Here is a 57671-nt window from a genome sequence, read left to right on the forward strand (position 1 = left end):
TTTACAAAAATAAAATTAGATAAAGAAAAAATTATAGAATGTGTCAATAGTCCTCAACAAAAAATTAGATTTGGTGACCAAAAATATATTTATCAGTATAATTCTTATGATATGGAAGAAAATCTAATGTTAGATTACACAAAAGATTATATAAATAATAAAGAGATAAGAATAGAAGATGGAATAAAGACAGAGAAAAGTAAAAATGAAAATAAAGTTTATTATGAAGATGGGACTTTAAAAGAAATAAATGGAACTCTATATAATGAGGATAAGACAATTTTGGAAACAGAAAATTTTTGGGCTTTAGAATCAGATGCTTTAGAAGAAATATTGAGTGAAGAGTTTGAATATTTACAAAATGGAAATCCTTATTGGAATAAAGAAAAAATAATATCTTCAACAGAAGGAGATTTACCATTTTTAAATGAAAAATTTATAACAAAAGAACTTATTTTAAAAAATGATAGAGCAGTTTATAAAATCCAAGGTTATGAGGAAAATTATATTGTAGAGGTACTAATAAATTCTACACTTTCTTCTCCAGACAAATATAGAGTGATAGCTTTTAATAAGATAAAAAAATATGATGATAGGGGAAAATTAATTTTTGATAAAGATTATAAAATAGAGAATAATAAAATAATTTTTACAAAGAATAAATACCATAAAAATGGAAAAGTAAAATATTCTATAAAAGAAGAGTTTAACTTAGATGATATAAAAAGAACTATCGCAACTTTCCAAAGAGATAAAAAGTTAGATAGAGAAGGACAATTAGAATTATTTATAGATTCTAATGAAACTCAAGCAAAAAATAACGGGAAAATAATTAATAGTAATAAATATTGTAAAATAAATTTAGATTATGAAATAGAAGAATATGAGACAAATGGAAAATTAAAATATAAAGGAATTTTTACTCAAGATAGACTATTTAATGAATACTATGTTGATAATAGAGTTGTATCTTCTCGTGAAAAAATTAAAGAAGATAAAATGATTAAAGAAATAGAAAAAGTATATTTTAAAAGTGGAAATATTAGAAATGAAAGAATTACATACTATGATTTAAAAGGTAATGAATATCAAAATATTAAAAAAGAATATAATCCAAAAGGGAGTTTAATAAAAGAATATTTACAAAATAGAGATATAAGAGAAAGAAAAGAGTATTTTGATAATGGAGCAATGAAAAAACACCTAAGTGATAAAAATGATGTAGATTATTTATATGAAGGATATTATAGAAATGGAAAAGTATATTTTAAAATGGAAAGTTTAAATTATAAAACAAGAACTCTTAATATTTATAATAGTGATGAAAGTTTAAGAGAAAAGCAGTTAATTTATTATGATGAAAATTGGAATGAGATTAGAAGAGAAAATATTTAATTATGGAGGAGAATATGGAAAATCAAAAAAGTATTGTACTAGATTATTTAGAAAGTGGTTTAAAGAAAAAGAATGAGATAATGTTTAATTTAAAAAATATGGAGAAATTTAATTTTTCTAAAAATAAAATTTATATCTTTATTTTTCTGCATATTGTTACTATATTAGGATTTTATATAATATTTTATATAATTAGTAAACCTGTTTTTTATTATAAAAATTTTATGGAATATGTATTAAGCCCTGTATTGTCTGTAATTAATATTATAGCAATTATATATATGATTGCACTTATTATAACATTAAAACAAAGAGTAATTAAAATATATTTTGATAACTCGTATATAAAAATAAAATTATTTAAAAAAGTATATTTTGATGATATTGCAACAATTAGAGTTTCTCAAATAAAAAATAAAGTAGAGATAGGGATAATAAAGTATAATGGAGAAAACATCACTTTAGATACAGAAATAAAAAATCCTAACTCTATTGAAAAAATTACAAAAGAAGAAGAAAATTTTGAAAAATTTTTAGTAATATTAAAAGAAACTTTTAAAGAAAAGCTTATAGTGGAGGAATATCAGAGAGAAGCTACTAAAAAATCTATTTTAAAAATTATCGGAAAAGTTATAGTTGTATATATTATAATAAATTTACTTTCATCTCTAACTAGTAAAATGATGACAAATTATACAAGAGGAAAAGATTTTTCGAGAAATGGTGTTGAGACTGAAACTTATGGTGGTGGATATGCAGAAATTCCTTATAAACATGGGCAAAAAAATGGAATAGCAAAATATTATACAAGTGATAAAAGACTTGAAAAAGAGGTTGAATATAAAAAAGGAGAAAGAGTATTTGAAATTGAATATGATAAAAATGGAAAACTTTATATGGAAACAAAATATAAAAATGATAAAATAGAACATCATAAAAGTTACTATCCAAATGGAAATATAGATATGGAATTTATATATGAAGATAATTTTTCTAAAGAGAAATATTTTTCAGAAGATGGAGTTCTTGTTAAAGAGGAAAATTATAAAGATGGGGAACCTCATGGAAAAAGAACTGTTTATTATCCAAATGGAAAAACTTTTATAGAACTAGAATATAATGAGGGAAAAGTAGTTTGGCCTATTAAGGTTTATGATAAAGATGGAAAATTAAAATTAGAAGAAGTAGCAAGAGGTTCAGATAATTTTATTGAAAGAAAAATATATAATAATGATGGAAAACTTAAAGATACACAAATTATTAAAAAAGAAGATTTAGAAGTTTGGGAAATATATTATAATAAAATTCGTGCTCTTAACTACTTTACACAAAAAGGAGTTATGGAAAGGGAAATTGAGCTTTTAGAAAAAATATAGATAAGGTGATTGTATGAAAAAAATAATACTTGGATTTTTAATTCTCTCTTCTTTAGCTTTAGCAGATAAACACCCTGATAAAAGAGCTGACTTGTACCTTAAAGATGGAAAATATTATTCCCCAGACATTAATGATGTTTTTACAGGGACTTTAATTTATGCTACAAAACCAGAAAATATAGATTATCTTGAGATAATTTATAGAGATGGATTAATTTCAGAGGAAAAAGAACTTTATGAAAGTGGTGCTATAAAAAAATTAACAAAATATGATGAAGAGGAAGATGCCTATTTAGAAGAAAAATATTATGAGGACGGAACTTTATCTCAAAGAAAATTAATAAAAGATGGACAAGAAAGAATAGTTTTTATTAATGATAACAATATTCCTAATGATAGAAATTATTTTTCTTTTGATGGAAGATTAGATAAAAAATTAGAAGTGAATGGTGATGTACGAATAAGATATAGAAAAGAAGATAATTTTGTAAATGATGCTGACCTTTATTCTAAATTTTATAATGATATTAATATAAAAGAGGAAAAAACAGGAAATTTAGAAAATTTTTCTAGAAAATATGAATATGGGCTTTTAGTTAATGAAAGTTATAATAAAGTCAATGAGAAAGAAAAAATCATAAAACAAATAAATTTTGAAGATAATATTTTGACTGTAACAGAAGATAATAAAGAAACAAAATATTATTTGAATGGTAATAAAAAATATGAAGATATTACCTTCAAAGATGAAAATAATATTTTACATAATGAAACAAGATATTTTGATGAAAGTGAAAAAATAATTTCTGAAAAAATATATTTGAATAATGATTTAAAGAAAGAATATAAAGATAAAGATTATGAAAATTATATGGAAAGATTAAATAAAAATCTTCCTTATACTATAAAGTATCCAGATGGAAAAATAGCTTATGAAAAATATCTTACTAAAGATAATAAAACAATAGAAAAGTATTTTTCAAAAAATGGAACTTTAACTTTTTCAGGAGAATATTATCCTAATATCTATAAGAAAAGCATAAAAAAATTAATAAATGAATATGATGATGGACTTGAAGCAAAAGTTGAGTTACCTAAAAATATAAAAAGATATACAGTTGAGGGAAAACTTATATTTGAGTCTAAATTTGAAGAAAATAAAAAATTTACTAAATTTCATAAAATAAGTTATCATAAAAATGGAAAAATTTATTATGATGAATTAGAAACAATAGATAATACAACAGATATAATGGTTAGAGAATTAAAAAGATATGATGAAAAAGGAAATTTAGAATATAGTCTAAAATTAGACAATAAAATAAAAACCGAAAGTGCATATAGAGATAATAAAATTCAATATAAATATGAATTAAGAAAAGAAGATGGAGACCTAATAGAAGAATATAGTATTTACTATAATAATGGAAAGAAAAGATATTCAGATGAGTATCATACAAATTATAGAACAGGAAAAGGTTTTAATTATATAAGAACCTATGATTTAGATGGAAAAATGAAGAAAGAATCTAAAAGAGAATATCAATATTAGGAGAAATTATCTATGAAAGAAAAAAATAATATTAAATTTAAAATAATAGTATTTTTATTGATTGCATTGGGAATAGGAAGTGAATTTTATCCTTATAAAAAAGTTATACAAGACTATCGAGAATATAAAAAGAGAATAGCTCCATATACTGCAGATAGAGAGGTATTTTATCCTGACGGAGTTTTAAAATATAAAAAAGAGGGAAAAAAAGAGGAGTATTATCATAGAAATGGTGCTTTAAGAAGAGTACAAGAAAATTCTAAAGCTGATATTAGATATGATATTGGAGGAAATGTTATAGAAAGATTTGCCCAAGAAGAGAGTAAAGTAGAAAATGGTGTAGACAAAATATACTCTGTTAATGGGAATATAGTAGCAGAATCTAATTATAAAAATGGAAAATTGGATGGAAGTAAAAAAATATATTTCATTGACTCAAAAGATATTTTTGCAGAAGAAAATTATAGAGATGGAATGAAAGTAGGGGAGCAAAAGTATTATTTTAAAAATGGAGATATAGAAGTTTATGAAAAATATGATGAAAATGGAAAATTAAAAATTAAAAATGAATTTTTCTTTTCAGGAGAACCAAAATCTTCTTATGATTTCACAGAAAAAAATAGAAGAGAAACTGTAGAGTATAATGAAGATACTAAAAAAATAAAAGAGAAAGAGATAATTTTATATTCTGATAATGAAGAAATATTAGAAGAAATTAAAGAACACTATAATGAAAATGGAATTAAAAGATATATAACAAAAGAAGTAAAAAAATCTAATTTAGAAGAAACAAATATTTATTATGAAAATGGAAATCTTCAATATACTTATTATGAATTATTTGGTAAAAGAATGCCTATTGGAAAAACATATTATAAAAATGGAAATCTTGATACAAATAATTATTATGATGAAACTAATAAAAAACTTATATCAGAAAAGTATTTTGAGAATGGGAAACTTGAATCTAAAACTATTCATGAAAATAAAGAGATGATTAGTGATATAGAATATTATATAGAATACAGAAATAATGGAAAGAAATTTTATGAGGTAAAAAAAGTAGGGGATAAGAAGATAGAAAAGTTTTATGGAAAAACAGAAAAATTATTATATGAAAATGTGATAGAAGGTGATAAATAATGGAAAATCTATATGATAAACTTTGGGAAAATACAAAAACTTGGAAGTTTGACCCCTTTGTATTTATAGTCTGCTTATTTACCTTAAAAAATTATCTTATATCAATTCCACTTAACCTTAGTATACTTGTTTTTTATTGTATGTTAAGTGAAAAATATACTATTAAACATTCAAAAAAGTTTTTTTTATCTTATTTATTATGGGGAATAGTATTTTTAATTCTGATTATTATAATAACTGTTCCTGTAATATTCTTTTTAGGATTTGATGATGCTGGAAGTATAAGCTCTGAAACAAAAACTTTTATAATGTCTGGCTCTCTTCCTATGATATTTAGTAGTATAAAAATTTTATTTTCAGTAATTTTATCATATAAATCTCAAAAATGTAAAAGATTGGCATATGAAGAATATGAGGAATCTAAAAAGGGAGAGGAGGAAAATTTGTGAAAAAAATAATTGTTTTAGGAAGTTTAATTTTAACTTTATGTAGTTGCAGCTTTTTAGAGCCAAAAACAGAAGTAGGAGCTTATGGAATGGAGGCAGCAGCTTTTGCTCTTTCTCCAATAATTTATCCAGTTGCAAAAGTAAAAGAGGAATTTAAGTTCCAAGTGGAACAATCTCAAGAGGAAAAAGAGAGAAAGCAAGGCTTAACAACTGTACCTGGAAAATCAAAATCACAAGGATATTTTAGCAGTGATTGGTTTATGGGAAATTTTTATAGGAATGAATATGTTATATATGATATTTTTTCTGACAAAAGTGGATTTATTACAGAAAGAAAAGGGTATCTTCCAAGTGGACAATTAATAGTCCATGAAAAATTTAGAAGAAGAGAAAAAGTTTATGAAAAAGTATATTATCCAAATGGAAAACAATATTATTTAGTAGACCATGATAATTCTCAATATATATCTTATGATATAAATGGAAATTTAACAAAAAATTTAACAGGAAAAGAAAAGTTAACTAGAGAATACTATGGAGAAACTTTAATTAAGGAAAGTTACTCTAAGGGAGAAATGAGATATTGGAAAAATTATTATGATACAGGAGCTCCTAAAGGAGTAGAAGTAACAAATATGATTCTTGAAGACCAAAAATTATTTTCAGAAGCTGAAAAAACATTAAAAGATTGGAATGAAGTTTATGAAGGGGTAAGAAAATCTGAAAAAACAAAATATAATGGAAAATATAGAATTTACTCACCAAACGGTGATATTTATGCAGATTTTAATTTCAAAAATGGATATGCTGTTGGAGAGCAAAAACAATATTATTGGAATAGTAAAAAATTATTTTCAAAATTTATATATGTAAATGGAAATTTAGAAAAAATTATATACTATTTTAAAAATGGAAAGATTAAAGAAATCCATGATAATAACTCATATAAAAGCTATAATTTAGCTGGACAACTAATAGGAGAAGGGAATAGTAAAGGAAGAAAAGAATATTATAATGGAAAGTTAATAGTATTTAGACCAAAAACTGCTGATTGGGCTGATGATGAAACTAAATATTATTTAGATGGAAAACTAAAAGCTCAAATGCAATTTGTGGATAATGATTCTAGAATAAGAGTATTAACTTATTATCATTATAATGGAAAGAGAAAAGAAGAATACATAAGTACTATTTATCCTGACCAATTATCTATATACAGAGAATATTATATGAATGGAAAAATGAAATATGAAGAGATAAAAAATAGCGATATATATAGAAAAATAATAAGATTTTATGATATAAATGGAAATCTTTTAAAAGAAAAAAATCAGAAATTTTAAGCCATAGACAAATATATATAAAAAATCGTCTTAAAAGAAAAAAGAAAGGGAAGACTGATTATGGAAATTTGGTTTGCTATAGGAATTATATTTTTAATAATTGAAGGAATTAGTTTTGGTCTAATTTCAATTTGGTTTTCTTTAGGTGCTTTTATAACTATGTTTTTTTATAAATTGGAATTTATGAATCAGTTTTATATATTTGTAGTAACTTCAGGAATATTTTTAATTTTTATAAGAAAAATAGCTGTAAAAAAGTTTAAAGGAAAGAGTAAGGACTTAAATAGAATTCAAAATAAAAAAGTCAAAATTGAAAAGGTTGAAGAGAGAGGAGGAGAGAATATATATACAGTTTTTCTTGATGGGAAATATTGGTATGGTATTTCTGAAGAAAAACTTACTCTTGATGAAATTGTTAATGTAAAAAAAATAGAAGGAAATAAACTTATACTAGAAAAATCTAAATAATATTAGGAGGGACAAATGCTTTTTATATTTTTACTAATTTTAGTTATTATAATTTTAGCTGCTATTCATATAAGAATAGTTGCTCAGTCACAAGCTTATGTTATTGAAAGATTAGGAGCTTATTTAACTACTTGGGATGTTGGTTTAAACATTCTTATACCTTTCATTGATAGAATTGCTAAAAAAGTTTCTTTAAAAGAACAGGTATTGGATTTTCCACCACAACCTGTTATTACAAAAGATAATGTTACTATGCAAATAGACTCTGTTATATATTTTCAAATTACAGACCCAAAATTATATACATATGGTGTTGAAAGGCCACTTAATGCTATTGAAAATTTAACAGCTACAACTCTTAGAAATATTATTGGAGAGATGGAGCTTGACCATACCCTTACTTCAAGAGATACAATAAATACTAAAATGAGGGCTATACTAGATGAGGCAACAGACCCTTGGGGTATAAAAATTAATAGAGTGGAATTAAAAAATATTATTCCACCAGCAGAAATTCAAGATGCTATGGAAAAACAAATGAAAGCTGAAAGAGAAAGAAGAGAATCAATATTAAAAGCAGAAGGGCAAAAAAAATCAGCTATTCTTGTGGCTGAGGGAGAAAAAGAAGCTGCTATATTAAGAGCTGAGGCTAAAAAAGAAGCTGAGATAAGAGAGGCTGAAGGAAGAGCTGAAGCTATATTAAAAATTCAAAATGCTCAAGCAGAGGGAATAAAACTTTTAAAAGAAGCTGGAGCAGATAAATCTGTACTTGCTCTAAAGAGTATGGAAACTTTTGTAAAAGTGGCTGATGGACAAGCTACAAAAATAATAATTCCTAGTGATTTACAAAATCTTACAACATTTAGTGAAATTTTTCATGAGGGAACAAAAAAATAGTTTTTTTAAGAGTTGGGTAACCAACTCTTTTTTTAAACTTTTTATAAAAAAATAAACTCTAAATAACGACTAAATTACAAAGGAGTATTACTATGAAGAAAAAATTATTATTTTATTTTTTATTTTCTACTTTAGCTTTAGCTAGTGTAGATGTAAAGACAATATCAAAAAATGAAGAAACAGAAAAATATAAATATGAATTTTCATATCCTGAATTTATTTTAAATGAAAAATCTTTATCAGTAAATAATGAGATTGAAAAAATTGTTAATGATAATATAAAAGGGTTTAGAAAAGAGGGAATGAATAATCCACATAAAAATAGACCTTATGAAGCTAAGATGATTTTTAAAGAGTTCAAAAATAATTTTGGGATAACATCTACTTTGGTAATGAATTATTTTTATACAGGAGGAGCTCATGGAACAACAGGACTTACTTCTTATAATATAAATTCAGAAACAGGAAAAAATCTAGCTTTTAATGATATTTTTTCTAAAGGAGCGAAAAAATATTTTGAGCAAGAGATAATTAAAAAAATAGAATCTGAGTTAAGAAAACCTTTAGAGAAAAGAGATGTTAATTATTTTGGTGAAAAAACAATGAGGGCTGTTGATTTGGATAATGCTGTTTTGTTTTTTAGAGGAAATGAATTTGTAATTAGATACCAACAATATGCCATAGCACCTTATTCAGAAGGTACACCAGAATTTACATTTACAAAAGAGCAAATAGAAAAATATTTAAAAATATAGTGGAGTGATATTATGGGAGCTTTAACAGGATTAAAAATTTTAGATTTTTCAACATTATTACCAGGACCTTATGCTACTCTTATGTTAGGGGATTTAGGAGCTGATATTATAAAAATAAGTGCTCCTGATAAAAAAGATATAGTGGCTGATTATCCTCCTTATATAGATGGTTGTGATATTACTGCCAATCAAGCTTGGCTTGGAAGAAATAAGAAAAATCTTTTTCTTAATTTAAAAACAGAAAAAGCTAAAGAAATTATATATAAATTGATAAAAGAATATGATATAGTAATTGAACAATTTAGACCTGGAGTAATGGATAGATTAGGATTTGGTTATGAAGATTTGAAAAAAGTAAATCCTAAAATTATATATTGTTCTCTAACAGGTTATGGACAAACAGGACCTTTAAAAAATAATGCTGGCCATGATATAAACTATCTTGCTAGAAGTGGAAATATGAATTATTCAGGAAAAGAAAATATAGGCCCTGTGTTAACAAATATGCAAATAGCAGATATAGGAGTTGGTTCTCTTCATTCTGTTATAGGTATTCTCTCTGCTGTATATTTCAGAGAAAAAACAGGAAAAGGACAATATATTGATATATCTATGTTTGATGGACTTATTCCATTTCATGCTATGGAAGGGGCAAGTTTCTTAGTTAATGGAATAGAACCACAAAGAGAAAAAACAAGACTTAATGGTGGAAGTGCCTATGATTTTTATGAAACAAAAGATAATAGATATTTAAGTGTTGGTTCTCTTGAACCAAAATTTTGGGAAAACTTTTGTAATTGTATAGAACTTCCAGAACTTATCAAAGAAACAGTAATGCCTGAAAATGTAAAAGAGATGAAAGAAAAAATTAGAAAAAGATTATTAGAAAAAACTTTAAAAGAATGGCTGGATATATTTGAAGGAAAAGATGTTTGTGTAGAACCTGTTTTAAATATGAGGGAAGCTTTGTTAGAAGATGAACATATAAAAGATAGAAAATTAGTTGTAGACGTAAAAGTAGCTAATTCTCAAGAAAAAATTGTAAAGCAAATGGGAACTCCATTAAAACTTTCAGAATGTCCTATAGAATATAAGGAAAGTGGATATCCTTTAGGTTACCACACAAAAGAGATACTTGAAAAATTAGGATATTCAGAAGAAGATATTAAAAACTTAATAGAAGTTGGAGCAACATCTCTGTATGAAAAATAATTATAAAAAATATTATAAATCTCCTATTGGACTTCTAGAAATAATTTATGATGAAAATTATATAAATTCTGTGGAGTTAATAGAAAATATAGATTTTGAAAATAATCAAAGTGATGATATAGGAGAAAAAGCCGTAAAACAATTAAAAGAATATTTTTTAGGACAGAGAAAAAAATTTGATTTACCATTAAACTTTAAAGGAACAGATTTTCAAATAAAAGTTTGGAAAGAATTGGAAAAAATTCCTTATGGTGAAACTAGAACTTATAAAGAAATTGGTATAAATGTAGGATGTCCAAAGGGAGCTAGAGCCATAGGAAATTCTAATAATAAAAATCCATTTATAATAGTAATTCCATGTCATAGAGTTATAGGAAGCAATGGGAAATTAGTTGGATATGCAAAAGGATTAGATATAAAAAAATATCTTCTTGATTTTGAAAAAGAAAATATATAAATAAAAACGCTAAAGAGAGGAAAAATCCAATCTTTAGCTTTTCTTTTATTATTTTTTCTCTTCTTCTTTTGGAAGAATAAGATTTAGTAATAAAGCAAGTAGAGTTGACATTACAACACTAGAACCAAATATTAATTTTATAATTTGAGGAAATTGAGCAATAGCTTGTGGTACTTGACCTATCCCAGAACCTAAAGCTACAGATAATCCAACTATTATCATTGTTCTTCCAGTAATTCCATTTTTACTGATAATTTGTATTCCAGTCATACTTATCATAGAGAAAACTGTTATAGTTCCCCCACCGATTACAGCTGAAGGAATTGTATTTATTATAGCTCCAAATTTTGGCATAAAACCAGCTATTAATAAAAATGTAGCAGCCATTCCTATTACATATCTACTTACCACTTTTGTTAATACTACTAATCCAACATTTTGTGAATATGTTGCTGTTGGAAAAGAGTTTAAAGCAGAAGCTACTAAAGCACTGAAACCATTTCCAATAACTCCACCAGACAACTCTTTATCAGTAACTTCTCTATTCATTCCTCCTAAAGTGACAGCAGATAAGTCTCCTACAGCTTGAATAGCAGTTACAAGATACATAATAGACATAGCTATTATAGAACCAATTTCAAATTGAGGTGGTCCAAATACAAAGAATTTAGGTAGAGCAAACCAAGAAGCTTCTTTTACAGGAGTAAAATCTACAATTCCTAAAAATAAAGAGATTATATATCCAATAGTCATTCCAATTAAAATTGAAGATAATTTTGCAATTCCTTTAGTATAGTGATTAAAAAATAAAACTATTCCTAAAACTATTAAACTTATAGCCCAGTTTTCATAAGAGCCATATGTAGGACTTCCAACTCCACCAGCCATATAATTAATTCCTATAGGAAATAGAGATAAACCAATGGAAAAAACTACTGTTCCAGCTACTAAAGGTGGAAAAAATTTTCTTATTCTTTTTAAATATCCTCCAATTAAAATAGAAACTACTCCACCCATTATTTGAGAACCAAATAATATTGGCAAACTTCCTGAACCATCAGACAAAATTGCTAAAGTAGTTGGTAAAAATCCAAAACTTACACCCATTACTACAGGTAATTTAGACCCTGTTTGCAAACCAAAAATTCCAATAGGATAAATTTGTATAAAAGTGGCAATGGCAGCAGTTAACATAGAACATTGAATCAAAATTGTAATGATGTTTTGGTCTAATTTTGCAACTCTAGATACAATTAAAATGGGAGCAACATTTCCTACAAACATAGCTACAATATGTTGAAAGGCTAATGGTAGAGCTTCTAAAAAAGAAGGTTTTCCATCTATTTTGAATAACTCACTAGATTCTGTTAAATTTTTATTTTCCTTTAACATTTTTCCTCCATAAAAACAAATGTAATATTTTAAATACAGAATATTTTATCATATTTTTTTAATAAAATCTAGTAATGAAAAAAATGTTGATTATAAAAAATTAATTTATAATCAACATTTTGTTTTATTATTTTATTATGTTAAATTAGATATGTCTTTTTCTTGTTACTAATAAAATAACTACAAGAGCTATCATTCCAAAAGGAAGAGCTAAAAATAAATTTCTAGTATATCCTACAATAATATATGAAATAAAAGATATAGCAGCTACAGTTAGAGCATAAGGTAATTGAGTATAAACATGGTTTACGTGATTACTTTGAGCTCCAGCAGAAGCCATTATAGTAGTATCAGAAATTGGTGAACAGTGGTCTCCACAAACAGCTCCAGCCATGCAAGAAGAAATTGCTATTATCATCATTTGATGGTCACCATCAAATACAGCAACAACTATTGGAATTAAAATTCCAAATGTTCCCCAAGAAGTACCAGTAGCAAAAGCAAGTCCACAACCAACTAAGAATATAATAGCTGGTAACATATTCATTAAAGAACTAGCTGAAGTTTCCATAAAATGAGCTACATAAGGAGCTGCTCCTAAACTATCAGTCATAGCTTTTAAAGTCCAAGCAAAAGTAAGAATTATTATAGCTGGAACCATAGCTTTAAATCCTTCTGGAATACAACCCATACAGTCATGAAAACTTAAAACTCTTTTTACAGAATAAATAATTATTGTTAATATCATAGCAAATATACTTCCTAAAGAAAGTCCTAATGAAGCATCACTGCTTGAAAAAGCTTCTACAAATGTAGCTCCACTAAAAAATCCTCCAGTATAAACCATTCCAATTACACAACAAATAATTAATAAAATAATAGGAATTACTAAATCTAATACAGAACCTTTTTTATTTTCTTGAACTTCTTCTGTAACAAATGAACGGTCAGCAGTTGTAAATAAATCTCCTTTTAAAGCATTTTCTTCATGAATTCTCATTGGTCCATAGTCTACATTAAAAATAACTAATGTCACTAACATAAAAATTGTAAGAAGAGCATAGAAATTATAAGGGATAGCTTGAATAAATATAGAAAATCCATCTTCTCCAGGAACAAATCCTGTAACTGCTGCTGCCCAAGAAGAAATAGGAGCAATGATACATACTGGAGCTGCTGTTGAATCTATAATATAAGCTAGTTTTGCACGAGATACATTATATTTATCTGTAACAGGACGCATAACACTTCCAACAGTTAAACAGTTAAAATAGTCATCAACAAATATTAAACAACCTAATAATATTGTAGCAAGTTGAGCTGATATACGAGATTTTATTTTTTTACTAGCCCACAAACCAAAAGCTAATGACCCCCCAGCTGCATTCATAAGACAAACCATAGTTCCTAAAACAACTAAGAAAATTAAAATTCCTACATTATAACTATTTGAAAGAACTGAAATAAATCCATCTTGTAAAATGTGAGTAGCAGTTTTTTCAAAAGTAAATCCTGAATAGAATAAACCTCCAACAGTTATTCCTATAAATAAAGAACTATAAACTTCTTTAGTTATAAGAGCAAGAACTATAGCTACTACAGGTGGTACTAATGACCAAAATGTAGAATAAAGTGCTGGTTGATAAGTTTCTTCTCCAGCAAAAGAAAAGACAGATAGCAGTAAAAACATTGAGCATATTAAAATGCTTCTAATAAAACTTTTTTTCATAAAACCCTCCATATTTATAAAAAATTAATGTTGACAAATAAAAAAAGCCACAATTAACATGAGGCTTCACAAAAATGAGTTATATTCAATTAGTGATAATGATAAAACTAATTTACTTTGATAGCTCTCCACAAATTTGTGACAGTCTATTACATATTTTGTAATAGCCCAAGAATTATATGGTGTAGTATAATTCTTTCGGCAATTTCCCCTTTTGTCTAAATAACAGTTCACCAACTTTTTACATTTAGATTACTCTTGAAAATTGCAACCTCTATCCTCTAGCTTATTTACTTTTGTGCATTATACTACTTATTTATATAAAAGTCAATACAAAAGTTAAAAAATATATTTTTATAAAATAAATAAAAAATATAAATATAATCTATCATATAAAACTGTTGTAATTTTTTATAAAGTTATAAAAAAATATATTGAATATACTAAAAATATATGATAATATATGTTAATATTTAAAAAAAGGGGTGAGTGTGATGAATTTTATATTTTTATCTCCAAATTTTCCAAAAAGTTATTGGAATTTTTGTAGAGGATTGAAGAATAATGGAGTTAATATATTAGGGATTGGGGACGCAGAATATGACAGTTTATCTCCAGAGTTAAAAAATTCTCTTAATGAATATTATAAAGTTTCATCATTAGAAAATTATGATGAAGTTTACAAAGCTTGTGCTTTCTTTGCTTTCAAATATGGAAAAATTGATTGGATAGAAAGTAACAATGAATATTGGCTATTAAGAGACGCTAAACTTCGTACAGATTTTAATGTAAATACAGGATTAAAAAATGATAGAATAGCTGGTATAAAATATAAAAGTAAAATGAAAGAGTTTTATGCTATGGCAGGAGTAAAAACAGCTCGTTATCATATAGTTGATAATTATGAAAATTCTTTAAATTTTATTGAAGAAGTTGGTTATCCTGTAATTGTAAAGCCAAATAATGGAGTTGGAGCAGCTGCTACTTATAGACTTGATAGTAATGAAGAATTTAATTTTTTCTATGAAACATATGATAAACAAGTGGAATACATAATGGAAGAATTTATAAATGGAGAGTTACTTTCATATGATGGAATAGTAAATAGTAAAAAAGAAATAGTTTTCGAAACTGCTCATGCTTATCCTATTCCTATTATGGATATTGTAAATGAGAAAAAAGATGTTAGTTATTATTCTTATAGGGTTATCCCAGAAGATTTAAAAGAAACTGGTAGAAAAACTGTCCAAACTTTTGATACAAATAGTCGTTTTTTCCATTGTGAATTTTTTAGACTTTTGGAAGATAAACCAGGATTAGCAAAAAAAGGAGAAATATTAGGTCTAGAAGTTAATATGCGTCCACCTGGAGGATATACTCCTGATATGATGAATTTTGCTAACAATATAGATGTTTATCAAATTTGGGCAAATATGATTTGCTTTGATGAAGGAAGATTTGACCCTAACTCAAGACCATATCATTGTATTTATGCTTCAAGAAGGGATGAACATAATTATGTAAATTCAAGAGAAGAGATTTTAGAAAAATATAAAAATAATATAGTGATGATAGAAAGAATGCCTGATGTATTTTCTGCAGCTATGGGAAATGATATGATTACTGCAAGATTTGAAACATTAGAGCAATGCCTAGAATTTGAAAATGATTACTTAAAACAATACTAGAAAAAGGGGGAGAGAATATGCATATAGCTTATTATAGAGAATACAGCCATTCTTTAGGAAGAGATATGGAGTTTAAAGTTTATGGACATAGTGGAAAACCTTGTGTGGTTTTTCCGGCTCAAGATGGAAGATTTTTTGATTATGAAGGATTTGGAATGGTTGAGTGTATAAAAAATTATATAGAAGAGGGAAAAATTCAACTATTTTGTGTTGATAGTATAGATTTAGAAAGTTGGTCTAGAAAGAATGGGGATTATCAACAAAGAATAGAACAACATGAAAAATGGTTTAACTATATAATTAATGAAGCTATTCCTAGATTTAGGGAAATTTATCAAGAAACTTCTGGAAACTACTATTATGGAAAATTTTTAACAACAGGATGTAGTATGGGAGCATATCATTCAGCTAATTTCTTTTTCCGTCGTCCAGATGTTTTTGATAGTGTTATATCTTTAAGTGGATTATATGATGCTAATTTCTTTTTTCCAAACCACTTCAATGAATTAGTTTATAATAATTCACCTGTTGAATTTTTAAGAAATATGCCTTGGAATCATCCTTATCTAAATATGTATAGAAATTCTAAAATAATAATCTGTGTTGGACAAGGTAGATGGGAAGAGGAATGTATTAGAGATACAGATTATATGAAAGAAAATCTTGAAAGACTTCAAGTTCCAGCATGGATAGATTATTGGGGATATGATGTTGACCATGATTGGCCATGGTGGAGAGTACAACTTCCATATTTTTTAAGTCATATATTATAAGGAGCGAATTATGATTATCAAAGAGGAAATTTTTATAAAACCTTTTAAAGAAAATAGACTTTTACATATTTATTTACCTGATGATATAGAAGAGGGAGAAAGATTTCCTGTTATGTATATGTTTGATGGACATAACCTTTTTTATGATTCTGATGCTACATATGGTAAATCTTGGGGTATAAAAAATTTTTTAGACTCTGTTAACGGAAGAGTAATTATAGTAGGTATAGAGTGTAATCATGAAGGTAATATGAGATTATGTGAATTTTCACCATACTCTTTTACAGATGAAGAGTGGGGAAAAGTAAAAGGATTTGGTAAAAAAACTACTAATTGGATAGCAGATATACTAAAGCCTTATATTGATTCAAAATTTCCAACTTTACCAGAAAGAGAGTTTACTGGTATAGGTGGAAGTTCTATGGGAGGTTTGATGTCTGTTTATGGAATAGCAACTAGGTCAGATGTTTTTTCAAAAGCTGCCTGTGTTTCTCCATTTTATGACTATATATTTGGAAGACTTATTAAGGATATAGAAAATTCATCTTTTAATCCTGATACTACTATATATATAAGTTGGGGAAAAAGAGAGTTTGCAGGAGCTAAAAACCTTGCTATAGGAACTGAAAAAAATTTAATAATAACTAGAATGTTTACAGAGAAAGGAGCTAAAGTTTTTCCACATTTAATGATAAGTGGTGGGCATGATGAAGCTTCTTGGGAAAAAGAGTTACCTTCATTTTTTTCTGAATTAGGATTTATAGAATAGAATTATAAAATAAAAATAGGCTATTACAGATTAAAAAAATAATTAATTTGTAATAGCCTTTTTTATAAATTAATATATATAAATATTTTTTATAATAGGACTTTTAATGAGGAAATTTATATTTTCTTATTAGAATAAAAATTATTTCTATAAGTTCAATAATTTAACTCAATATAATGTTAATTATATCTGATTAAATATGTTTTATAATTATTATTATAAATAAAAATTATTTCTATAAGTTTTTAATTTTATATAAAAATCTATAAATTAACTTAAGGATTATAGAATACTAATTTACTAAAAAAATATATCTTAAAACCTTTTATAAATTATAAAAGTAAAAACATATTATAAAAAGTCCTATTATTTTTTATATTTATTTAATCAAGGATTTTTGATATAACTTTTTTATCAAGTAAAGACTTTGCATTTATATATATTTCTGTTACTTTAGTATCTGAATGTCCTAAGAAATCTCTAATCTCTATTAAGTCTGCTCCATTAGAAGAAAGTTCTGTAGCAATTGCATGTCTTATATTGTGAGGGCTTATATTTAACCCTATAACTTTTCCCATATCTTGAATTATGTTATAAAGAGCTTTGTATGAAAGTTGAGAATTTTTTTCATAAGAACTAGAAAAAACATATTTCTCTTCTAACTCTTCTTCTGAGTATCCATACATATTCATAATATAATTTTTAAATTCTAAAAGTTTTTCTACTAAATTATTGTGTAAAGGTTTATATAATTCTTTTCCACTTTTAGACTTTTCTACTTTTATAAAATAATCATTATCTCTTTTAAGTATATTTTTATATCGGACATTTAATAATTCCTGGCTTCTCATTCCTGTATAAAATAGTGTGTACATTATGATTGTATTTCTATATTCCTTTTCTCCAGAAACTTTGTAATTAGCTAAGATATTTTTTATATCTTCATAAGATACTTTTAAAATATTATCTAAATTTCTAGAAGTCTTAAAAAGTTTTATATGTTTTAGTGGATTAGAGACATTATATTTTTCTAGCTCTTTATACAAAGATTTAAGAGCAGACATAATTTTATTAACAGATGTTTTTTTTAGTTTTCTTTCATATAAAAGATGAGAAAGATAATCTTCTATATCTTCTTCTGTTATATCAAACATAAGTTCTAAGACTTCATCATTTTGTATAGGCTCTCCACTATCATAGACAAAAAGTAAAAAATCATTCAAATAAAAAAAATAATCTTTCATAGTCTTTTCACTACGATAGATTTCAAATATAGATTTTCTATTTTCTTTTTCTCTTTTTTTTCTACGCCTAACAGAAATTTCATTTTTTTCTTTTACTATTAAATCCAAAACAACACCTCTTTTATATATTAATATATAGGACTTTTTTATAAAGAGTATATATTTATATTTCTAAAAAATTAAGATAACTTTGTACATCTAAGTTTTATATTATAGTAATAATATAAAATTAATAACTTATAAAAATAATTTTTATTTTATAAAAAACTAATAATTTCGACTATGAAATTAAAATTTTGCAATTAATAAAAAAGTCCTATTCTTAATTATATTTATCATATAATATCTTCTAAAGATATTTCTTTTACTTCTCCAATTTTTAAATCACCAATTTCTAATTTACCAAAAGAAATTCTATATAAATATATAACTTTATTATTTACAGCTTCTAACATTTTTTTTACTTGATGAAATTTTCCCTCATTAATAGTTAGATGAATTTTTTTATTTTCTATTTTCAGAACTTTTGCTGGCATTGTTATATATCCTCCTATGTCAACACCATTTCTCAATTTTTCTAAATCTTCTTCTGATATATCTCTTTCTAATATAGCCATATATGTTTTTTCCACATGGCTTTTAGGGGAAAGCAATTTATGATTAAGTACTCCATCATTAGTAAGAAGTAATAATCCTTCTGTATCTTTATCTAATCTCCCTACAGGGGCTAAGTCTTTTTTTATAACCCAATCTGGTAAAAGTTCCATTATAGTTTTTTCTCTTGGGTCGTCTACAGCAGTTATGAAACCAGCTTTTTTGTTTAGGATATAGTATCTAAATTTTTTATATCTAAGAATTTCTCCATTTATTTTTATTATATCATTATTCTCGTCAATATTATCTTTTGAGGAAATTTTAAAATTATCATTAACAGATATTTTTTTATTTTCAATTAAAGATTTTACATCTTTTCTACTTCCTAAACCACATTCAGTCAAAAATTTATCTAATCTCATTATTTTCCTTTCTATATTTATTATAAGCATTTATGAGCATTAAAATATTATTTTGAGATTCTATACTATACAAATCACTATCTGTGTAAAAATTAAAAAGTTTCCATATCTCAAGTGAATCAATATGATATAGTTTTCTACTTTCTTTGTCAAGATATTTGATATAGTTGTATATTTCAGTATAAAAATTAATTTCAAATGCTCTATCAAAGATTTCTTCTTTGTCCAAAGTTAAAATATATTTTTTAAAAGTTTTGTATTCTTTAGATATATTACTTTCTTTATTCATTTTACTCTCCAAAATATAATATATATTTATTGTACCATAAAATTATTAATAAATAAAATTATATTTTCTCTCTTGACAATAGAAATATAAAGATAGTCTAAAGAATAGATTAAATTTTAAAGGAGATGGAATTTATGGATTTTTATGGAAGAAGAAGTATTAGAAAATACAAAAATATACCTGTAGAAAAGGAAAAAATAGATGAACTGTTAAAAGTTGCTTTAATTGCTCCTACTGGTCATAATGCTAGAGCTTGCGAATTTATAGTATTTGATAATGAAAAAGATGTAAAATCTTTAATAGGAATAAAAAGTTCTGGAGCTGGATTTTTAGAAACTGCTCAAGCTTGTATAGGGGTGATTTGTGATGGGGAAAAAGCTATGACTTGGATTGAAGATGCTTCTATTGCTGCTTATGCTATACAATTGAAAGCACATGAGTTAGGGCTTGGAAGTTGTTGGTGTCATTTAAAAGAAAGACAAAGTGTAGATGGAAAATCATCAGAAGAAGTCTTTAGAAAGCTTACTAATACCCCTGAAAAATATCAAGTACTATGTTTAATAGCTTTAGGATATCCAGATGAGGAAAAACCTAGTTATACTGAAGATAATATAAATTTTGAAAAGGTAAGTTATGGGAAATATGGAAATAGAAACTAAAGAGTTAGATTTAATAAATATAGATTGGAATCAAAAAAACTATAAAGAATTTATTAATTTTTTACATTCAAAAAAAGAAAAAAATTGGGATATAGAAAGACATTGTAAAGTTCTTAATATTCCAATAGATACTTGTATTGGATTGAAAACTCCCATTATAAAAAAAATTGCTAAAGATATTTCTAAAGGTGATTACAAAAGTTTTTTATCTCTTAATATAAATAATACATATGAGGAAAAATTAATAAGAGGATTAGTTATAAGTTATTTGAAAATATCTTATAATGAATTAGAAGATTATCTTAGAGATTATTATGAAAAATATGTTGACTCTTGGAATTTATGCGATTGTCCTATAGGAAGTTATAAATTTATAAAAAACTATAAAAAAGAATATTTTGAATTTATAAAAGATTTTTATAAATCTAAAAATCCTTGGATTATAAGAATTGAATTAGTCTCTCTTCTAAGTTATTATACAGATGATGAATATATAGATATAGTTTTAGATATATGTGAAAAGATAAAATCTGATGATTATTATGTAAATATGAGTTTAGCTTGGTTATTATCAGAGCTTTTTGTAAAACAAAGAGAGAAAACTTTAAATTTTTTAGTTAAAAAAAGAGAAAAAATTGATATATGGACTTATAATAAATCTATACAAAAAATTAGAGAATCCTTTAGAGTTTCTCAAGAAGATAAAATATTTTTAGATGGATTAAAGATTAAAAAATAGATTTTTCTTTGACTTTTTTATTATATAGTGTATAATATACCTTATAAATTACATGATAAGGAGAACTTTCAATGGTTGACTTTAATAAATTAGATAAGTATATAGACTATATAGAAAAAGGAAGAGTTCCAGATATTTTTACATTCAATGAATTTGCTGTGGAATTTTACAATGTTTCTAAAGTAGTTCCTTTATCTAAGTATTTAAGAACAAAGGGAAAAGTAACAAAGCTTCCTAAGGTTATGAATATGAAAAAAGCAGGAGAAGTCTTACAAGAAACTAGAAAAGATAGTTCAGAAATTAGAAATTATCTTAGAAGAAAAGGATATGTAAATATTCCTGAACTTAATTATACATCTATTATGCTTTTGAGAAAAGTAGATTTAATGGATAATTGGAAGAGATTACTTATCTATTTTGGTGGTGGAAAGACTATTGGAGAGATAAATGATTCTACAAAAATAAATCTATTTCCTGAAGAGATAAAGAGATTAGAAGATTTTATAATGGAAAATTTAGAGATAACAGAAGAGGAATTAAACTGGCTTTTAAGCATGTATGATAAAATTAATAATAATAAATTATTGTTAAAAGCTATAAAAAAATTAAATAAACAAATGTAGTGGGAGAGTTTCATGAAAAAAAGTATTTTTTATAAATACCTGTTAAGAGTATCTATTTATATATTTTTATTTCCTATATTTATAACAGGATATTCATTAAAAATTTATGATAATATTTTTAAAAATAAATAATATTATAAAATAAAAGCTGGATAATAATTCCAGCTTTTTTTATAATTATAACATTTTATTTTTTGATAACCAAAGAGCTATTAGGAAACTAAGAACAATAGATATAACTATTACACTTAAAAATCCAAAATTGCTTTCACCAAAAGGGACTAATACATTCATTCCCCATATTCCCGATATAATAGTAGGGACAGCTAGAACAACTGTAATTGATGTAAGTCTTTTCATTACATTGTTTAGGTTGTTTGACATAATAGTAGAAAAAGCATCCCTAGTGCTACTTAGGACACTAGTATAAATACTTGCCATCTCTATGGCCTGTTTTGTATCAATAATTATATCATCAAGAAGCTCCATATCATCTGGATATTTTTTTACAAGTTGCATTCTCATAATCCTGTCTAAAACAGCCTCATTAGATTTTAAAGAAGTTGTAAAATAAACCAGTGATTTTTCTAACTCAAGTAATAACATAAGTTCATCATTATCTAAGTTTTTCTTTAAACGACTTTCTACAACATCACTAACACGTCCAATTTGTCTTAGGTAATATAGATAATATGATGTATTTCTAAATAGGAGTTGTAAAATAAATCTAGTTTTTTTATAAGTAAAAAATTCTTTAACCTTTCCTTTTATAAACTCATCTATTAAAGGAAATTTATCTATAGTAATTGTGATAATGTTATCTGGTAAAAGTATAATCCCAAGAGGAATTGTTGTAAAGGAACATTTATCATCACCATCATTATGAATTGGAATGTCAATAATAACTAAAATTATATCTCCATCTATTTCTAAACGAGATTTTTCCTCTTCGTCTAAGGCTGCTCTTAAATGCTCTTGAGGGATATCTAAGACAACTTCTAAAGCTTCTATTTCTTCATCTGTAGGAGCAGTTAAATTTATCCAAGTGTTTTTTTCTCTTAAAATTTCATAATTAACAATGTCATCATCATCAGTTTTGTAGTATAAATAATCTAATTTATTTTTTTCATTAGTTTTTATAACTTGTATCATTTAAAATCCACCTTTCATAATAAAACATCTCTTTATCATGAAAAGTTTGATGATAAAGAGAACTATATTTTTTTATAACACAAGGAATACGTGTCCATATAACAAAACCACCTCTTTAATTAAAATTTTTATTTACATTACATTTTACTAAAATTTTTATAACTTGTAAAGTTTTTTTTATCTAATAATTATTTACTTGTGAATTTAGGAAATTTATTGTATAATAACTTAGTTAATATTTTATTTAAGGGAGGTTTAAATTGAAAAAAAATATGTTCAAATCATTTTCAAAAATTTTTTTGGCTGGAACAATAGCAATGGCTACTGTATCATGTGGAGGAAATAAACAGGAAATAAATTCAAATATTCTTCATGTATATAGTTGGGCTGAATATATTCCAACAGAAGTATTTGAAGGTTTTGAAAAGGAAACAGGAATTAAAGTAGTGGAGGATATTTATTCTACAAATGAAGAGATGTTTACAAAATTAAAAGCAGGTGCAACAGGATATGATTTAGTTATGCCTTCACCTGATTATGTAGAAATTATGATAAAAGAGCAAATGTTAGATAAAATTGATAAAACAAAAATATCTACTTTTGAAAATATAGATAAAGATATGTTAGAGAAATTAGCTGTATTTGATGCTAACAATGATTATTCAGTTCCTTATACAGTTAGTTCTACTTTAATAGCAGTAAATACAAAGTATGTAAAAGATTATCCAAGAGATTATTCTATTTATGAAAGAGAAGATTTAAAAGGAAAAATGAGTCTTTTAGATGATATGAGGGAAGTTATGGGGGCTGCTTTAGGAATGTGTGGATATCCACAAGATGTAGCTGATGAAAAAGCTTTCAAAGAAGCAGAAGCTAAAATAAATAGTTGGAAAAAAAATATAGCAAAATTTGATTCTGAATCTTTTGGTAAAAACTTTGCAAGTGGAGATTTCTGGGTAGTACAAGGATATGGAGAAAATATCTATATGGAACTTACAGATGAACAAAAGAAAACTACTGATTTTATAATTCCTGAAAAGGGTGGAATTTTCTCATTGGATTCTTTTGTAATTTTAAAAACTGCTCCTAATAAAGAAGCTGCACATAAATTTATGGAATATATTCACAAACCAGAAGTTTATGCAATGATTGCTGACTATCTAGTAGTTCCATCTATAAATGTTCCTGCTAGAGAGCTTACAAAGGAAAAACCTTTATTCCAAATGGAAGATTTAAAAAATAGTCAATTATTAAGAGATACAACTGCTACTTTACCAATGCAGAATAGATATTGGGAAAAAATTAAAGGTGGTTTTTAATAAATTTATAGGGTGATAGTATGAAATTTAGAATTAACAGAGAAGAATTTATAAATATTTTATCTGATTTTTCTCTTATATTAAAAGAAAATCCAATAAAGCCTATAATAGCTGGATTAAAAATAGAAGCTACTAAAAAAAATATAGTATTTACAGGAACTTGTCTTGAATCTAATTTAATAAAAGTTATTGAAGGAAAAGTAGAGGAAGAGGGAATTGTTGTTGTAAAATCTCAACTTATCCTTGAATATGTAAAACTTTTAGATGAAGAAGAGATAGAAATTTATTTAAAGGATAATTCTTTAGTTGTTCATCAAGGGGAATTTATTGTTTTAGATGATAATATATACCCAGTAATATTGAAAGAAGAATTTACTACAATTACCACTATTAATGCAAAATTATTTTGTGAAGCCCTTGAAAAATGTAAATTCTGTGCTTATCAAACAAGTGATAACTTAGCATTAAACTGTATAAAAGTTTTATTTAATAAAGCTTCTATGGAATTTATAGCTAGTGATTCATATAGACTTGCTTATTTTAAAGAAAATAATGAATCGAATGAAGAAAAAGAATATTCAATACCTCTTGATAGTATAAACTCTTTTACAAAAATTATAAAAGATGTAGATATGGATATGGTTATAGGATATAGTAATAAGCATTTGATATTTGTATGGGGAGATACTTATTATTCTACAAGAACAATAGACTTAGCCTTTCCTAATTTCCGTCAAATCTTAGATTTTAATTCTTTTGATAAAAATATGGAGTTTAATACTGATGAGTTAAAAAGCTCTCTAAAAAAAGTTATAACTGTAGCAAAAACAAGTTATGAAGCGAAATATGGAGCTATATTTGATTTTAAAAATAATATTCTTACTATTCAATCTCATTCAGGAAAAGGAAAAATTAGTCAAAAAGTTAATATGATAAAATCTGGAGAGAATTTTAAAGGTTCTTTAAATACAAAATTCTTGCTTGAATTTTTAAATAATATTTCTAAAAATACTATGGTAGAGGGAGTTAATGCCTCATCAATGTTTAGAATCACAGAGTATGATAATCCTAATTATATTTATATTTTAATGCCTTTAGCTTTAAAAGGATAGTTATAATAAAAAATTCTGGTAGCTGAGCTACCAGTTTTTTTATATAAATTTTTCAAAGTTTATAAAAATAAAATTGACTTAAATAAAAGTAGTGATATAATAACTTGTAAGATAATAATTAGGAGGAGTTTTATGAGTTTAGAAAGTGTAAAAAAATATTTTTTAGATAATGATTTACCTCTTATGGTAAGTGAAACAGATAAAGACACAGGAACTGTAAAAGATGCTGCTATAGCTTTTGGAATAGAAGAAGATGAAATTGCTAAAACAATGGGATTTTTATTAAAGAGTGGTGAGTGTATATTAATTCTTATGAAAGGGACAGCTAGAGTTGATAATTCAAAATTTAAAGCTAGATTTAAAGAAAAAGCAGTTATGATACCTTTTGATAGAGTTGAAGAATTAACAGGACATATGCCTGGAGGAGTTTGTCCCTTTGGTTTAAAAAAAGATTTAAGAATCTTTTTAGATGAAACTTTAAAAGAGTTTGATATAGTTTATCCAGCTGGAGGAACACCCCATTCAGCAGTTAAAATAACTGTGGATATGTTAGTAGATGTTACAAAAGGTGAGTGGGTCAATATAACTAAATAAAATTGAGGAGAATTTATGTTACAAATATCAGGAAAAGATAATGTTCTTTTTAAAAAAGTAAAAAAATTAAAACAAAAAAAATATCGTGAGATAGAACAACTATTTTTAGCAGAGGGGGTAAAATTCTTGGATTTCTCTACTACTCCCAACTATATATTTATAGATGAAGAATTTGATTTATCTCTTATAGAACAAGAATTAGAAAAATTTCAATGTGAGAAATATATTCTCTCTTCTGGGTTATTTTCTCAATTAAGTTCCCAAGAAAATTCTCAAGGAGTTATATTGGTATATTCATATGAAAAATATTCTTTAGATAATTTGGAAAATAATATAGTAGTATTAGATAAAGTTAGTGACCCTGGAAATCTAGGAACAATTATAAGAACAGTTGATGCTGCTGGATTTAAAGATATAATTCTTACTACAGGTAGTGTAGATTGTTATAATGAAAAAGTAATCAGAAGTACAATGGGTTCTATTTTTAATGCAAGACTTCGTTATATGAATGAAGATGAAATGGTGATGTTTTTAAAGGACAAAGACTATAGATTAATTTCTACAGCCTTAGATAAAAATTCAGTTCCCTATACAGAAATTAAATTAAAAAAGAAAAATGCTATTATATTTGGAAATGAAGGAAACGGAATATCAAAAAGTATATTAGCTGTATCAGATGAAAAGGTTATAATTCCTATTTATGGAAGTGCTGAATCTCTAAATGTAGGAGTAGCTTGTGGAATTATTCTTTATAAAATTAGAGAGATTATATAATAAAAAGCTGTTGTATTTAAATTTACAACAGCTTTTTCTTTTTAATTATGTTTTTCTTTTAATAAATCTCTAATTTCTGTTAAAAGAATCTCTTCATTTGTTGGTTTTGGTGCTGGTTTTTCATCTTCATGTTTTTTAATTAATCTATTTACCAATTTTACCATAAAAAATATACTTATCCCTATTATTAAGAAATTTAAAATATTTTGTAAAAATTGTCCATACTTAACAACAACTGGTTCTCCTCCAGCTATACTAGATGGGATTAAAAATTGAAGAGAGGAAATATCTATTTTTCCAGTAAGAATTCCAATTATAGGCATTATAATATCATTAACCATACTATTTACAATTTTACTGAAAGCTCCCCCTATAATAACTCCAACTGCCATATCTAAAACATTTCCACGAAGAGCAAATTTTTTAAACTCTTTAATAAAATTCATATTCTTCACCTATTTATTTTTTAAAACAAAATCAGATACAGATTTAGCAACTACTTTTACTACTCTTTCATCAAATACATCTGGAATAATATAGTCTTCTCTTAATTCTTCATCCTTTATAACAGCAGCTATTCCTTTAGCAGCAGCTATTTTCATTTCTTCTGTAATTTGACTGGCTCTTGAATCTAAAGCTCCCCTAAAAATTCCAGGAAAAGCTAAAATATTATTAATTTGGTTTGGATAATCAGAACGTCCTGTCCCAATTATTCTAGCTCCTCCAGCCTTGGCCTCATCTGGTAATATTTCTGGTTCAGGATTAGCCATAGCAAATACAACAGAATCTTTATTCATTGTAGCTACCATTTCTTTTGTTAAAAGTTTTGGAGCAGAAACTCCTATAAATGCATCAGCTCCAACAATAGCCTCTTTTAATCCACCTTTTATATTATTAGGATTTAAGAATTTCATTAAATCTTTTTTTAATGGGTTATATGTTTCTATATCATCTCTATTTAGAACTCCATCAATATCTACAGCTACAATCTCTTTAGTTCCCATTTGATGTAAAAGTTTACATATTGAAGAACCAGCAGCTCCAGCTCCACTTACAACAATTTTTACATCTTCAAATTTTTTATTTAAAAATTTAAAAGCATTTATTAATCCAGCAGTAACAACTATAGCTGTTCCATGTTGGTCATCATGGAATACAGGAATATTTAATTCTTCTTTTAGTCTAGTTTCTATTTCTACACATCTAGGAGCAGAAATATCTTCTAAATTTATTCCTCCTAAACTTGGAGAAATTAATTTTATAGTTTTTATAATTTCTTCTGTATCTTTAGTATCTAAACATATAGGAAAAGCATCTATACCGGCAAATCTTTTAAATAAAAGACATTTTCCTTCCATAACAGGAAGTCCAGCTTCTGGGCCAATATCTCCTAATCCTAAAACAGCAGTTCCATCTGTTATAACAGCTACTGTATTTCCTTTTGATGTATATTTATAAACATCATCTTTCTTTTCAGCTATTTTTCTACAAGGCTCAGCTACTCCTGGAGTATAAGCAAGTGATAAATCTTTTCTATCATTTACCTGTACTTTTGAAACCATTGCTACTTTTCCTTTATGCTCCTCATGTAGCTTTAGTGCTTCTTCGTAAATATTCATTACTTTCCTCCTAATTTAAAAATTTTTAATAATATTTTCATTTAATTCTTTTATTAGAGCTTTAACTAACTTTACAGTTTCTTGATAATCATTTAATGATACAAAATTATGATGAGAATGAGCATATCTTACAGGTACACCTAAAACTATTGTTGGAATTCCTAAATTTTCTAAATGAATTTTTCCAGCATTAGTTCCACCACTTTCTCTAACAGTTTCTTGATATTTTATATTATATTTTTTAGCAATATCTTTTATAAATTTTACAAGTCTTGGATTGGCTATCATTGTAGGGTCTATATGTCTTATTTGAACTCCTTTTCCAATTCCACCTTGACTTGTATATTTATTTCTAAAAGTATCGTCAGCAGGAGGACCTTCTAAAACTATTGCAACATTAGGTAAAGCTTTTTGAGAACTAACTATAGCTCCTCTTAAACCAACTTCCTCTTGAGAAGATATAACTCCTACAACATCCACATTTAAATTTTCATTTTTTATATCTTTCATTACTTCTGTAATTATAGCACAACCTATTCTATCATCAAAAGCTTTTCCTAAAAATAATTTTGAAATTTCATTATATTCACAAACTACATTTGGAATAACAGGAGCACCTATTTCAATTTTATAAATTTCTTTAACTTCTTCATATGAAAAAGCTCCAATATCTATAAACATATCTTTAATTTCTGTTTTTCCATCATTTTTTAAAAAATGAGGTGGCACAGAAGATATTATCCCATTTATATATTTTCCTTCAGAATTTTGTATCTTTACTTTATGGGCTTGTACTTGTTGAGAACTCCATCCACCTATTGGAATAAATTTTAAAAGTCCATTTCCTTCTATTGATTGAATCATAAAACCAACTTCATCTGAATGAGCTTCTAACATAATTACAGGTTTTTTTCTTTCTTCTGGAAGAATATTATTTATATATAAATTATTCATAGAATCTTTTTCTATATTATAAAAATTTTTCATTTCATCTTTTATAACTTCTAAAACATTATCTTCAAATCCAGATATTCCTTCAACATCACTTAATTTTTTTATTAAATCTATACTGTCCACACTTATCCCCTTTTGCTTATATTGATTAAAAAAAGAAGAATCAGAAAAAAATGATTCTTCTTTTGAAAAGCTATTTTAAAATTTATTTTAAAGTAACTCTCATTAATAAATCTCCAGGTTGTACATCTCCTTTTGCTACAACTTCTATAGATTCAACCATATCCATACTTGTAATTATAATAGGAGTTTTTACTGATGGGGCATTAGCTTTTATAAAGTCTAAATCATATTCAACTAATTTAGTTCCTTTTTTATTTCCTCCTAATTCTCCAACTCTAGTTAATCCTTTTTTATCTAATTTTACAGTATCTACACCAAAGTGTACTATTAATTCTAATCCACTAGGAGTTTCAACACTAATAGCATGGTTAGTTTCAAATATATCAACTTCTCCATCAGCAGGACAGTAAATAGCACCTGGTAATGGGTCTATAGCACATCCATCTCCTATCATTTTTTGTGAAAATGCTTCATCAGGAACTTCTTCTAAAGGAATAACTTTTCCTGCAAGTGGTGAGTAAATTTCTACAACTTTACTATTTTTTTTACCTTTTAAAAAATCAAAAAATCCCATTTTCAATTCTCCTTTATTTATTTTATTGTTATAGTAATATTATTACACATTATTAAAAATAATTCAATAGTTATCTACATCTTTTTATATAATCTCTATATTTTTGGAAATCATCTTCTATTTTTTTAGGATATAAACTTTCTCTCAAAGCTTTTTCTTCCTCATATTGTTTTATTATTTTTTTTACAATCTCTTTTTTCTTATTGATTATCATCATAGTATACACACTCCTTTTAAATTTGAGTAAATTTTTATGTGAATATAAGTGATAAAAAATATCATCTTAGTACTATTATACAATAAAATTTCTAAAAATCAACTTTTTTTATAGTTTTCAATACAAGCATTTATTTTCTAAATGAAATGACACTTGTTTTTATTTAAAGAATATGATATCATATCAACAGATAAATTATTTTTAGGAGGTTTTAAATGGAAGTTCCCACGTCAGGACAGATAATTTCAAATTTATTATTTTTAGTGTTTTTAACTTTGGTTAATGCTTTTTTTGCTTGTACAGAGATGGCTATGGTATCTGTTAATAAAAATAAAATTAACATGATAGCTGAAAAAGGAGATAAGAGGGCAAAACTTATTCTAAAACTTTTAGAAGAGCCAACAAACTTTTTATCAACAATTCAAGTAGCTATTACTTTATCAGGATTTTTTGCCAGTGCTTCAGCAGCTACAAATTTTTCTTATATTGTTGCTGATTGGCTTATAATATTTAATGTGCCGTATAGTAAAGAAATAGCTCTTATTCTTGTAACTATTACTTTATCATTCTTTACTTTGGTATTTGGTGAATTAGTTCCTAAAAGAGTGGCTTTACAAAAAGCTGAAACCATGAGTCTATTTGCTGTAAGAGTTGTATATTTAATTTCAAAGATAGTTTTACCTTTTATAAAACTTCTATCTTTCTCTACAAATTTTGTATTAAAAGTATTAGGAATGAATTTAAAGGATATGGAAGAGAGAGTTTCAGAAGAGGAAATTAAATCTTTAATAGAAATTGGACAAAAACATGGTGTATTTAATGAAACAGAAAAAGAGATGATAACTTCAGTATTGTCTTTTGATGACAAATGTGCTAGAGAAGTTATGACACCAAGAAAAAGTGTATATTGTATAGATATTAACGAACCTTTAAGTGAGTATATTGATGAATTATTAGAAACTCGTCATTCAAGAGTTCCAATATATGAAGAAGATAAAGATAATATCATAGGAGTTTTGTATATAAAAGATTTTATAATAGAAGCTAGACTAAAAGGTTTTGAAAATGTAAACATTAGAGATATTATGCAAAAACCATATTTCATTCTTGAAAATAAAAACATAGATGTTTTATTTAAAGAATTCCAAGAGAAAAAAGTTTTTATAGCTTTACTTATAGATGAATATGGTGGATTTTCTGGTATAGTAACTATGGAAGATTTAATCGAAGAGATTATGGGGTCTATAGAAGAAGTCCATGATGAAGCAGAACCTAAATTAGAGAAAATAGATGAAGATAATTATATAGTAGATGGTCTTTATTCTATGGATAATTTAAATTATGAGTTAGATTTAAAATTTGATAATGAGGAATTTGATACTGTATCAGGATTTGTTATAGATTTACTTGGAAAAATTCCAGAAGAAAATGAAAAATTATCAATAGATTATAAAAATATATCTTTTGAAATTTTAGGTGTAAAAGAAAAGTGTATTGATAAAATAAAAATTACTATTCACCATATTGAAAAAAGTCAAGATGACGATATAGAAGAAGATGATGAATAAAATATATATGGTAAGAGATGTTACTATTAAGTAACATCTCTTTTATTTTTTAATTTTTATAAAAATTTCTATGACTTTTATTTTTTATATTTTTGTGTTAAAATAAAAAATATTAATTATGGAGGGTAGACCATGAGAGAGATAAGTTTAGAAGTAGTCACAAAAGAAGTTGAAAGACTATGTATAGAAGCTAATTATTATATTGGAGAAGATGTTTTAAAAAAATTAAAAAGTGCTTATGAAACAGAAGAATCAGAAGTAGCAAAAACTATATTAGGACAAATTATAGAAAATGATAAAATTGCTTTTGAAGAAAATTTACCTATTTGTCAAGATACAGGACTTGCAGTAATTTTCTTAGAAATAGGGACTGAAGTAAAAATAAATGGAGATATATATGAAGCTATAAATGAGGGAGTAAGAAGAGGATATGAAAATGGATATCTTAGAAAATCAGCTGTAAGACATCCTATAGATAGAGTTAATACAAAAGATAATACTCCTGCTATAATTCATACAAAACTTATTCCAAATTCAGATAAAGTAAAAATAATTATGGCTCCAAAAGGTGGAGGTTCTGAAAATATGAGTACAGTTAAAATGATGAAACCTGCTGACGGAGAAGAGGGAATTAAAAAATTTATAGTTGATTTTGTAAAAAATGCTGGAGGAAACCCTTGTCCACCTATAGTTATAGGAATTGGACTTGGAGGAACATTTGAAAAAGCTGCTTTACTAGCAAAAGAAGCTTTACTTAGAGATTTAGATGATGAAAGTTCTAATCCAATAGATGCTAGACTTGAAAAAGAAATTTTAGAGCTTGTAAATAAAACAGGAGTTGGAGCTATGGGAATTGGAGGAATAAATACAGCTCTTGCTGTAAAAGTTAATAGTTTTCCTTGTCACATTGCCTCTATGCCAGTAGCTATTAATATTAATTGTCATGTAGCTAGACATAAATCTGTTATAATTTAGGAGATGAAAAATATGAAATTAACTGTACCTTTTAATGAAGATGATTTAAAAAAATTAAAAATAGGAGATACTGTTTTTTTAACAGGAACTATATATACAGCTAGAGATGCTGCCCACAAAAGACTTGTTGAGCTTATAAAAAAAGGAGAAAAGCTTCCTATTGAGTTAAAAAATCAAGCGATATTTTATGTGGGGCCAACTCCACCAAAACCTGGGCAAGTTATAGGAAGTGCAGGACCAACTACTAGTTATAGAATGGACCCATATGCTCCTCTTCTTATAGAAAATGGATTAAGAGGAATGATTGGAAAAGGTGGACGTTCTACTGAAGTAATTGATTCTATAAAAAAATATGGAGCTGTATATTTTGGAGCTATTGGAGGAGCTGGAGCTTTACTTTCTAAAGCTATAAAAAAAGCTGAACTTATAGCCTATGAGGATTTAGGAGCTGAAGCTATTAGAAAATTGGAAGTTGTAGATTTTCCAGTAGTAGTTATAAATGATGTTTATGGAAATGATTTATATAAAGAGGGACAAAGTAAATGGAATAGAGAATAAATATTTTTCTCTAGACAGATAATAATTCCCATGATAAAATACTCTTTGATAATAAAAATTCAAGGAGTATTTTTTTATGAAAATGTCAGAAGAAAAAATTCTTTCTCTTTTAAAAGAAGAGTTTGAAAATAAAAATATAGTGAGATGTATTTTTTCAAATATGAAAGGAGATTATGAATATAGTAAAATCATAGTTAAACCTTTAATTATAAAAAATAATTTTTTATATCAATTTGAGCAATTTAAAAATAATAAAGCTTATCATGAAAATATAACTATAGAAGAAACAAATAAAAAATTACAAAAAATTGTAGATAATTTTTATCAGTATATGATATTTACAAAAAATAGTGATATTCAAATTATCCGTGGAAAAAAAGATTTTAATGTAAAAAAAGTTACTAACGAAAAAGAGGTTTGTTCTTTATCTCACAATAAAACTAAAAAATATATATTAGAAGAGGGGACTAGAATTCCTTTTTTAATTAAATTGGGAATTATGAGTGAAGATGGAAAAGTTTTTAAAAATTCCTATGATAAGTTTAGACAAATTAATAAATATTTGGAATTTATAGATGATACTATAAAAGAATTAAAAAGTAAAAAACTTATAGAAAATCATATTAAAGCTATAGACTTTGGTTGTGGAAAATCTTATCTTACTTTTGCTTTACACCACTATTAAAAAAATATTCAAAATATGACTTTTGAAGTTATAGGACTTGATTTAAAAAAAGATGTCATAGAATATTGTAATAAAGTAGCAAAAGAATTAAATCTTGAAAATTTAGAATTTTTAACAGGAGATATAAAAGATTTTGATAAATTAAAAAATGTGGATATGATTTTTTCTCTTCATGCTTGTAATAACGCTACTGATTATTCTTTATTAAAAGGTTTAGAATTAAATGCAAAAGCTATTTTAGCTGTTCCATGTTGTCAACATGAATTTAATCAAAAAATGAGTTCTAATAAAAAAAGTGAATTTTATTCTAACTTCAATCCTATAGGAAAACATGGAATTCTTTTAGAAAAATTTGCTTCAATAGCAACTGATGCTTTCAGAGCTCAAGCTTTAGAACTTTGTGGGTATAAAACTCAAGTAATGGAATTTATAGATATGGAGCATACTCCAAAAAATATTCTTATAAGAGGAATTGTAGATAAAACTAATGAGAAAATTTTAGAAAAAAAATTAATAGAATATGAAAATTATAAAAACTTTTTAGGTATTGAACCACTATTAGATACCTTATTAAGACCTTATTTTAAAATTAAAGAGGTAAAAAATGAAAATAATTAAAGAGATTATTGTTGTAGAGGGAAGAGATGATATAACAGCTGTAAAAAGAGCTGTTAATGCTGAAGTTATAGCTGTTCATGGATTTTCAGTCAAAAAAAATCTTGAAAGAATACAGAAGGCTTATGAAAATAGGGGAATTATAATATTAACTGACCCAGATTTTGCTGGATTGCAAATTAGAAGAATTATAAAATCTCGTTTTCCTTTAGCAAAACAAGCTTATATAAATAGATGGGAAGGAAAAAAAGATGGAGATATTGGAGTAGAAAATGCTTCTCCTGAAGCTATTATAAGAGCTCTTGAAATGGCCAAATGTGAAACTGTTGAAGCTAGTAAAATTTTTACTGTTAACGACCTTATAGAAAATAATCTTACAGGACATAAAAATTCTAAGTTTTACAGAGAGAAACTTGGAGAAAAACTTGGTATAGGATATTCTAATGGAAAACAACTTTTATCAAAATTAAATAATTATGGAATTATTAGAGAAGAATTTGAAAATGCTGTAAAATCTTTTAAAAAGAAAAAAGTTGCCTTTGTATGTGTCCACAATTCTTGTAGAAGTCAAATAGCTGAAGCATTAGGAAAATTATATGGAAATGATGTTTTTGAAAGTTATAGTGCTGGAACTGAGATAAAAAATCAAATTAATCAAGATGCTGTAAAATATCTTAAAGAAATATACAATATACATATGGAAGAAGAGGGACAAAAATCTAAACTTCTTTCTGATATTCCAAATGTAGATATAGTTATAACTATGGGTTGTAATGTAAATTGTCCTTATTTGCCTTGTGAATACAGAGAGGATTGGGGATTAGAAGACCCTAGTGGGAAATCTAAAGAGGAATTTTACAAAACAATAAAACTTATTGAAGAAAAAATACTTTCCCTTAAAGAGAGAATAGAAAAAAATCTTTTATAAAAAAACAAAAAAGGCTGTAATAGTAACAGCCTTTTTTATATAATTTATTTTTAACTTTTATTTAATTTCTTCTAAAGTTTCAAGAAATAAATCTTTTTTATCTTGATATGATTTGCAAGTTGCTATCATCATTTTTAATTGTTCTTCTGATATTTTTCCAACTACTTTAGCAGGATTTCCTTTTATAAAACTTCCTTCTTCAATTTTTCCAATTTTTGAAGTTACTAAAGCTCTTGAAGATACAAAACAATTTTTTGGAATTTCTACATTATCTGTTATAATAGTTCCCATTCCAATTAAAGAATTGTCTCCTATTTTTGCTCCATGTATTAAACAATTATGACCAATAGTTACATTCTTTCCAATAACTACATCAGCATTATGTTCTCCATGAACAGTAGTTCCTTCTTGTATATTACTTCCTTCACCTATTTCAATATATAAAATATCTCCTCTTAAAACTGCTCCATACCAAATAGAAACATTATCTTGTACATTTACATTTCCAATTATTCTAGCTGTATCAGCTATAAAAACTTTTTCTCCAATTTTAGGTATATTATTTCCTAGTTTAAATAACATTATTCCTCCTCTTTATTTAGACATCTCTTTTGATTTTTTTTCACAAGCTTTCATTCCTTGAATAATAGCATTTCTAAATCCACATTCTTCTAATTTTTCTACTGCTTCAATAGTAGTTCCTTTTGGAGAGCATACCATATCTTTTAATTCTCCAGGATGCATTCCAGTTTCTAAAACCATTTTTGCTGAACCTAATACAGCTTGAGCAGCAAATTTATAAGCCATTTTTCTTGGTATTCCACTAGAAACAGCAGCATCTCCCATAGCTTCTATCAGCATAAAAATATAAGCTGGAGAAGAACCACTTACAGCTATTACCCCATCTATTAATTTTTCACTTACAACTTCTGTTTTTCCAAAAGCATTAAGTAATAAAAGTGCTTCATCTAACTCCTCTTTTGTTATAAATTCATTAGGCATAACGGCAGTCATACTTTCTTTTACAAGAGCTGGAGTATTTGGCATTATTCTTATAATTTTTACATCTTTTCCAAATAATTCTTTTGATTTTTCTAATTTTATTCCTGCTGCTATAGTGATTATGATTACATCTTTTTTAATATAATCTTTTATTTCATTAATAACTTCTGGATACATATCAGGTTTTACTGCTAAAAATAATATATCTGATTCATTAGCTACAAGTAAATTTGAATTTGAAGTTTTTACTCCTAAATCATTATATAATTTTTTTAATCTTTCACTTGATGGATCTGAATAAATAATACTTTCTTTAGGTACAATATTAGAAGCGATTATTCCACCTCCAATAGCATATCCCATATTTCCTCCACCAATAAATCCAATTATTTTTTCCATGAAATCCTCCTTAAAATTAAATTTAATTTTAAAAATTAGCAATAGTATTATACCATTTTTTATTTTTTTTAACTAGAATAAAAAATAATATATTATATAATTTTATCGGACTAAATAAAATTAGACTTTTATTTTTTATTCTGATATAATTAAATTAGATTAAATTATTTACTTAGGAGGAATAATTATGAAAAAAGTTTATGTTTTACTTGCTGATGGTTTTGAAGTTATAGAAGCACTTGCTCCTGTAGATATTATGAGAAGAGCTGGAATAGAAGTTATTACTTTATCTCTTAATAATAATCTTGAAGTTGTGTCTTCTCACAATATAAAAGTTATGGCTGATAAAATTTTTGATGGAGAATTTAAAGATGGAGATGGAATATATTTCCCTGGTGGATATCCAGGATATGAAAATCTACTAAAATCTCAAAAAGCTATGGAACTTGGAAAATATTATTTAGAAAATAATAAATTAGTTGGTGCTATTTGTGGAGCTCCTTCTAGTCTTGCTAGAGCTGGAATTATAGATGGAAAAAATATTACTTTACATTTTGGTTGTTATGATTTAGTTGGAGAAAAATGTAATATTATTGATAAACCAATTGTAGCAGATAGAAATCTTATTACAGGTAGTGGAGCTGGATATTCTGTTGATATGGGCCTTGCTCTTGTAAACTATCTTGTTCCTGAAAAAGTTGCTGATATTAAAAAAGCACTTACTATAAAAGATTAATTTTTATAAAATCATTTTAAATAATAAAAGTCTGTAAAAATTATTAAAAATAATTCTACAGACTTTTTTATTTTTTAATTAATATTTTTATTGTTTATAAAATTTTATATTTTTAAACTATTTTTGTTGTCCAATCTTCTACATTCCAAACTTCAGTAGCTATATCATTATAAAATTCTGGCTCATGACTTACTAAAACTATTGTTCCTTTAAACTCTTGTAATGCTCTTTTCAATTCATCTTTAGCTTCTACATCTAAATGATTAGTAGGTTCGTCAAGTACTAAGAAATTTATATTTTGTAGCATCAATTTACATAAACGAACTTTTGCATTTTCTCCTCCAGACAAAACTTGTACTTGACTTGTAATATGGTCTCTTGTGAGTCCACATTTAGCAAGTGCAGCTCTTGCTTCTTGATTTGTCATACTAGGATATAAATTCCAAATATAATCTAATGCTGTTATTCCAGAAATATTTTCTTCTTGTTGAAAATATCCAATTTCTAAAAATTGTCCATGCTCAACTTCTCCTGAAAATGGTTTTAATTTTCCAAGGATTGTTTTCAGCAATGTGGATTTTCCAAGTCCATTAACTCCCTTTATAGCTATCTTTTGATTTCTCTCTATAGTAAAATTAAGTGGTCTAGTTAAAGCTTCATTGTATCCTATCACTAAGTCTTTAACTGTTACAACTTCTCTACTTGGAGTACGAGCCTCTTTAAATTGGAAAGTTGGTTTTGGTTTTTCTCTAGCAATTTCAATTATATCCATTCTATCTAATTTTCTTTGACGGTCTTTTGCAAGATTTGTAGTGGCTACACGAGCTTTATTTCTAGCAATAAAATCTTTTAAATGAGCAATTTCTTTTTGTTGCTTTTTATATGCTTGTTCAATTTGTCTTTTCTTTAACTCATACATCTCTTTAAATTGATAATAATCTCCAGTATAACGGGTAAGTTCAGCATTTTCTACATGATAAATAACATTTACTACTTCATTTAAGAAAGGTATATCATGAGAAACAAGAATAAAAGCATTTTCATAATTTTTTAAGAAATTTTTAAGCCACATAATATGATTTTCATCTAAAAAGTTTGTAGGCTCATCTAGTATAAGTATCATAGGATTTTCTAATAAAACTTTTGTTAATAAAATTTTTGCTCTTTGTCCACCTGATAATTCTGTAACATCTCTATCAAGTCCTATATCCATAAGTCCAAGACCTGCTGCATATTCTTCTATTTTAGAATCAAGAGAATAAAAATCTCCACTTTCTAATATACTTTGAATTTCTCCAACTTCTTCCATCAAAGAATCCATTTCTTCTGCTGAACAATCTCCCATTTTATCATATAGTCCCATCATTTCTTTTTCTAATTCAAACATGTGGTCAAAAGCACTTCTTAATATATCTCTAATTGTTTTTCCCTTTTCTAAAGTACTATATTGGTCAAGATATCCTGTTGTAATGTGATTACACCAAGTAACTTTTCCTTCATCAGGAACAAGTTCTCCTGTTATAATATTTAAAAATGTTGTTTTTCCCTCTCCATTTGCTCCAACAAGTCCTACGTGTTCTCCTTTTAAAAGTCTAAAAGAAGCATTTTCTAAAATAGTCCTCGCTCCATATCCATGACTAACATTTGTTACTTCTAATATCATTATTTCCTCCAAAATTAAAAACTCTACAATTTATTATTTTATCATACTTTTTAGTTTTTTTCATTAATTATTTTTATTTTTATAAAAATATAGTATAATTATATTATCAATATACAAGGAGGACTTACTATGATTTTTTTAGGTATTATTATTTTACTAATTGTTATTATTGCTTTTATTCTAATTGGAATTTATAACAAATTAGTAAAAGAGAAAAATTTTGTAGAAGAAGCTTTTTCTACAATAGATGCTTATTTGAAAAAAAGATATGACCTTATTCCTAATTTAGTAGCTACTGTAAAAGGATATAAGGATTATGAAGGAGAAACTTTAGAAAAAGTTATAGCTGCAAGAAATAAATATATGAGCTGTACAAATATGAATGACAAAATAGAAAATGAAAATATGATAGCTGGGACTTTAGGAAAATTATTCGCATTGCAAGAATCTTATCCTGATTTAAAAGCTAATACAAATTTTTTATCTCTTCAAGGAGAAATTACAAAAATTGAAGAGGACATTTTACAAGCTAGAAAATATTATAATGGCAGTGTAAGAAATTATAATACTTATTGTGAAACTTTTCCTAATGTTTTCATTGCTAATATCTTTGGATTTAAAAAATATCCATTCTTTAATATAGAAGATAGTAAGGAGAAAGAAAATGTTAAAATTAGTTTCTAGTATATTTTTTATTTTATTTACAATATCCTTTGGTAGTAATAACTATGTTATAGATAATTATAAAATCAATATAAATATAACTGAAAAAAATGTATATAAAATTGAAGAGGAAATACAAGCTAATTTTTTAAGACCTAGTAGAGGATTATATAGAAAAATTCCTACTAAATACAACGGAAGGACTATTAAAGTTACAGATATAAAAGTTAATGAAAAATCTCTTATAAAAGAAAGTGATGATACTACTTTCATTAGACTTGGAGACCCTAATAAATACATAACAGGTATAAAAGATTATAAAATTTATTTTAATCACAATCTTGGTTGGGATAAAACAAATGAATATGATGAAGTTTATTATAATCTAATTGGTAATGATTGGAATACAACTATAAAAAAAGTTGAATTTTCTGTGACATTACCAAAACCATTTGATATAAACAAAATTTCTTTTACTTCTGGGTCTAGAGGTAATACAACATCTAATGGAGTATATTGGCAAGTAAAAGGTAATACAATATATGGATATACAACTTCATCATTATCTCCTTATGATAGTCTTACATTGGCTATCCCTCTAGAAAATGGCTATTTTGATATTGGTAGTAGTAAAATATTTTACTATTTAAATAATATAATTTATTCTGTCGGAAAATTCCTTTTATTTGGAATTTATCCTATAATATTATTTATTGCTTTCTATATTTATAAGAAAAATAAAAAAGAATTAAAAGTTATTGAAACAGTTGAATTTTATCCACCAGATAATCTTACTCCTACTGAAGTAGGTTATTATATAGATGGTTCAGTTGATGCAAAAGATTTGACTAGTATGATTTTCTATTGGGGTGATAAAGGTTATCTCTCAATAATCGAAAAGGAGACTGGTAGATTATTTAATAGAAAACAAATCTTTTTAGAAAAATTAAAAGATATAGAAACTGATAAAACTTTTGAAAGATATTTATTTGATAGTTTATTTGCCTTTGCAAATGGAAATATAGTAAATATTTCAGAGTTAAGAAATGAATTCTATATTTATATGGAAAAAACAAGTGATATTTTTCAAATAGATTTAATAAAAAATAAGAAAACACTATATTCTAAAGAAAATAAAACAAATACTAGAAAAATAACTTTTTTAATTCCTGTAACTATGCTTTCTACTTTTATTCTTATTAGTACTTTTAGTGATGGAAATTTTCCTAATGTTATCTTATTCTTTATAGCCACTATTATAACTTCTGCATTACTTGAAAAACTTTCTAGAAAACTTAGAGTACGCTCAGAATATGGTAATAAAATTCTAGGTAGATGTCGTGGATTTAAGAAATTTTTAGAAGTTACTGAAAAAGATAAATTAGAAATGCTTTTAGAAGAAAATCCAAATTATTTTTATGATATTTTACCTTATGCTATTGTATTAGGAGTAAGTGATATATGGGCTAATAAATTTAAAGATTTAGTTACTGCTCCTCCTACTTGGTATAATACAAATTCAACAAATGATGTATTTGTATTTTCCCATTTTATGGGAAGATTTAATAATTCTTTGAATTCATTAAATAATTCTATGCTTTCATCTCCTAAATCTTCAACTAATTTTGGTGGTGGTCGTTCTTCTTCTAGTGGTGGTTCTTCTGGAGGAGGAGCAGGAGGTGGAGGTGGAGGAAGTTGGTAAAACTTATATGCCACACTTCTGACATAATGTTTTAATATAATGAATTTGTTCATAAGACCTTTCCTTTTAAATATAAGAAATGGTAGAAACTGTGATATTAGCCGGTCACAGTTTCTTTTATTTTTTGTAATATTTTCTTTACTATTATAAAAAAAAGATATATAATATAATTCCTTGGCAGGGGAGTTTTATATAAAAAAGGTTCATTACAATGTAATGAACCTTTTTATTTTACCATACTGTTACAGCTGAAGCTCCAAAGCCACAACTTGTAGAATAATATTTTGCATCTATTGGTTTACCTTTATATAACATAACTAATCCATATGTTTTTTTAACTGCTTCTCTTGTTTCTGGATTTTCATGTGTGTTATTATAAACTTGGGACATTGTATTGTCTGTTACATGAAAACCTTGAGCTCTGTATCTACCTTTTAAGTAGTCACTAAGAGCATAAGTTCTAGCTGCCACAGCTTGAGCTTTTAAAGCTTCAATACCAAAACTTCTTGGCATTTCACTAGGTACAACTTGCAATAAATAATCTTCTATAAAGACTTCATTGATAAGATTAAGTCTACTAGAAGCAGTTTGTGATAATTTTACCTCTAAAGTTCCTCTATATGTTGGATTTTTATGAGCTCTTCTTATAGAAGTTATAGTAAATCTATTGTTAGAACTTCTAAGTTCTACTTTTTCTTTTGTTTCAGCTCTCTTTTTTCCATTTATGTAGACATACATCTTTGACGATTTAGGAACTATTTTTACTTCATCACCTTTTTTTAAAGTAATTCTCATCCAACTATTTACAAGGTCTGATTTAGCATCAGTTTTTATTGTAACTACTTCATGATTAAGACTAGACATATTACTTGTAGTAAGTCCTATTCTTATCTCTCTTCCAACTCCAGGTAAAGAATACATATTTTTTATTTCTATATCTTTATAATAAAAATTCAAGATTTCTTTAAAATTTTTTCCATAATTTTTACTTAAGTCGTAAGCTCCATATTGGCTCATACCGGAACCATGCCCAAATCCTCCACCATAAACTACAAAATCTCCACCTTTTTTCTCTATAGCAAAAAATCCTGATGGTAATAGTGGTGGATTATATTTTGTTGAAGTATATTTTCTATCTCCACCTTTTGCAAGTTTTAGTTCTACTTTTTTTCCTACATTATATTTTGCTAAACCTAAAACTTTTCTTATTGTATATTCCCCTCTTAAAAGATACTCTCCATTACTTCCTTTTATTAAAAGATAAGTAATAACTCCTGATTTTCCTCTTTCTAAAACAATAATATCTTTTAATCTTCCTACAGGATTAGATTTTATAGGTTTTCTAACCCATCTATTTTTTTCTAAAGTAAATACAAAAGATTTATTTATTGTAGGTAAAACTTTATTAATACTTTTTGCATAGTCAGAAGAATCAATTTCATAAGTCCATCTCCAATAACTTGAATTATCTCCATATCCTTGCATTTTAGAATTTCTAAAAAACATTATAAAATCTTTTTCTGATTTTCCAATAAATCTTCCATTTGTTAAATGGCTACTATCTCTTAAATATGGAAAATTATCTGTATAAGTGACATCTGGTGTTGGATATCCATACTTTGAAAAATATGAAATTCTTCCATCCCTACCAACATTTTGATTATAACTTGGTCTATAATGAGTAGAAGATTTTTTATTTCCACACCCTACATAAAATATCATAATAACCAAAGTAAAAAAACTTAAAATATATTTTTTCATTAGTTCTCCTTATAATGTAACATTATTCTTTTTAATATATTCTCTAACTCTTTCTAATTCTTCCACAGTGTCAACACCTATAATTTTATGTTGAGTTTCTAAGACTTTTATTTTATGACCATTTTCTAAAACTCTTAATTGCTCTAATGATTCAGAAATCTCAAGTGGTGTTTGCTCCCATTGAGAATATTCCATTACAAACTTTCTTTTATATCCATAAATTCCCACATGTTTATAATAGATATCTTTATTTTTATTTCTTGGATATGGAATTACTGACCTTGAAAAATATATAGCATAATCATTTTTATCTGTAATAACTTTTACACTATTAGGATTTTCTATATCCTCTTGATTATCAAGTTTAAATTTTAAAGTTCCCATTTCTAATTGAGGTTCTTTTTTAAAAGCATCTATTAAAGAATTAATCATATCTTTTTCTATTAATGGCTCATCACCTTGAATATTTATAATCACATCTACATCAGTTATTTTTTCACAAACTTCTGCTATTCTACTTGTTCCATTAGGATGGTCCTCTCTAGTCATAATAGCTTTTCCACCAAATTTAACTACTTCATCATAAATTCTTTTATCATCAGTAGCTACTATAACATCATCTAAATCTGAATTTTTAACTCTTTTATACACCCATTCTATCATTGTATGACCACATATATCTTTTAAAGGTTTTCCTTCTAATCTACTTGAACCATAACGAGCTGGTATTACTCCTAAAAATTTCACTTTTATTCCTCCTATGATATAAAATTATTTTATACGCTACTAAAATTGTATCATATTTTCAAATTAATGTAAAAAATAAATTTATAAAATCCAAATTTTTATAGTATAATTATTATATAAAATACTATACAGGGAGGATTTTATGGAAAATATAAAAAAATTTGCTGAAATTATAAAAAATAGTAATTATATTGTTGCTTTTACAGGAGCTGGAGCCTCTACTGATTCTGGACTTGCTGATTTTAGAGGAAAAAATGGTCTTTACAATAATAGAAATTTTATGGGATATGAGCCTGAGGAAATTCTTAGCCATGATTTCTTTTTTGCTCACAGAGATATTTTTAATAGATATCTAAAGGAAAAACTTTCTATAGATGGAATAAAACCAAATTTTGGTCACAAAGCATTAGCTGAACTTGAAAAATTAGGAAAATTAAAAGCTGTTATTACTCAAAATATTGATAATTTGCATCAAGAAGCAGGAAGTAAAAATGTTTTAGAACTTCATGGAACTTTAAAAAAATGGTATTGTCTAAACTGTGGTAAAAAATCTAATGAGGATTTTAAATGTTCTTGTGGTGGCACTGTGAGGCCTCAAGTAACTCTTTATGGTGAAATGCTTGATGAAGTTGTAACTGAAAATGCTATAAAAGAAATTAAAAAAGCTGATACTCTAATAATAGTTGGAACAAGTTTAACTGTTTATCCTGCAGCTTATTATATAAATTATTTTAAGGGAAACAATCTTATAATAATTAATGAAACTCCTACTTCACAAGATGGAATAGCAAATATAGTTATAAGAGAAAAATTTGCAAACGTTATGAAAGAAATAATGAATATTCTTAAATAATTTTATTTCTATTTCCTTTATTTTTTAATTTTTCCACTTGATTTAAAATTTTTAATAAATATTCACACTTAAAATATATTAATTTTTACAAAAAAACTACACTTTTTTAAAATTCAAGTGTAGTTTTTCTTTTTTAATTATATAAAATTTCTGCTATATTTTTCCTATATTTACTTGATTGTTCTATTTCTATTGTATGACTTTCCATTAAGAATTTTCTTGCATTCCATTTAGTTGATAAAAGTCCATTATCTGGGTCTAAATTTTGATAATATAAATCTCCACTTGCCACCAAACTATCAATAAATTCAAACTTACTTGGAGAATAATATCCAGCATTTATTATTTCTTCATAATATCTTTTCCAAATAGGAGCAGCTAATCCTCCTCCTGTTCCTCTAGGAATTTCTTTATTATCATCATATCCCAAATAAACTGTTGTTACATATTCTGGAGTTATTCCTGCATACCAAACACTCAAAGAGTCATTAGTCGTTCCAGTTTTTCCTCCTTGTTCTATATTTTTTCCTTTTTTGGTAACTACAGTGGCAGGTTTACTTGTTCCATATTTTACAGAACTTACTAATAAATTAGTTGTAAGAGCAATGTCTCTAGTATCAAAAACTTTTTTTACACTTGGTGTATTTTTAATTAAAGTATTTCCATCTTTATCTCTTACTTCTAAAACACACATTGGCTCTACAATATAACCTCCATTTGAAAAAATTGCAAATGCTTTCGACAAATTTAATGGTGTAGCTGTTAAAGCTCCTAAGGCAGCACTTAAATTTGTAGTTGGTTCCATTCCAATATCTAATTTTTTGACATTTTCATTTAAAAACTTCGGTGTGATATTTTCTAATAATTTTATAGCCACACTATTAGCTGACCTATTAAAAGCTTCAAGTAAAGTTTGGTTATTTTTATATGTTGTTGTAACATTCTTTGGAGCCCACCCATTATCATAAAGAGCTCTAGAATCCTCTATTATAGTATTTTCTTTGTATCCTTTCATTATTGCAGAAAGATATACAAAAGGTTTAAATGATGACCCAATTTGTCTACTTGATGATATAGCTCTATTAAAGTTTCCAGGAATAAAGTTTCTACCTCCAATTATGCTTGTTATGTATCCATTAGAACTATTAATAGTTACCATAGCTCCTTCTAATTCTGGATTATCTACAATTGGTTGATATTCATTAAATACTTGTTGTGCCACTTTTTGCATATTGTAATTAAGTGTTGTAAATACTTGTAATCCACCATTATAAATAAGTTCTTCATCAAAGTTTTCTTGTAAATAATCTAAAACTAAATCTGTAAAACTTGGAGCTAAAGATTTATTTACTTTTTCTCTTTCATAAACAATAGTAGTTGTTACTGGGTCTATTTTTCCCTCTACATCTTCCTCTAGAATAAATTTATGATTTATAGCTTTTTGATATTCATCTTCACTAATAAATCCATAACGTTTCATTTGTGAAAGAACTAATCTCATTCTCTCTAACGAAGCATCTAAATTTTTTCTAGGATTATAATATCCTGGTCTATTAGGAATTCCAGCAAGCATAGCAGCTTCTGAAATATTTATATATCTAATATCCTTTTTAAATAGAGATTTAGCAGCGCTTTTTACTCCATAATCTCCCTCACCAAAATAAATTTCATTTAAATATTTTACAAAAATTTCATTTTTGGTGTATCTTTTTTCTATCTCAACTGTCAAAATTGCTTCTTTTATTTTTCTTGATAATTTTTTTTCATGATTTAAAAAAGCATTTCTTGCTAATTGTTGAGTAAAAGTACTAGCTCCTTGACTTTTACTTCTTGATTTTATATTTACCACAATGGCCCTCATTAGTCCAATAGGGTCAATTCCATAATGGTTGTAAAATCTTCTATCTTCAATAGCCACAAAAGCATCTTTTAAATTTTCTGGTATTTCATCAAATTTTGCTGGAATTCTTGACTCTCTATATAATTCATCTATTACTACTCCATTCATATCATAAACTTTTGTAGGAATAGATGGCGTATAAGATTCTATTAAATTTTCTATATCTGGCATCTGTTTTTTATAATGATTTATAACTAAAGTCACACTTAAAATTCCAGTAAAAAATAAAACTACGCATGTCATTAATGTTATTTTAAAAGCTTTTTTCATTGAATTATCTCCATTTATTTAGTTGTTCTTTGTCTTAATTGTCCACAAGCCCCATCTATATCTGTACCTTTTTCTCCTCTTATTATAACATTTACTTTCCTATCATTTTTTAAATAATTATAGAATCTTTCAATTTTTTTCTCACTAGGTCTTTCAAAATCATTTTCTACCACAGGATTATATGGTATTAAATTTAATGCATGGTCAAATTCATGTACAAAATCTGCTAACATTTCAGCATCCCCTTGTGATACATTAAAATCTTTTATTAAAATATATTCAAAAGTTATTCTTCTATTTGTTCTTTTTTGATATTCCTGTAATACTGTAAATAAATCTTCTAATGGATATTTTTTATTAATTGGCATTAACTCATCTCTTTTTTCATTGAATACAGCATGAAGAGAGATTGCCAATTCAACTTGCAATTTTTCTTCCATTAGTCTTTCTATTCCTGTAATAATTCCAGATGTTGAAACTGTTATTTTTCTTCTTGAAATATTAAGTCCCTTTTCATCAGAAAGTATTTTTATAACTTTTATTAGATTATCAATATTTAAAAATGGTTCTCCCATTCCCATAAAAACTATATTATTTACATTTTGTTCTCTGTTTCTAAGTCTTCTCTCTATTGTATAAATTTGATTTAAAATTTCGTGAACTGTAAGATTTCTCTCATATCCTGAAGCACCTGTTGCACAAAATTTACATTTTATAGGACATCCAACTTGTGTAGACACACAAACTGTATTTCTATCTTTATGTTTTAATAATACTGTTTCTATTGTATTTCCATCTTCTAGTTTAAATAAAAATTTTTCTGTACCATCTATTTTTGAAATTTGATGATTTATTATATTTAATAATGGTATATATGAATTATTATCTAAAGTTTCTCTATCTTTTAAAGAAATATTTGTCATATCATGAATATTTCTAACTAACTTTGAATGTAACCAATTATATATTTGTTTCCCATAAAATTTCTTCATTCCAAGTGATAAAATATAATCTGTTAATTCAGCCTCATTAAGATTTAATAATGCTATTTTTGAGTTTTCCATTCTTCCTCCATCTTTATAAAAAATTGTATTTGACTATATATTTTATCAGTTTTTTAGAAAAATAACAAGCATTTATTATTATAATATGTTATCTAATAACTCTATTATCTCTTTTTTTGTGGCAGTTCCTTTTATATTTCCTTGATTTTGACTTCCACCACCTTTTAAAGTATTTTTCTTTTTGATAATTTTTTTTATAATTTCATTACAATTTAAAGTATTACTACTTAACATAATTGCACTATCTGAAATTCCTATAAATGTTTCATCTCTATCAGAAAAATATTTTCTGACCTCATTAATAACATCTTTTTCATCTTCATAAATCACAATTTTTTTATCTTTTATAATTATTGGAGTTTTTATTAATGTTTCAAATATATTTTTTGAATATTTTTGATTTAAAAGTCCATAGGCTCTTTTTAAATTTTCATGTTCTGCCATATATTTTTCTAACATTTCAATAATTTCATTATTTCTACAACTAAACTTATGATTTAATTCTTTTATGACTTCTGATTTTTTATTATAATCTTCAATAGCTCTATCTCCAGCTAATAAATAAAATCTTGTGTATTTTCCTTTTATTCTTTCATGAGAAAGAATTTTTAAAACTCTTGCTTCTTGAATATTTTTTAGATGAAATCCAGCACAAGCACAAAAGTCATAATTCTCTATCTCTACAATTCTCACAAGTCCATCTTTTATCTTTTCACTAAGTGGTTTTCTAAGAGGTAATTCTTTTGCTTCTGGAATAGTTACATTTTTTTCTATTACTTTAGCTCCAGTTTTTATTACTTCATTTACTTTTTTCTCTAGTTCTTTTATAGTTTCTTCTGAAATATTATCACTGTCTAAATCAACAGTAGTTACTTCTTCAGCCATTCTAAATCCCACATTGTGTAATCCAAAATATTTTGTGGCAACACCTGAGAATAAATGTTCTGCTGTATGTTGAACAGCTATATCTTCTCTTCTTTTCATATCTATAGAATACAAATATTTTCCAACTTCTAACTCTCTATCTATTATAATTTTATCAGGTAGAACTTCTAAAACTTTAGCTTCTCCTATATAACCTCTATCACCTAATTGTCCACCCTTTCCGTCTATATAAAATTCTAAAGAATTTTCTTCTAAATAATTTATAGTTATTTCATAATTTTTTTTATTTTTTATACATTTTATTATCTCTAGTTCCAATTAAGTCACCTCTTCAAAATATAAATTTATAAAATAATTATACTATAATTTTTTGTATTTTCAAAGTTAAAAAATAAAATGTCTTTTTCTTAAAAAAATATTGACATTCTAACTAAAATAATGTATTATATTTCGTAGCAAGTAATTGCCCAGATGGTGAAATTGGTAAACACAACAGACTCAAAATCTGTCGGTAGCAATACCTTGCGGGTTCGAGTCCCGCTCCGGGCACCATTTATAAGTAATAATCATATATATCATTATATATGATTTTTTTATTTTTTGTCCTAATTTATATTTTCTTACTAAAATCTATTTATATAAATCTTATTCTTAATATTTTATTAAAGCCCTGCTACTGCCAATAAATCATCTCATTTTTGTAACTCTTCTTTTACTTTCTTATCTCCCTTTAAAATTCTTTCTACTATATCTTTTTTAAAGGCTTCTATTGTTATAGATTTATCTACTTCGGTAGCAAATATATTTAAAGATAATGCCAACATTAAACTAAAAATTAATTTTTTCATAAAAATCATCTCACTTTTTCAAAATTAATTTATAAAGAAATTATGTCACTTTAATATCAAAAAGTATAGTTACATATCTTAAAAATATCAAAAAAATCTTCTTTTATAAAAATAATAAAAACTATAAAAAAACTTGAATTTTATAAGATAAAGTAATATAATAGAAATGAGAAAGGGGCAGAAATGCAACCAAGTATTAGGTGTCCCTACACCTGAACGCTGAATGAAGCACAAACACTGGATTTTTTCCATCTCAAGACTTATATACGCAGTATAGCTGGAGGGATATAAGGGGCTTGAGAAAGGCTGAAAGAGAGAAAATGAGCCGAATATAATACTTCTCTAAAGGGAAACAAACTGTACCAGCAGTTTAATAGGGATTAAAAAAACTTGATTTTTCAAGGATAAAGTAATATAATATAACAAATAATAGAGGTTACGAAGCCTGTCAAAAAATCGTTTTAATAGTTGTAGAGAAAGTTAGTCTTTCTCTATTTTTTATTTTATCCAACTGTATTCTTTAATAAAAAACAGCTGAAATAATTTAAAGTTAATCTTTCTCCATTTTTACCTTCATAAAATGAAACTCTTGAATTTTATAAGATAACATGATATAATGAATTAGAAGATAGAACTTGTCAATCTGTACAGGAAAGTGAAAATCCCTAGCTTCTAATCTTGCCTTGAGATAATATCAATAAATGGTTTTAAAAGGGTTCCCATAAAGTAATGGTTGTAGGCTAACAACGAAAAAAATAGTCTAGCGATAGTTGACAGACAATTTTAAAAACAGGTTCTTTTAATATCTACCATATAAGTAGAAATTTTAAAAATGAGTAAACCTCTGCTCTATTAAATGAGAAACTATAAAAACAAGTAACTATTTTAAAAAGTATAAAAATTTTTTTGCAAGGGTGAAATTAATCCTTGCATTTTTAGTACCTAAAATTATATTTTTAAATAATTGAAAAACTAGAAGTTCCTGTTTTAGCTAGTTGGAGAAGTGAGTGTTTCTCTGAAAAAGAAAGAGATTTATTACTTTATAAATACAACATTTAAAGGAGGAAATTATGGAAAAGATAATAAATTTAGAGGAAAAAAGTTTATATGAGTTTATAATTAACTTAAAACATAGTGATATAGGCGAATTAATAGAAAATAGCAAATCTAAAGAAGAAGAAGATTTTTACTGGAAATTACAAGAATTAATTTTGAGAATACAGCAAGAGAAAATTATAGCTGAAGGCATATTCTAATTTTAAATATAGAGCTGTTTTGAAAAGAGGAAATCTGAGATTAAAAAAAATATAAGATAATACATTTAAAAAAATAAAGATATTTCCATTCTTACTTTCGATTATGAAAAAATAATAGAAAAAATAATTTTTGGAGATTTTCCAAGTTATAGAATAAGAAATGTTAAAATCCTAGAACCTAATTTGTTACCTATTGGTTATTCAAATACCATTGATTCAACCAAGTTAAAAAAATGGATAGAAAGAAGAAAAATCTCAAAAAATAGAAAAAATATGGAAAATGTTTTAAATTTAAAATTAAAAGATTTAAAGCTTGATAATAATAGTTATGTATTATTGTCTAAAAAAAGAAGATATTTTTAAAGAAGGAATAAAATTATTAGAAGCTGTAACTAAAATATATGGAAAAGAAAAAATAGAAGATTTAATGCTTTTCGATTCTCTGATTTATAATACAGATAGACATTTAGGAAATTTTGGAATGTTAGTTAATAATAATACAAGGGAATTTTTAAAGTCTGCTCCTATATTTGACAATGGAAATTCTATTTTATCTTTTTTAAGTGAAGATCCAACAAAAAAAGACACACTTAATCATTATACTTCTAAATTTAATATAGACTTTAATATTTTATCACTCCTTTCTGTACAAGAAAGACATATAGAGGGATTAGAAAAATTAAAAAATTTTAAATTTACAAGACACCCTAAGTTTAATTTAGAAAACAGTCTTTTAGAAAAGGCTGAAGCATTTATTCAAAAAAGAGCAAGTTTTATAATTAATCAACTAAAAGAAAAAAATAAAAAAATCTAAATTAAAAAATTACTATTCTAAAATAACAAAAACATAAGATTTTGCAAGGGGCGATTCTCCCCTTGCAAAACTTTCTTGTCCTGATTTAATTTAAAAATTTCTAATAATCTTTCTTTATTAAAATCAAAAATATTAAAAGTTTTTTCTAAGTTAGAAAGCCTAAATTTATCTTTTTTTCCTTTAAGAATACTTTTGCTAGTAGTAAAAACAATATGTTTCTTATTTTCTTACCATTCTGTAAAATATCTATCTTTTTTCATATTAAAAATAAAATTTTCTTTTGAAGTGGATATTTACATATTTTTTATTATTTTCTGTTAGTCTTATAATATCTCTAGTAAATAAAAAGGATTAATATCTACAAAATATAGAAATTAATCCTTTTTTTCTTACTAAAACCTATTTATATAAGTCCCATTCTTAATATTTTGTTAAAGCCCTGCTGCTGCCAATAAGTCATCCCATTTTTGTAACTCTTCTTCTGCTCTTTCATCTCCTGCCTCAAGAAGTGTTTGAAGTTTATCTTCCAATTCTTCCCATATTTTTTCTGCTTTCTTATCTCCCTTTAAAATTCTTTCTACTATATCTTTTTTAAAGGCTTCTGTTGTTATATATTTATCTACTTCAGCAGAAAATATGTTTAAAGATAATGCCAACATTAGACCAAAAATTAATTTTTTCATAGAATCTCCTTTCTATATTATGTTGACTTTATATACAAATAAATAGTTGTAGATAGACACATGCTCAATAAAAATTTTTTTATTACTTTTCTTCCTCTTTTATTACTACATTATTTTTATTAAATTCTCTTAATTTTCCTTTCTTATTGCCATTTACTACCAAATAATCTTTTTTTACTCCGCCATTCTTATATCTTTCTAAAATATATCTTTCTTCTTTAATTTCTCTTTTTTCATTATATTTTCTTACTGCTATAATTTCTCCATTTTCATAGTAAACTTCTTCTAATAAGTTTCCATTCATATCAAAACTATTATTTTGAATTAAGTCCTTTATCTCTCCATTCTCAAATTTAATTACTTTTTGAATTTCTCCATTCCAATTTCTAAAAGTTCCAAGTCCTGTATATAATTTATCAGTAATATAGTCATAATATTTTCCATAATCATGATATAAACGGAATTGAGTATTTATAATTTCTCCATCTTTGCCCATAACCTCTTTTGTAGAAGGATATTTTATTCCATCTAAAAATATTCCATACATTATTACTTGTCCTTTAAAGAAATTTACAATTTTGTTATATTCCTCTTTCTCTTTTATAGCATCCTCATCTTTTTTTTCTACATATTTATTAATTTTTTCATATATTTCTTTTACTTCTTTTCTTGCTTCTTTTTTATGTAAAACTTCTGCTTCATAAAGTAATTTAAATTTTTCTTCCTTATTTAATTCTTTATACCTTCCACAAGAACATAATAATAATCCTATAAATAAAATAGTTAATATTTTTTTCATAATTATTCCTCCTGAGAAATTTCTTCTGATTCATCTGGATTCTTATTTTGTAAAATAAAAGATACTCCCATTGAGATTAATCCTAAAAGTAACACAATCCAAGCAAAAGAAAATCCAATATAAGATCTTGCTTCTTTGTCGATACTCATAATTTGAATAAATAAATATAAAAATGACATTACATATAAAACAGCAGAAATTAATATTCCTGATTTAAAATAAAATTTATGTTTTTTATAAGCTGAATAAGCTGTAAAAGCTCCACTCATTATAAATAATATAACTATAAATCTAATAGTAAATGTTTGTTGAGATATATCTACAAATCCTTGGAAATCTTTTAATCTTCCTAAAGTTGTCACTCCAAATCTTATTTTTCCAAAGAAAGGTATATTAGCCCCAACAAAAGGCATAAATGCCCCTAATATATATAAAATTCCACCTACTACACCTATAAAATGATAGTTTTCACTTTTTACATTAGTTCCTATTTTATTTTTTACAAACTCTTCAGATTTATTATAAATTTTTTCTACATTTTCTTTAAAATCACCTTTCAACATTTCTTCAGATTTATTGCGAAGATTGTCAAAAGTTTCTTTTACATTTTCTTTATTAATATTAAATTTTATTAAGTTATTAACAGTTATATAAGTTGTAAATTCTCCCTCTTGCAAAGTTTTTTGTATTTCCATTATTTCTTTTGCTGTTGGTATTTCTATATTTTCATCTTTTAATTCTTGCAACTTTGTTTTTAATATTCCAGTAGCTACCTTTTCTATTCCTTCCTCTTTTTCAGCTAATCCTGTTATTCCTTCAAAATCTGGAAATTTTATTAGAAATTTTCCATTTTCTAATTGTTTTACTACAGCTATATATTTATATGATTTTTCCATAATATCCTCCTTATTTTACACTTTGTCTAGTTTGTCTTTGTTGAATTTGAGAATTATTATTTTCTACTTTCTCTTGTTTTACTTGATTTACTCTATTTTGTTTTGCAGTTTTTGGACTTTGAATTTTATGAGTTGTTGCTATAAGCTTATCATTAGAATATACACGAGTCATTACTTTTTCAGGAATTATTCTTAAATCTTTTTTTAAACTATATTGTGAATAATTTCCATGAAGTTGCTTTATAGTATTTCCATTTACATCATTTCTAAAATATCCATAACTAACAATTTTTCCATTTAAGTCATAAATAGGAAATGTTGTTACAACTACTAAAGATGAATTTGTTTTATTTTGCACTTTTCCAACTAATGAAGTTTCCAAACCTGTTTTTTCTATATATTTTATTTCTAATTTATATCCTTCAAAAGCAAAGTTTTTACCAGAGGGAACAGGTAATTTTATACTAGCAGGAGTGTCACCTTTTAATTTTTCAACCATTCCTATCACATTATCTATTCCAGCCTCTACTCCACTTGAAATCTTATTCATCACAGTATCTACATTTGTACATCCTACAAAAAATAACCCTACTATCAAATTAACTATTAATAATATTTTTTTCATAACTCCCCCTAAAAATTATTGTCTTTGACCATTTACATATTTATATATTTCTTCTTTTCCATTTTTAAATATATATTTTGCATCTCCATCAACTACACCATTTTTATAGTTATAAATCTCTTTATCTCCATTTGAAAAATAATATACAGCTTCTCCATTTTGTAGATTATTTACATATTTATATACTTCTTTATCTCCATTTAAAAATTTTATCTCTGCTTCTCCATTTTTTATTCCATTTTGATAATTATATGTTTCCACTACTCCATCAGAATAAGTAAGAGTTGCTTTTCCTTCAGGCTTACCATTTTTTTCTTTATAAATTTCTGTTGAAACTATATTTTTTCCATTAAAATTAGTTTTTATAACATCATTTTTAGTTTTATATTCTTTTTTTCCTATAACTTCCCCTTTATCATTTTTTATTTCTTCTACCCTATAAAAACTATTTTGATTTTCTTTATTATTCATTCCCACTTTTTTCTTAATAGCTTCAAAATCTAAAGGCACATAATCTTTTGCCACCTGATTTTCTTTTAAGTCAACTTGATATTCTTGGTTTACAAAAGTAGTTCCAAATATCTTTTCTATATTTTTCTTACTATTTCTTTTATCAAGATATGTCATTGTTCCTGAAATACTTGCTGCTATAATTATTGAAACTCCAATTCCTAAAAATAATTTCTTTTTTTCATCCATAATTAACTCCTTAATCATAAGACATCTGTTTTTTTATTTTTTCTAATCTGTTTTTTTAAAGATAATTAAATAAAAAATACTTATAATTTTATAATATATAAATAAGATAAAAAAGTCAATATTTTAGAAAAATTTTTTATTTTATGCTATAATAAGTTTATTTTTAATACACATTTTATAATCTGAAATATTCAAATAAATCTTTTTGAATTTCATTTTTTAATTTTAAAGTATATTTTATATAACTTTCTTCTTTTTCATTAAAACATTGTTGAAATTCTATAACTCTCTCTACTTCTCCTAGATAATAAAAATTCTCTCCCTCTTTTTTCTTCATAAAAGCCTCTATACTATAATAATTATCTGCTATCTTTCCTTCAATAGTTTTAACTCCCTTTTTCTCTAAATAACGATTATTCTTTGAAAACCATGTAAAAATACCAGAATTTATAAATTGATTATCAAATAAATTATTATTATCTAAAGTTATAAAAATTATAACCTTTTTTTCTTCTTCAAATGTTGTATATCCACTAACTTGATACCCATTATTAAAATCTAAATTAAGATTCCAAAATCCTTGTTGTTTTGTGTACTCTTTATATTTTAATATAGATTTTTCTCCTATTTGTTTATAATTTTTTTCTACATAAGCTAAGTTATAATTTATTAAATCATCTATCAATTTTTTAAAATAATTATTTTTATCATACGACTTTTTAAAGTCATCTTCTATGATAAATATATTATTATCTCTTTTAATTATAGGTTCATAAGTTTTTGCTGTAGAAAGACTTGTAAATATCTCTTTTGTAAAATGTTTTAAAGCATTCTCTATATTTTGCTTTTGATTATTTAAAAGGTATCTTTCTTTTATAGCTTTTTCTATCTCCTCAATAGTTATTTTTCCTTTTTCCAAAATTAGTTTTAAAATATTTATCTCATGTAATCTCTTACTTGGAGTAAAAAATGATGATAAATATTCTAAATAATTTTTTTCTAATTTTGTTAAATTTTCTACAAATTTTGGTCTTAAAACTTTTAAAACTTCATCATAATCTTTTTTATACTTCAAAATTATATTTGGTTCTATCATATTTCTATTAAAAAAATCAAATAAAAAAGGAATCCTTCCAAGTTGTTTTTCTAATAAATTAAAATCATGTTCAATATTTTTTTTAGTAGAAAAATTTGTAGAATTTATATTTTCAAATATTCTTTCTTTTACTATCTCTTCAAAAATTATACTGCTTTCCCCTGGAATCATATTTGTCCCATTAATTAAAAATCTTTTCATATAATCTTTATCAAAACTATTATTTTGAGATATAGCAGTAGGAATTAAAAAGTTATTTTTATAATTTCCTATAAAATCAAGAATAACTACATAATCTTTATCATTATATTTTCTAAGCCCACGACCTAATTGTTGAATATAAATTATAGAAGATTCTGTTGGTCTTAAAAATATAACTTGATTTACACAAGGAATATCTATCCCCTCATTAAATATATCTACAGATATAATATACGAAATCTCTCCTTTTTCCAATTTTGAGATTGCATTTTCTCTCTCTTCATTGGTATTTTTTCCTGTTAGTCCAATAGATAATATTCCTCTCTCAAGAAATTTTCTCTCTAACTCATATACTTCCTCTACTCTTGATACAAATA

At 25.6% G+C, this 57671-nt stretch carries 57 protein-coding genes, 1 tRNA gene, 2 pseudogenes and 1 riboswitch (2 of these 61 cut by a window edge); of the genes and pseudogenes, 34 read left to right on the forward strand and 26 right to left on the reverse strand.

The window, feature by feature from the left end:
* The 11 genes from HF862_RS01120 to HF862_RS01170 all read left to right on the forward strand — a co-directional run.
* Window positions 1-1395, forward strand: the 3' portion of a protein-coding gene (locus tag HF862_RS01120) for a hypothetical protein (RefSeq protein WP_170186077.1). It extends 378 nt beyond the left edge of the window; only the last 1395 of its 1773 coding nucleotides appear in the window; its start codon lies off the left edge, out of view; its stop codon occupies window positions 1393-1395.
* A gap of 14 nt (window positions 1396-1409) precedes the next feature.
* Window positions 1410-2771 carry a toxin-antitoxin system YwqK family antitoxin gene (locus tag HF862_RS01125; protein WP_170186078.1) on the forward strand — a complete coding sequence of 454 codons (1362 nt, stop codon included), beginning with the start codon at window positions 1410-1412 and terminating at the stop codon, window positions 2769-2771.
* 13 nt (window positions 2772-2784) lie between these two features.
* The gene (locus HF862_RS01130; RefSeq protein WP_170186079.1) at window positions 2785-4323 is read left to right on the forward strand and encodes a hypothetical protein; all 1539 of its coding nucleotides are present in this window, start codon (window positions 2785-2787) and stop codon (window positions 4321-4323) included.
* A gap of 12 nt (window positions 4324-4335) precedes the next feature.
* Window positions 4336-5466: a hypothetical protein gene (locus tag HF862_RS01135; RefSeq protein WP_170186080.1), complete on the forward strand. Its 1131-nt coding sequence runs from the start codon at window positions 4336-4338 to the stop codon at window positions 5464-5466.
* The gene (locus tag HF862_RS01140) at window positions 5466-5915 is read left to right on the forward strand and encodes a hypothetical protein (protein WP_170186081.1); all 450 of its coding nucleotides are present in this window, start codon (window positions 5466-5468) and stop codon (window positions 5913-5915) included. Before HF862_RS01135 ends, HF862_RS01140 begins: the two co-directional genes overlap by 1 nt.
* The gene (locus HF862_RS01145) at window positions 5912-7255 is read left to right on the forward strand and encodes a hypothetical protein (protein ID WP_170186082.1); all 1344 of its coding nucleotides are present in this window, start codon (window positions 5912-5914) and stop codon (window positions 7253-7255) included. Before HF862_RS01140 ends, HF862_RS01145 begins: the two co-directional genes overlap by 4 nt.
* Before the next feature lie 60 nt (window positions 7256-7315).
* Window positions 7316-7723, forward strand: a complete 408-nt coding sequence (locus tag HF862_RS01150) for an NfeD family protein (protein ID WP_170186083.1) — start codon at window positions 7316-7318, stop codon at window positions 7721-7723.
* Window positions 7724-7738: 15 nt separating this feature from the next.
* Window positions 7739-8620 (forward strand): SPFH domain-containing protein, encoded by an 882-nt coding sequence (locus tag HF862_RS01155; protein ID WP_170186084.1) that lies wholly within the window; start codon window positions 7739-7741, stop codon window positions 8618-8620.
* 92 nt (window positions 8621-8712) lie between these two features.
* The gene (locus HF862_RS01160; protein WP_170186085.1) at window positions 8713-9375 is read left to right on the forward strand and encodes a DUF3298 and DUF4163 domain-containing protein; all 663 of its coding nucleotides are present in this window, start codon (window positions 8713-8715) and stop codon (window positions 9373-9375) included.
* A gap of 12 nt (window positions 9376-9387) precedes the next feature.
* Entirely contained in the window at window positions 9388-10587 is a 1200-nt protein-coding gene (locus HF862_RS01165) for a CaiB/BaiF CoA-transferase family protein (RefSeq protein WP_170186086.1), read from the forward strand.
* The gene (locus tag HF862_RS01170) at window positions 10577-11044 is read left to right on the forward strand and encodes a methylated-DNA--[protein]-cysteine S-methyltransferase (protein ID WP_170186087.1); all 468 of its coding nucleotides are present in this window, start codon (window positions 10577-10579) and stop codon (window positions 11042-11044) included. Before HF862_RS01165 ends, HF862_RS01170 begins: the two co-directional genes overlap by 11 nt.
* A 48-nt stretch (window positions 11045-11092) precedes the next feature.
* Here HF862_RS01170 and HF862_RS01175 read toward each other — a convergent pair whose 3' ends face one another.
* A complete protein-coding gene (locus tag HF862_RS01175) occupies window positions 11093-12436 on the reverse strand; it encodes a uracil-xanthine permease family protein (protein WP_170186088.1) in 1344 nt (447 codons plus the stop codon).
* Between the two features lie 145 nt (window positions 12437-12581).
* The gene (locus tag HF862_RS01180; protein WP_240934736.1) at window positions 12582-14165 is read right to left on the reverse strand and encodes a Na+/H+ antiporter NhaC family protein; all 1584 of its coding nucleotides are present in this window, start codon (window positions 14163-14165) and stop codon (window positions 12582-12584) included.
* 113 nt (window positions 14166-14278) lie between these two features.
* A riboswitch (Lysine riboswitch) is annotated at window positions 14279-14450 on the reverse strand.
* A gap of 209 nt (window positions 14451-14659) precedes the next feature.
* Here HF862_RS01180 and HF862_RS01185 point away from each other — a divergent pair.
* Genes HF862_RS01185 through HF862_RS01195 form a run of 3 tightly spaced genes read left to right on the forward strand, consistent with a single transcriptional unit; the run spans window position 14660 to window position 17395 of the window.
* Window positions 14660-15853 (forward strand): acetyl-CoA carboxylase biotin carboxylase subunit family protein, encoded by a 1194-nt coding sequence (locus HF862_RS01185; protein ID WP_170186090.1) that lies wholly within the window; start codon window positions 14660-14662, stop codon window positions 15851-15853.
* A 17-nt stretch (window positions 15854-15870) separates the two neighbouring features.
* Window positions 15871-16626, forward strand: a complete 756-nt coding sequence (locus HF862_RS01190) for an esterase family protein (RefSeq protein WP_170186091.1) — start codon at window positions 15871-15873, stop codon at window positions 16624-16626.
* A gap of 10 nt (window positions 16627-16636) precedes the next feature.
* Window positions 16637-17395 carry an alpha/beta hydrolase gene (locus HF862_RS01195; protein ID WP_170186092.1) on the forward strand — a complete coding sequence of 253 codons (759 nt, stop codon included), beginning with the start codon at window positions 16637-16639 and terminating at the stop codon, window positions 17393-17395.
* A 383-nt stretch (window positions 17396-17778) separates the two neighbouring features.
* Here HF862_RS01195 and HF862_RS01200 read toward each other — a convergent pair whose 3' ends face one another.
* From HF862_RS01200 to HF862_RS01210, 3 genes are all read right to left on the reverse strand, one after another.
* Window positions 17779-18747: a tyrosine-type recombinase/integrase gene (locus tag HF862_RS01200; RefSeq protein WP_170186093.1), complete on the reverse strand. Its 969-nt coding sequence runs from the start codon at window positions 18745-18747 to the stop codon at window positions 17779-17781.
* 227 nt (window positions 18748-18974) lie between these two features.
* Window positions 18975-19655 (reverse strand): pseudouridine synthase, encoded by a 681-nt coding sequence (locus HF862_RS01205; RefSeq protein ID WP_170186094.1) that lies wholly within the window; start codon window positions 19653-19655, stop codon window positions 18975-18977.
* Window positions 19642-19944 (reverse strand): hypothetical protein, encoded by a 303-nt coding sequence (locus tag HF862_RS01210; protein WP_170186095.1) that lies wholly within the window; start codon window positions 19942-19944, stop codon window positions 19642-19644. The genes HF862_RS01205 and HF862_RS01210 overlap by 14 nt, the downstream gene beginning before the upstream one ends.
* Window positions 19945-20078: 134 nt before the next feature.
* Here HF862_RS01210 and HF862_RS01215 point away from each other — a divergent pair, with 134 nt between their 5' ends.
* The 3 genes from HF862_RS01215 to HF862_RS01225 all read left to right on the forward strand — a co-directional run bounded on the left by HF862_RS01215 (window position 20079) and on the right by HF862_RS01225 (window position 21965).
* Complete coding sequence (locus tag HF862_RS01215) at window positions 20079-20603, forward strand: nitroreductase family protein (protein ID WP_170186096.1); 525 nt, start codon at window positions 20079-20081, stop codon at window positions 20601-20603.
* Window positions 20578-21342 (forward strand): DNA alkylation repair protein, encoded by a 765-nt coding sequence (locus HF862_RS01220; protein WP_170186097.1) that lies wholly within the window; start codon window positions 20578-20580, stop codon window positions 21340-21342. Before HF862_RS01215 ends, HF862_RS01220 begins: the two co-directional genes overlap by 26 nt.
* A 71-nt stretch (window positions 21343-21413) precedes the next feature.
* The gene (locus tag HF862_RS01225) at window positions 21414-21965 is read left to right on the forward strand and encodes a hypothetical protein (protein WP_170186098.1); all 552 of its coding nucleotides are present in this window, start codon (window positions 21414-21416) and stop codon (window positions 21963-21965) included.
* A 177-nt stretch (window positions 21966-22142) separates the two neighbouring features.
* Here the strand turns inward: HF862_RS01225 and HF862_RS01230 are convergent, their stop codons facing one another.
* The gene (locus HF862_RS01230) at window positions 22143-23117 is read right to left on the reverse strand and encodes a magnesium transporter CorA family protein (protein ID WP_170186099.1); all 975 of its coding nucleotides are present in this window, start codon (window positions 23115-23117) and stop codon (window positions 22143-22145) included.
* A gap of 272 nt (window positions 23118-23389) precedes the next feature.
* Here HF862_RS01230 and HF862_RS01235 point away from each other — a divergent pair, with 272 nt between their 5' ends.
* From HF862_RS01235 to HF862_RS01250, 4 genes are all read left to right on the forward strand, one after another.
* Window positions 23390-24436: an extracellular solute-binding protein gene (locus HF862_RS01235; RefSeq protein WP_170186229.1), complete on the forward strand. Its 1047-nt coding sequence runs from the start codon at window positions 23390-23392 to the stop codon at window positions 24434-24436.
* Window positions 24437-24456: 20 nt separating this feature from the next.
* Entirely contained in the window at window positions 24457-25548 is a 1092-nt protein-coding gene (gene dnaN, locus HF862_RS01240) for a DNA polymerase III subunit beta (protein WP_170186100.1), read from the forward strand.
* A 132-nt stretch (window positions 25549-25680) separates the two neighbouring features.
* Complete coding sequence (locus HF862_RS01245) at window positions 25681-26142, forward strand: YbaK/EbsC family protein (RefSeq protein ID WP_170186101.1); 462 nt, start codon at window positions 25681-25683, stop codon at window positions 26140-26142.
* Between the two features lie 15 nt (window positions 26143-26157).
* Window positions 26158-26916 carry an RNA methyltransferase gene (locus HF862_RS01250; RefSeq protein ID WP_170186102.1) on the forward strand — a complete coding sequence of 253 codons (759 nt, stop codon included), beginning with the start codon at window positions 26158-26160 and terminating at the stop codon, window positions 26914-26916.
* Between the two features lie 41 nt (window positions 26917-26957).
* On the opposite strand, the gene mscL is transcribed toward HF862_RS01250, so the two are convergent.
* From mscL to HF862_RS01275, 5 genes are all read right to left on the reverse strand, one after another.
* Window positions 26958-27362 (reverse strand): large-conductance mechanosensitive channel protein MscL, encoded by a 405-nt coding sequence (gene mscL, locus HF862_RS01255; RefSeq protein WP_027129179.1) that lies wholly within the window; start codon window positions 27360-27362, stop codon window positions 26958-26960.
* 9 nt (window positions 27363-27371) lie between these two features.
* Window positions 27372-28535: an NADP-dependent malic enzyme gene (locus HF862_RS01260; protein ID WP_170186103.1), complete on the reverse strand. Its 1164-nt coding sequence runs from the start codon at window positions 28533-28535 to the stop codon at window positions 27372-27374.
* A gap of 15 nt (window positions 28536-28550) precedes the next feature.
* Window positions 28551-29612, reverse strand: a complete 1062-nt coding sequence (locus HF862_RS01265; protein WP_170186104.1) for a M42 family metallopeptidase — start codon at window positions 29610-29612, stop codon at window positions 28551-28553.
* An 82-nt stretch (window positions 29613-29694) separates the two neighbouring features.
* A complete protein-coding gene (locus HF862_RS01270) occupies window positions 29695-30186 on the reverse strand; it encodes a PTS glucose transporter subunit IIA (protein ID WP_170186105.1) in 492 nt (163 codons plus the stop codon).
* Window positions 30187-30256: 70 nt separating this feature from the next.
* Window positions 30257-30403, reverse strand: coding sequence for a hypothetical protein (locus HF862_RS01275; RefSeq protein WP_170186106.1), 147 nt, complete (start codon window positions 30401-30403; stop codon window positions 30257-30259).
* Window positions 30404-30618: 215 nt separating this feature from the next.
* Here HF862_RS01275 and HF862_RS01280 point away from each other — a divergent pair, with 215 nt between their 5' ends.
* From HF862_RS01280 to HF862_RS09985, 6 genes and pseudogenes are all read left to right on the forward strand, one after another.
* Complete coding sequence (locus HF862_RS01280; protein WP_170186107.1) at window positions 30619-31971, forward strand: hemolysin family protein; 1353 nt, start codon at window positions 30619-30621, stop codon at window positions 31969-31971.
* 132 nt (window positions 31972-32103) lie between these two features.
* Window positions 32104-32946 carry a fumarate hydratase gene (locus HF862_RS01285; RefSeq protein ID WP_170186108.1) on the forward strand — a complete coding sequence of 281 codons (843 nt, stop codon included), beginning with the start codon at window positions 32104-32106 and terminating at the stop codon, window positions 32944-32946.
* A gap of 12 nt (window positions 32947-32958) precedes the next feature.
* On the forward strand, window positions 32959-33504 hold the full coding sequence (locus HF862_RS01290) for a Fe-S-containing hydro-lyase (RefSeq protein WP_170186109.1): 546 nt from the start codon (window positions 32959-32961) through the stop codon (window positions 33502-33504).
* 82 nt (window positions 33505-33586) lie between these two features.
* Window positions 33587-34807, forward strand: a pseudogene (locus tag HF862_RS01295) (SAM-dependent methyltransferase).
* Window positions 34794-35303, forward strand: a pseudogene (gene rnmV / locus HF862_RS09980) (ribonuclease M5); the annotation flags it as partial. The pseudogenes HF862_RS01295 and rnmV, both read left to right, overlap by 14 nt.
* Window positions 35289-35732 (forward strand): arsenate reductase ArsC, encoded by a 444-nt coding sequence (locus HF862_RS09985; RefSeq protein ID WP_369694279.1) that lies wholly within the window; start codon window positions 35289-35291, stop codon window positions 35730-35732. The pseudogene rnmV and the gene HF862_RS09985, both read left to right, overlap by 15 nt.
* 57 nt (window positions 35733-35789) lie before the next feature.
* Here the strand turns inward: HF862_RS09985 and HF862_RS01305 are convergent, their stop codons facing one another.
* Both HF862_RS01305 and proC read right to left on the reverse strand, forming a co-directional pair.
* The gene (locus HF862_RS01305; protein WP_170186110.1) at window positions 35790-36314 is read right to left on the reverse strand and encodes a gamma carbonic anhydrase family protein; all 525 of its coding nucleotides are present in this window, start codon (window positions 36312-36314) and stop codon (window positions 35790-35792) included.
* A gap of 12 nt (window positions 36315-36326) precedes the next feature.
* Entirely contained in the window at window positions 36327-37133 is an 807-nt protein-coding gene (gene proC / locus HF862_RS01310; RefSeq protein WP_170186111.1) for a pyrroline-5-carboxylate reductase, read from the reverse strand.
* 187 nt (window positions 37134-37320) lie between these two features.
* On the opposite strand from proC, the gene HF862_RS01315 reads away from it, so the two are divergent.
* Entirely contained in the window at window positions 37321-37869 is a 549-nt protein-coding gene (locus HF862_RS01315) for a DJ-1/PfpI family protein (RefSeq protein WP_170186112.1), read from the forward strand.
* A gap of 112 nt (window positions 37870-37981) precedes the next feature.
* Here HF862_RS01315 and HF862_RS01320 read toward each other — a convergent pair whose 3' ends face one another.
* Window positions 37982-39535 carry an ABC-F family ATP-binding cassette domain-containing protein gene (locus HF862_RS01320; RefSeq protein WP_170186231.1) on the reverse strand — a complete coding sequence of 518 codons (1554 nt, stop codon included), beginning with the start codon at window positions 39533-39535 and terminating at the stop codon, window positions 37982-37984.
* A gap of 126 nt (window positions 39536-39661) precedes the next feature.
* On the opposite strand from HF862_RS01320, the gene HF862_RS01325 reads away from it, so the two are divergent.
* A complete protein-coding gene (locus HF862_RS01325) occupies window positions 39662-40216 on the forward strand; it encodes a LemA family protein (protein ID WP_170186113.1) in 555 nt (184 codons plus the stop codon).
* On the forward strand, window positions 40197-41897 hold the full coding sequence (locus tag HF862_RS01330; RefSeq protein WP_170186114.1) for a DUF2207 domain-containing protein: 1701 nt from the start codon (window positions 40197-40199) through the stop codon (window positions 41895-41897). Before HF862_RS01325 ends, HF862_RS01330 begins: the two co-directional genes overlap by 20 nt.
* Before the next feature lie 231 nt (window positions 41898-42128).
* On the opposite strand, the gene HF862_RS01335 is transcribed toward HF862_RS01330, so the two are convergent.
* Window positions 42129-43658, reverse strand: a complete 1530-nt coding sequence (locus tag HF862_RS01335) for a SpoIID/LytB domain-containing protein (RefSeq protein WP_170186115.1) — start codon at window positions 43656-43658, stop codon at window positions 42129-42131.
* Window positions 43659-43667: 9 nt separating this feature from the next.
* The gene (kdsB, locus tag HF862_RS01340) at window positions 43668-44405 is read right to left on the reverse strand and encodes a 3-deoxy-manno-octulosonate cytidylyltransferase (protein WP_170186116.1); all 738 of its coding nucleotides are present in this window, start codon (window positions 44403-44405) and stop codon (window positions 43668-43670) included.
* A gap of 142 nt (window positions 44406-44547) precedes the next feature.
* Between kdsB and HF862_RS01345 the strand changes: the two genes are divergently transcribed.
* Window positions 44548-45258, forward strand: coding sequence for an NAD-dependent protein deacylase (locus HF862_RS01345; protein ID WP_170186117.1), 711 nt, complete (start codon window positions 44548-44550; stop codon window positions 45256-45258).
* Window positions 45259-45391: 133 nt separating this feature from the next.
* On the opposite strand, the gene HF862_RS01350 is transcribed toward HF862_RS01345, so the two are convergent.
* From HF862_RS01350 to HF862_RS01360, 3 genes are all read right to left on the reverse strand, one after another.
* Complete coding sequence (locus HF862_RS01350) at window positions 45392-47428, reverse strand: transglycosylase domain-containing protein (RefSeq protein WP_170186118.1); 2037 nt, start codon at window positions 47426-47428, stop codon at window positions 45392-45394.
* A 14-nt stretch (window positions 47429-47442) separates the two neighbouring features.
* On the reverse strand, window positions 47443-48492 hold the full coding sequence (gene rlmN / locus HF862_RS01355) for a 23S rRNA (adenine(2503)-C(2))-methyltransferase RlmN (RefSeq protein WP_170186119.1): 1050 nt from the start codon (window positions 48490-48492) through the stop codon (window positions 47443-47445).
* A gap of 78 nt (window positions 48493-48570) precedes the next feature.
* The gene (locus HF862_RS01360) at window positions 48571-49695 is read right to left on the reverse strand and encodes an alanyl-tRNA editing protein (protein ID WP_170186120.1); all 1125 of its coding nucleotides are present in this window, start codon (window positions 49693-49695) and stop codon (window positions 48571-48573) included.
* A 147-nt stretch (window positions 49696-49842) separates the two neighbouring features.
* On the opposite strand from HF862_RS01360, the gene HF862_RS01365 reads away from it, so the two are divergent.
* A tRNA-Leu gene (locus HF862_RS01365) sits at window positions 49843-49929 on the forward strand.
* Between the two features lie 140 nt (window positions 49930-50069).
* Here HF862_RS01365 and HF862_RS01370 read toward each other — a convergent pair.
* Window positions 50070-50225: a hypothetical protein gene (locus HF862_RS01370; protein ID WP_170186121.1), complete on the reverse strand. Its 156-nt coding sequence runs from the start codon at window positions 50223-50225 to the stop codon at window positions 50070-50072.
* A gap of 1070 nt (window positions 50226-51295) precedes the next feature.
* On the opposite strand from HF862_RS01370, the gene HF862_RS01375 reads away from it, so the two are divergent.
* Both HF862_RS01375 and HF862_RS09990 read left to right on the forward strand, forming a co-directional pair.
* On the forward strand, window positions 51296-51481 hold the full coding sequence (locus tag HF862_RS01375) for a hypothetical protein (protein ID WP_170186122.1): 186 nt from the start codon (window positions 51296-51298) through the stop codon (window positions 51479-51481).
* Between the two features lie 328 nt (window positions 51482-51809).
* Window positions 51810-52295, forward strand: a complete 486-nt coding sequence (locus HF862_RS09990) for a hypothetical protein (RefSeq protein WP_240934738.1) — start codon at window positions 51810-51812, stop codon at window positions 52293-52295.
* A gap of 431 nt (window positions 52296-52726) precedes the next feature.
* Here the strand turns inward: HF862_RS09990 and HF862_RS01385 are convergent, their stop codons facing one another.
* The 6 genes from HF862_RS01385 to HF862_RS01410 form a co-directional block, all read right to left on the reverse strand.
* A complete protein-coding gene (locus HF862_RS01385; RefSeq protein WP_170186123.1) occupies window positions 52727-52978 on the reverse strand; it encodes a hypothetical protein in 252 nt (83 codons plus the stop codon).
* An 82-nt stretch (window positions 52979-53060) separates the two neighbouring features.
* On the reverse strand, window positions 53061-53777 hold the full coding sequence (locus tag HF862_RS01390; RefSeq protein WP_170186124.1) for a hypothetical protein: 717 nt from the start codon (window positions 53775-53777) through the stop codon (window positions 53061-53063).
* 2 nt (window positions 53778-53779) lie between these two features.
* On the reverse strand, window positions 53780-54673 hold the full coding sequence (locus tag HF862_RS01395) for a type II toxin-antitoxin system HicB family antitoxin (RefSeq protein ID WP_170186125.1): 894 nt from the start codon (window positions 54671-54673) through the stop codon (window positions 53780-53782).
* 10 nt (window positions 54674-54683) lie between these two features.
* Window positions 54684-55298: a hypothetical protein gene (locus HF862_RS01400; RefSeq protein WP_170186126.1), complete on the reverse strand. Its 615-nt coding sequence runs from the start codon at window positions 55296-55298 to the stop codon at window positions 54684-54686.
* A 15-nt stretch (window positions 55299-55313) separates the two neighbouring features.
* On the reverse strand, window positions 55314-55997 hold the full coding sequence (locus HF862_RS01405) for a hypothetical protein (RefSeq protein WP_170186127.1): 684 nt from the start codon (window positions 55995-55997) through the stop codon (window positions 55314-55316).
* A gap of 175 nt (window positions 55998-56172) precedes the next feature.
* Window positions 56173-57671 carry the 3' portion of a DEAD/DEAH box helicase gene (locus HF862_RS01410; RefSeq protein ID WP_170186128.1) on the reverse strand. Its footprint extends 1318 nt past the window's final position, so only the last 1499 of its 2817 coding nucleotides appear in the window; its start codon lies beyond the right edge, outside the window; the stop codon is at window positions 56173-56175.

Origin of the sequence: Fusobacterium sp. FSA-380-WT-3A (genome assembly GCF_012843705.1) — a bacterium.
Lineage (GTDB): Bacteria > Fusobacteriota > Fusobacteriia > Fusobacteriales > Fusobacteriaceae > Fusobacterium_B.

Bases quoted from the DNA above. Each gene is read 5' to 3' on its own strand.
- HF862_RS01305 (WP_170186110.1), bottom strand. From the start codon at position 36,314: ATGTTATTTAAACTAGGAAATAATATACCTAAAATTGGAGAAAAAGTT.
- HF862_RS01330 (WP_170186114.1), top strand. From the start codon at position 40,197: ATGTTAAAATTAGTTTCTAGTATATTTTTTATTTTATTTACAATATCC.
- HF862_RS01180 (WP_240934736.1), bottom strand. From the start codon at position 14,165: ATGAAAAAAAGTTTTATTAGAAGCATTTTAATATGCTCAATGTTTTTA.
- HF862_RS01205 (WP_170186094.1), bottom strand. From the start codon at position 19,655: ATGAGATTAGATAAATTTTTGACTGAATGTGGTTTAGGAAGTAGAAAA.
- HF862_RS01165 (WP_170186086.1), top strand. From the start codon at position 9,388: ATGGGAGCTTTAACAGGATTAAAAATTTTAGATTTTTCAACATTATTA.
- HF862_RS01245 (WP_170186101.1), top strand. From the start codon at position 25,681: ATGAGTTTAGAAAGTGTAAAAAAATATTTTTTAGATAATGATTTACCT.
- HF862_RS01215 (WP_170186096.1), top strand. From the start codon at position 20,079: ATGGATTTTTATGGAAGAAGAAGTATTAGAAAATACAAAAATATACCT.
- HF862_RS01250 (WP_170186102.1), top strand. From the start codon at position 26,158: ATGTTACAAATATCAGGAAAAGATAATGTTCTTTTTAAAAAAGTAAAA.
- HF862_RS01170 (WP_170186087.1), top strand. From the start codon at position 10,577: ATGAAAAATAATTATAAAAAATATTATAAATCTCCTATTGGACTTCTA.
- HF862_RS01235 (WP_170186229.1), top strand. From the start codon at position 23,390: ATGTTCAAATCATTTTCAAAAATTTTTTTGGCTGGAACAATAGCAATG.
- HF862_RS01335 (WP_170186115.1), bottom strand. From the start codon at position 43,658: ATGAAAAAATATATTTTAAGTTTTTTTACTTTGGTTATTATGATATTT.
- HF862_RS01325 (WP_170186113.1), top strand. From the start codon at position 39,662: ATGATTTTTTTAGGTATTATTATTTTACTAATTGTTATTATTGCTTTT.
- HF862_RS01260 (WP_170186103.1), bottom strand. From the start codon at position 28,535: ATGAATATTTACGAAGAAGCACTAAAGCTACATGAGGAGCATAAAGGA.
- HF862_RS01395 (WP_170186125.1), bottom strand. From the start codon at position 54,673: ATGGAAAAATCATATAAATATATAGCTGTAGTAAAACAATTAGAAAAT.
- HF862_RS01290 (WP_170186109.1), top strand. From the start codon at position 32,959: ATGAAATTAACTGTACCTTTTAATGAAGATGATTTAAAAAAATTAAAA.
- HF862_RS01125 (WP_170186078.1), top strand. From the start codon at position 1,410: ATGGAAAATCAAAAAAGTATTGTACTAGATTATTTAGAAAGTGGTTTA.
- HF862_RS01220 (WP_170186097.1), top strand. From the start codon at position 20,578: ATGGGAAATATGGAAATAGAAACTAAAGAGTTAGATTTAATAAATATA.
- HF862_RS01185 (WP_170186090.1), top strand. From the start codon at position 14,660: ATGAATTTTATATTTTTATCTCCAAATTTTCCAAAAAGTTATTGGAAT.
- HF862_RS01225 (WP_170186098.1), top strand. From the start codon at position 21,414: ATGGTTGACTTTAATAAATTAGATAAGTATATAGACTATATAGAAAAA.
- HF862_RS01275 (WP_170186106.1), bottom strand. From the start codon at position 30,403: ATGATGATAATCAATAAGAAAAAAGAGATTGTAAAAAAAATAATAAAA.
- HF862_RS01230 (WP_170186099.1), bottom strand. From the start codon at position 23,117: ATGATACAAGTTATAAAAACTAATGAAAAAAATAAATTAGATTATTTA.
- HF862_RS01385 (WP_170186123.1), bottom strand. From the start codon at position 52,978: ATGAAAAAATTAATTTTTGGTCTAATGTTGGCATTATCTTTAAACATA.
- HF862_RS01370 (WP_170186121.1), bottom strand. From the start codon at position 50,225: ATGAAAAAATTAATTTTTAGTTTAATGTTGGCATTATCTTTAAATATA.
- HF862_RS01160 (WP_170186085.1), top strand. From the start codon at position 8,713: ATGAAGAAAAAATTATTATTTTATTTTTTATTTTCTACTTTAGCTTTA.
- HF862_RS01195 (WP_170186092.1), top strand. From the start codon at position 16,637: ATGATTATCAAAGAGGAAATTTTTATAAAACCTTTTAAAGAAAATAGA.
- HF862_RS01270 (WP_170186105.1), bottom strand. From the start codon at position 30,186: ATGGGATTTTTTGATTTTTTAAAAGGTAAAAAAAATAGTAAAGTTGTA.
- HF862_RS01175 (WP_170186088.1), bottom strand. From the start codon at position 12,436: ATGTTAAAGGAAAATAAAAATTTAACAGAATCTAGTGAGTTATTCAAA.
- HF862_RS01135 (WP_170186080.1), top strand. From the start codon at position 4,336: ATGAAAGAAAAAAATAATATTAAATTTAAAATAATAGTATTTTTATTG.
- HF862_RS01150 (WP_170186083.1), top strand. From the start codon at position 7,316: ATGGAAATTTGGTTTGCTATAGGAATTATATTTTTAATAATTGAAGGA.
- mscL (WP_027129179.1), bottom strand. From the start codon at position 27,362: ATGAATTTTATTAAAGAGTTTAAAAAATTTGCTCTTCGTGGAAATGTT.
- HF862_RS01390 (WP_170186124.1), bottom strand. From the start codon at position 53,777: ATGAAAAAAATATTAACTATTTTATTTATAGGATTATTATTATGTTCT.
- HF862_RS01155 (WP_170186084.1), top strand. From the start codon at position 7,739: ATGCTTTTTATATTTTTACTAATTTTAGTTATTATAATTTTAGCTGCT.
- HF862_RS01350 (WP_170186118.1), bottom strand. From the start codon at position 47,428: ATGAAAAAAGCTTTTAAAATAACATTAATGACATGCGTAGTTTTATTT.
- rlmN (WP_170186119.1), bottom strand. From the start codon at position 48,492: ATGGAAAACTCAAAAATAGCATTATTAAATCTTAATGAGGCTGAATTA.
- dnaN (WP_170186100.1), top strand. From the start codon at position 24,457: ATGAAATTTAGAATTAACAGAGAAGAATTTATAAATATTTTATCTGAT.
- proC (WP_170186111.1), bottom strand. From the start codon at position 37,133: ATGGAAAAAATAATTGGATTTATTGGTGGAGGAAATATGGGATATGCT.
- HF862_RS01130 (WP_170186079.1), top strand. From the start codon at position 2,785: ATGAAAAAAATAATACTTGGATTTTTAATTCTCTCTTCTTTAGCTTTA.
- HF862_RS01375 (WP_170186122.1), top strand. From the start codon at position 51,296: ATGGAAAAGATAATAAATTTAGAGGAAAAAAGTTTATATGAGTTTATA.
- HF862_RS01190 (WP_170186091.1), top strand. From the start codon at position 15,871: ATGCATATAGCTTATTATAGAGAATACAGCCATTCTTTAGGAAGAGAT.
- HF862_RS01280 (WP_170186107.1), top strand. From the start codon at position 30,619: ATGGAAGTTCCCACGTCAGGACAGATAATTTCAAATTTATTATTTTTA.
- HF862_RS01210 (WP_170186095.1), bottom strand. From the start codon at position 19,944: ATGAATAAAGAAAGTAATATATCTAAAGAATACAAAACTTTTAAAAAA.
- HF862_RS01285 (WP_170186108.1), top strand. From the start codon at position 32,104: ATGAGAGAGATAAGTTTAGAAGTAGTCACAAAAGAAGTTGAAAGACTA.
- HF862_RS01140 (WP_170186081.1), top strand. From the start codon at position 5,466: ATGGAAAATCTATATGATAAACTTTGGGAAAATACAAAAACTTGGAAG.
- HF862_RS01400 (WP_170186126.1), bottom strand. From the start codon at position 55,298: ATGAAAAAAATATTATTAATAGTTAATTTGATAGTAGGGTTATTTTTT.
- HF862_RS09990 (WP_240934738.1), top strand. From the start codon at position 51,810: ATGTATTATTGTCTAAAAAAAGAAGATATTTTTAAAGAAGGAATAAAA.
- HF862_RS01315 (WP_170186112.1), top strand. From the start codon at position 37,321: ATGAAAAAAGTTTATGTTTTACTTGCTGATGGTTTTGAAGTTATAGAA.
- HF862_RS01345 (WP_170186117.1), top strand. From the start codon at position 44,548: ATGGAAAATATAAAAAAATTTGCTGAAATTATAAAAAATAGTAATTAT.
- HF862_RS01405 (WP_170186127.1), bottom strand. From the start codon at position 55,997: ATGGATGAAAAAAAGAAATTATTTTTAGGAATTGGAGTTTCAATAATT.